43 protein-coding genes and 1 pseudogene (2 of these 44 only partly in view) are annotated in these 57,671 nt (G+C 61.4%); 24 read left to right on the top strand and 20 right to left on the bottom strand.

Features of this window, described 5'->3' with window-relative positions; genetic code table 11:
• The 5 genes from BM116_RS13215 to BM116_RS13235 all read left to right on the top strand — a co-directional run.
• A protein-coding gene (locus tag BM116_RS13215) for a heme lyase CcmF/NrfE family subunit (protein ID WP_083727024.1) crosses the window boundary here: on the top strand, nucleotides 1–1,960 show its 3' portion. Its footprint begins 14 nt before the window's first position; only the last 1,960 of its 1,974 coding nucleotides appear in the window; the start codon falls outside the window, past its left edge; it ends in the stop codon at nucleotides 1,958–1,960.
• Complete coding sequence (locus BM116_RS13220) at nucleotides 1,960–2,508, top strand: DsbE family thiol:disulfide interchange protein (RefSeq protein WP_083727026.1); 549 nt, start codon at nucleotides 1,960–1,962, stop codon at nucleotides 2,506–2,508. The genes BM116_RS13215 and BM116_RS13220 overlap by 1 nt, the downstream gene beginning before the upstream one ends.
• Nucleotides 2,505–2,987, top strand: a complete 483-nt coding sequence (locus BM116_RS13225; RefSeq protein ID WP_083727028.1) for a cytochrome c-type biogenesis protein — start codon at nucleotides 2,505–2,507, stop codon at nucleotides 2,985–2,987. The genes BM116_RS13220 and BM116_RS13225 overlap by 4 nt, the downstream gene beginning before the upstream one ends.
• Nucleotides 2,980–4,191 (top strand): c-type cytochrome biogenesis protein CcmI, encoded by a 1,212-nt coding sequence (gene ccmI / locus BM116_RS13230; RefSeq protein ID WP_083727030.1) that lies wholly within the window; start codon nucleotides 2,980–2,982, stop codon nucleotides 4,189–4,191. The genes BM116_RS13225 and ccmI overlap by 8 nt, the downstream gene beginning before the upstream one ends.
• Before the next feature lie 437 nt (nucleotides 4,192–4,628).
• Nucleotides 4,629–4,994 carry a SpoIIAA family protein gene (locus BM116_RS13235; RefSeq protein ID WP_083727032.1) on the top strand — a complete coding sequence of 122 codons (366 nt, stop codon included), beginning with the start codon at nucleotides 4,629–4,631 and terminating at the stop codon, nucleotides 4,992–4,994.
• Between the two features lie 8 nt (nucleotides 4,995–5,002).
• Here BM116_RS13235 and BM116_RS13240 read toward each other — a convergent pair whose 3' ends face one another.
• Nucleotides 5,003–6,319 (bottom strand): MFS transporter, encoded by a 1,317-nt coding sequence (locus BM116_RS13240; RefSeq protein ID WP_083727034.1) that lies wholly within the window; start codon nucleotides 6,317–6,319, stop codon nucleotides 5,003–5,005.
• Between the two features lie 163 nt (nucleotides 6,320–6,482).
• On the opposite strand from BM116_RS13240, the gene smc reads away from it, so the two are divergent.
• From smc to BM116_RS13260, 4 genes are all read left to right on the top strand, one after another.
• Nucleotides 6,483–9,977, top strand: a complete 3,495-nt coding sequence (smc, locus tag BM116_RS13245) for a chromosome segregation protein SMC (protein WP_083727036.1) — start codon at nucleotides 6,483–6,485, stop codon at nucleotides 9,975–9,977.
• Between the two features lie 89 nt (nucleotides 9,978–10,066).
• A complete protein-coding gene (zipA, locus tag BM116_RS13250; RefSeq protein ID WP_083727038.1) occupies nucleotides 10,067–10,906 on the top strand; it encodes a cell division protein ZipA in 840 nt (279 codons plus the stop codon).
• A gap of 181 nt (nucleotides 10,907–11,087) precedes the next feature.
• Complete coding sequence (gene ligA, locus BM116_RS13255) at nucleotides 11,088–13,463, top strand: NAD-dependent DNA ligase LigA (RefSeq protein WP_083727040.1); 2,376 nt, start codon at nucleotides 11,088–11,090, stop codon at nucleotides 13,461–13,463.
• Nucleotides 13,460–14,452 (top strand): tRNA dihydrouridine synthase, encoded by a 993-nt coding sequence (locus tag BM116_RS13260; RefSeq protein WP_083727042.1) that lies wholly within the window; start codon nucleotides 13,460–13,462, stop codon nucleotides 14,450–14,452. Before ligA ends, BM116_RS13260 begins: the two co-directional genes overlap by 4 nt.
• A 132-nt stretch (nucleotides 14,453–14,584) precedes the next feature.
• On the opposite strand, the gene BM116_RS13265 is transcribed toward BM116_RS13260, so the two are convergent.
• The gene (locus BM116_RS13265) at nucleotides 14,585–16,147 is read right to left on the bottom strand and encodes a methyl-accepting chemotaxis protein (RefSeq protein ID WP_083727044.1); all 1,563 of its coding nucleotides are present in this window, start codon (nucleotides 16,145–16,147) and stop codon (nucleotides 14,585–14,587) included.
• Between the two features lie 71 nt (nucleotides 16,148–16,218).
• The gene (locus BM116_RS13270; protein ID WP_083727046.1) at nucleotides 16,219–17,343 is read right to left on the bottom strand and encodes an FAD-dependent oxidoreductase; all 1,125 of its coding nucleotides are present in this window, start codon (nucleotides 17,341–17,343) and stop codon (nucleotides 16,219–16,221) included.
• A 172-nt stretch (nucleotides 17,344–17,515) separates the two neighbouring features.
• Between BM116_RS13270 and BM116_RS13275 the strand changes: the two genes are divergently transcribed.
• The 4 genes from BM116_RS13275 to BM116_RS13290 all read left to right on the top strand — a co-directional run bounded on the left by BM116_RS13275 (nucleotide 17,516) and on the right by BM116_RS13290 (nucleotide 22,701).
• Complete coding sequence (locus tag BM116_RS13275; RefSeq protein WP_083727048.1) at nucleotides 17,516–18,850, top strand: spinster family MFS transporter; 1,335 nt, start codon at nucleotides 17,516–17,518, stop codon at nucleotides 18,848–18,850.
• 49 nt (nucleotides 18,851–18,899) lie between these two features.
• Nucleotides 18,900–20,084: an acetyl-CoA C-acyltransferase gene (locus BM116_RS13280; RefSeq protein ID WP_083727050.1), complete on the top strand. Its 1,185-nt coding sequence runs from the start codon at nucleotides 18,900–18,902 to the stop codon at nucleotides 20,082–20,084.
• Nucleotides 20,085–20,203: 119 nt separating this feature from the next.
• The gene (locus tag BM116_RS13285; RefSeq protein WP_083727052.1) at nucleotides 20,204–22,003 is read left to right on the top strand and encodes an acyl-CoA dehydrogenase; all 1,800 of its coding nucleotides are present in this window, start codon (nucleotides 20,204–20,206) and stop codon (nucleotides 22,001–22,003) included.
• A 101-nt stretch (nucleotides 22,004–22,104) separates the two neighbouring features.
• Nucleotides 22,105–22,701, top strand: coding sequence for an IMPACT family protein (locus BM116_RS13290; RefSeq protein WP_083727054.1), 597 nt, complete (start codon nucleotides 22,105–22,107; stop codon nucleotides 22,699–22,701).
• A 92-nt stretch (nucleotides 22,702–22,793) separates the two neighbouring features.
• On the opposite strand, the gene alkB is transcribed toward BM116_RS13290, so the two are convergent.
• From alkB to arsS, 12 genes are all read right to left on the bottom strand, one after another.
• Nucleotides 22,794–23,447 (bottom strand): DNA oxidative demethylase AlkB, encoded by a 654-nt coding sequence (gene alkB, locus BM116_RS13295; RefSeq protein WP_211276276.1) that lies wholly within the window; start codon nucleotides 23,445–23,447, stop codon nucleotides 22,794–22,796.
• Nucleotides 23,448–23,585: 138 nt separating this feature from the next.
• A complete protein-coding gene (locus BM116_RS13300) occupies nucleotides 23,586–24,374 on the bottom strand; it encodes an SDR family NAD(P)-dependent oxidoreductase (protein ID WP_083727056.1) in 789 nt (262 codons plus the stop codon).
• A gap of 190 nt (nucleotides 24,375–24,564) precedes the next feature.
• On the bottom strand, nucleotides 24,565–25,401 hold the full coding sequence (gene surE / locus BM116_RS13305) for a 5'/3'-nucleotidase SurE (protein WP_083727058.1): 837 nt from the start codon (nucleotides 25,399–25,401) through the stop codon (nucleotides 24,565–24,567).
• A 61-nt stretch (nucleotides 25,402–25,462) separates the two neighbouring features.
• Nucleotides 25,463–26,509, bottom strand: coding sequence for a phosphotransferase (locus tag BM116_RS13310; protein ID WP_083727060.1), 1,047 nt, complete (start codon nucleotides 26,507–26,509; stop codon nucleotides 25,463–25,465).
• 103 nt (nucleotides 26,510–26,612) lie between these two features.
• Nucleotides 26,613–27,377, bottom strand: coding sequence for an SDR family NAD(P)-dependent oxidoreductase (locus tag BM116_RS13315; protein ID WP_083727062.1), 765 nt, complete (start codon nucleotides 27,375–27,377; stop codon nucleotides 26,613–26,615).
• A gap of 233 nt (nucleotides 27,378–27,610) precedes the next feature.
• Nucleotides 27,611–28,807: an acyl-CoA dehydrogenase family protein gene (locus BM116_RS13320; RefSeq protein WP_083727064.1), complete on the bottom strand. Its 1,197-nt coding sequence runs from the start codon at nucleotides 28,805–28,807 to the stop codon at nucleotides 27,611–27,613.
• 164 nt (nucleotides 28,808–28,971) lie between these two features.
• Complete coding sequence (locus BM116_RS13325; RefSeq protein WP_083727066.1) at nucleotides 28,972–29,616, bottom strand: TIGR04282 family arsenosugar biosynthesis glycosyltransferase; 645 nt, start codon at nucleotides 29,614–29,616, stop codon at nucleotides 28,972–28,974.
• Between the two features lie 202 nt (nucleotides 29,617–29,818).
• Nucleotides 29,819–30,481 (bottom strand): TIGR04283 family arsenosugar biosynthesis glycosyltransferase, encoded by a 663-nt coding sequence (locus BM116_RS13330; RefSeq protein ID WP_235846759.1) that lies wholly within the window; start codon nucleotides 30,479–30,481, stop codon nucleotides 29,819–29,821.
• Complete coding sequence (locus tag BM116_RS13335; RefSeq protein ID WP_083727070.1) at nucleotides 30,478–32,619, bottom strand: dihydrolipoyl dehydrogenase family protein; 2,142 nt, start codon at nucleotides 32,617–32,619, stop codon at nucleotides 30,478–30,480. The genes BM116_RS13330 and BM116_RS13335 overlap by 4 nt, the downstream gene beginning before the upstream one ends.
• Nucleotides 32,616–33,575: a hypothetical protein gene (locus BM116_RS13340; RefSeq protein ID WP_083727072.1), complete on the bottom strand. Its 960-nt coding sequence runs from the start codon at nucleotides 33,573–33,575 to the stop codon at nucleotides 32,616–32,618. Before BM116_RS13340 ends, BM116_RS13335 begins: the two co-directional genes overlap by 4 nt.
• Complete coding sequence (locus tag BM116_RS13345) at nucleotides 33,572–34,939, bottom strand: SLC5/6 family protein (RefSeq protein WP_083727074.1); 1,368 nt, start codon at nucleotides 34,937–34,939, stop codon at nucleotides 33,572–33,574. Before BM116_RS13345 ends, BM116_RS13340 begins: the two co-directional genes overlap by 4 nt.
• 22 nt (nucleotides 34,940–34,961) lie before the next feature.
• Nucleotides 34,962–35,924, bottom strand: a complete 963-nt coding sequence (gene arsS / locus BM116_RS13350) for an arsenosugar biosynthesis radical SAM (seleno)protein ArsS (RefSeq protein ID WP_090475207.1) — start codon at nucleotides 35,922–35,924, stop codon at nucleotides 34,962–34,964.
• 126 nt (nucleotides 35,925–36,050) lie between these two features.
• Between arsS and BM116_RS13355 the strand changes: the two genes are divergently transcribed.
• Nucleotides 36,051–36,893, top strand: a complete 843-nt coding sequence (locus BM116_RS13355) for a class I SAM-dependent methyltransferase (protein ID WP_083728606.1) — start codon at nucleotides 36,051–36,053, stop codon at nucleotides 36,891–36,893.
• A gap of 52 nt (nucleotides 36,894–36,945) precedes the next feature.
• Here BM116_RS13355 and BM116_RS13360 read toward each other — a convergent pair whose 3' ends face one another.
• Complete coding sequence (locus BM116_RS13360; RefSeq protein ID WP_169847313.1) at nucleotides 36,946–37,977, bottom strand: helix-turn-helix transcriptional regulator; 1,032 nt, start codon at nucleotides 37,975–37,977, stop codon at nucleotides 36,946–36,948.
• A 482-nt stretch (nucleotides 37,978–38,459) separates the two neighbouring features.
• On the opposite strand from BM116_RS13360, the gene BM116_RS13365 reads away from it, so the two are divergent.
• From BM116_RS13365 to BM116_RS13375, 3 genes and pseudogenes are all read left to right on the top strand, one after another.
• Nucleotides 38,460–40,385: a DUF1302 domain-containing protein gene (locus tag BM116_RS13365; RefSeq protein ID WP_083728604.1), complete on the top strand. Its 1,926-nt coding sequence runs from the start codon at nucleotides 38,460–38,462 to the stop codon at nucleotides 40,383–40,385.
• A 30-nt stretch (nucleotides 40,386–40,415) separates the two neighbouring features.
• Nucleotides 40,416–41,780, top strand: a complete 1,365-nt coding sequence (locus BM116_RS13370) for a DUF1329 domain-containing protein (protein WP_083728608.1) — start codon at nucleotides 40,416–40,418, stop codon at nucleotides 41,778–41,780.
• A 311-nt stretch (nucleotides 41,781–42,091) separates the two neighbouring features.
• A pseudogene (locus tag BM116_RS13375) lies at nucleotides 42,092–42,882 on the top strand (DUF1302 domain-containing protein); the annotation flags it as partial.
• Nucleotides 42,883–42,980: 98 nt separating this feature from the next.
• On the opposite strand, the gene BM116_RS13380 reads toward BM116_RS13375, so the two are convergent.
• Nucleotides 42,981–44,027 carry an AraC family transcriptional regulator gene (locus BM116_RS13380; protein WP_083728602.1) on the bottom strand — a complete coding sequence of 349 codons (1,047 nt, stop codon included), beginning with the start codon at nucleotides 44,025–44,027 and terminating at the stop codon, nucleotides 42,981–42,983.
• Between the two features lie 275 nt (nucleotides 44,028–44,302).
• Here BM116_RS13380 and BM116_RS13385 point away from each other — a divergent pair, with 275 nt between their 5' ends.
• From BM116_RS13385 to BM116_RS13400, 4 genes are all read left to right on the top strand, one after another.
• Nucleotides 44,303–46,054, top strand: coding sequence for a DUF1302 domain-containing protein (locus BM116_RS13385; protein ID WP_235846761.1), 1,752 nt, complete (start codon nucleotides 44,303–44,305; stop codon nucleotides 46,052–46,054).
• A 35-nt stretch (nucleotides 46,055–46,089) separates the two neighbouring features.
• A complete protein-coding gene (locus BM116_RS13390) occupies nucleotides 46,090–47,454 on the top strand; it encodes a DUF1329 domain-containing protein (RefSeq protein ID WP_083728607.1) in 1,365 nt (454 codons plus the stop codon).
• A 152-nt stretch (nucleotides 47,455–47,606) separates the two neighbouring features.
• Entirely contained in the window at nucleotides 47,607–48,929 is a 1,323-nt protein-coding gene (locus tag BM116_RS13395; RefSeq protein ID WP_083728600.1) for a DEAD/DEAH box helicase, read from the top strand.
• Nucleotides 48,930–49,370: 441 nt separating this feature from the next.
• Nucleotides 49,371–50,465, top strand: coding sequence for a 3-deoxy-7-phosphoheptulonate synthase (locus BM116_RS13400; RefSeq protein WP_083728599.1), 1,095 nt, complete (start codon nucleotides 49,371–49,373; stop codon nucleotides 50,463–50,465).
• A 48-nt stretch (nucleotides 50,466–50,513) separates the two neighbouring features.
• Here the strand turns inward: BM116_RS13400 and BM116_RS13405 are convergent, their stop codons facing one another.
• The 3 genes from BM116_RS13405 to BM116_RS13415 form a co-directional block, all read right to left on the bottom strand.
• Complete coding sequence (locus BM116_RS13405; RefSeq protein WP_083728598.1) at nucleotides 50,514–51,698, bottom strand: multidrug effflux MFS transporter; 1,185 nt, start codon at nucleotides 51,696–51,698, stop codon at nucleotides 50,514–50,516.
• On the bottom strand, nucleotides 51,695–52,513 hold the full coding sequence (locus BM116_RS13410) for an alpha/beta hydrolase (RefSeq protein ID WP_083728597.1): 819 nt from the start codon (nucleotides 52,511–52,513) through the stop codon (nucleotides 51,695–51,697). Before BM116_RS13410 ends, BM116_RS13405 begins: the two co-directional genes overlap by 4 nt.
• Before the next feature lie 330 nt (nucleotides 52,514–52,843).
• On the bottom strand, nucleotides 52,844–53,773 hold the full coding sequence (locus BM116_RS13415; RefSeq protein WP_083728596.1) for a LysR family transcriptional regulator: 930 nt from the start codon (nucleotides 53,771–53,773) through the stop codon (nucleotides 52,844–52,846).
• A 128-nt stretch (nucleotides 53,774–53,901) separates the two neighbouring features.
• Between BM116_RS13415 and BM116_RS13420 the strand changes: the two genes are divergently transcribed.
• The 3 genes from BM116_RS13420 to BM116_RS13430 all read left to right on the top strand — a co-directional run.
• Entirely contained in the window at nucleotides 53,902–55,242 is a 1,341-nt protein-coding gene (locus BM116_RS13420) for an omega-aminotransferase AptA (RefSeq protein ID WP_083728595.1), read from the top strand.
• 52 nt (nucleotides 55,243–55,294) lie between these two features.
• On the top strand, nucleotides 55,295–56,791 hold the full coding sequence (locus tag BM116_RS13425; RefSeq protein WP_083728594.1) for a CoA-acylating methylmalonate-semialdehyde dehydrogenase: 1,497 nt from the start codon (nucleotides 55,295–55,297) through the stop codon (nucleotides 56,789–56,791).
• Nucleotides 56,792–56,989: 198 nt separating this feature from the next.
• Nucleotides 56,990–57,671, top strand: the 5' portion of a protein-coding gene (locus BM116_RS13430) for a GGDEF domain-containing protein (protein ID WP_083728593.1). Its footprint extends 410 nt past the window's final position; the window shows 682 of its 1,092 coding nt (coding positions 1–682); its start codon is at nucleotides 56,990–56,992; its stop codon lies beyond the right edge, outside the window.

Genomic DNA, 57,671 nt, shown 5'->3' on the forward strand with positions numbered 1-57,671 from the left:
TGGGCAGATTGCCCTGATCATTGCACTGTGCCTGGCCGTACTGCAGGCCAGCGTGCCGCTCTATGGCGCCTGGCGTGGCGACGCGCTGGCGATGAACGTGGCGCAGCCGGCGGCCGCGGCGCAGTGTCTGTTTGTTGCCTTTGCTTTTGCCTGTCTGGTGCAGGCCTTTGTGGTCGATGACTTCAGCGTGACCTATGTTGCGCTCAACTCCAACTCGGCCATGCCCTGGTACTACAAGGTCAGCGCAGTGTGGGGTGGTCACGAAGGCTCGCTGCTGCTGTGGGCGCTCATCCTGGCTGGCTGGACCTTCGCGGTCGCCATCTTCTCGCGCGATCTGCCGGAAGAAATGCTGGCGCGTGTGTTGTCGGTAATGGGCATGATCAGCGTCGGTTTTTTGTGTTTCATGCTGATGACCTCCAACCCGTTCGATCGGCAACTGCCGTTCCACCCGGTGGACGGCAATGACCTGAACCCGCTGCTGCAGGACTTTGGCCTGATTGTTCACCCGCCGATGCTCTACATGGGCTACGTCGGCTTCTCCGTTGCCTTTGCCTTTGCCATTGCTGCGCTGCTGGGCGGTCGCCTGGACGCGGCCTGGGCGCGCTGGTCGCGGCCCTGGACCATCGTCGCCTGGGCGTTTTTGACCATCGGTATCGTGCTTGGCTCCTGGTGGGCCTATTACGAGCTGGGCTGGGGCGGCTGGTGGTTCTGGGACCCGGTCGAGAACGCTTCCTTCATGCCCTGGCTGGTCGGCACGGCGCTGATTCACTCGCTGGCCGTGACCGAAAAGCGCGGCGTGTTCAAGAGCTGGACCGTACTGCTGGCCATCGCCGCCTTCTCGCTCAGCCTGCTGGGGACCTTCCTGGTACGTTCCGGCGTGCTCACCTCGGTGCACGCCTTTGCCAGCGACCCTGATCGCGGCGTGTTCATCCTCGGCTTTTTGCTGGTGGTGGTCGGCGGATCGCTACTGCTCTACGCCCTGCGTGCCCCGGTGGTCAAAAGCCAGATCGGCTTTGCCTGGAGCTCGCGTGAGGCGCTGCTGCTGGTCAACAACGTGGTGCTGGTGGTGGCCGCATTGATGGTGCTACTGGGTACCCTGTATCCGCTGATCATGTCGGCTTTCGATACCCTGGTGTCGGTTGGTCCGCCGTACTTCAACGGCATGTTCCTGCCGCTGATGGCAATTCTGATGGCTGCGCTGGGCGTCGGTATTCTCAGCCGCTGGAAGCAAACGCCGGTCTCCTGGCTGGTGGGTCAGCTGAAATGGGTGCTGGTGCTCTCTGCGGTAGGCGCGGTGGTTATCGCTGTCTGGCTGGGCGCGCATCAACTGGCAATCGGCAGCCTGCTGCTGCTGGTGTTCTGGGTGTGCGGCGCCTCGCTGCGTGATGTGCTGCACAAGACCCGCAACAAGGGCCTGGTGGCAGGCGTGCGCGCGCTGCCGCGCAGCTACTGGGGCATGACCCTGGCGCACATCGGTATTGCCGTGTGCGCTGTCGGCGTTGTCGGCGCGAGCCTGTTCGACAATCAGCGTGATCTGCGCATGGCGCCGGGCGATGCGCTGGAGCTGGGCGGCTATACCTTCATCTTTGATGGTGTACGCCACCGTGAAGGGCCCAACTGGATCTCCGATCAGGGCTCGGTCAGCGTCTACGCCGGTGATCGTCAGATCACCACCCTGCACCCCGAGAAGCGCCTGTATCGCGTGAAGAATCAGGTCATGACCGAGGCAGGTATTGATGCCGGCTTTACCCGTGACCTCTTTGTCGCCATGGGCGAGCCGCTGGAAGGGGATGCCTGGGCAATGCGCGTGCACATCAAGCCCTTCGTGCGCTGGATCTGGCTGGGCGGCCTGATGATGATGGCCGGCGGTCTGCTGGCGGCCAGTGACAAGCGCTACCGTCTGAAGGTGCGCCAGCGCGCCGACAAGACGGCCCAACGTTTGCCCGGGGAGATTGCCTGATGCGTCGTGCACTGCTGATTCTGCCGCTGCTGATTTTTCTGGTGCTGGCCGGTTTCTTTCTCTCCAGCCTGATGAGTAAAGAGGCCGGGGTGACCGAGCTGGAGCTGCCGTCGCCTTTGCTGGACAAGCCCTTCCCGAGTTTTGACCTGCCGTCTGTGCTGGATGAGCAAACGCGCATTACCCAGGCCGACTTCCAAGGCCCGGCGCTGGTCAATATCTGGGCCACCTGGTGTGTGGCCTGCCGCGTCGAGCACCCGGTGCTCAACCGTCTGGCGGCTGAAGGCGTGGTGATCTACGGGGTCAACTACAAGGACAACAGCGCTGATGCGATCAAATGGCTCAAGGATTTTCACAATCCGTACCAGTTGAACATCAGCGATGCTGACGGCCGTCTGGGGCTGGACCTGGGCGTCTATGGCGCGCCGGAAACCTACCTGATCGATGCCCAGGGCAATATCCGCTACAAGTTTATCGGCGTGATCGATGACCGCGTCTGGGAGACCAATCTGGCCGCGCGCTATCAGGCGCTGGTCGAGGAGGCCCAATGACCCGACGACTGAACTGGCTTGCTCTGAGCCTGTTGCTGCTGGTGGGCAGCGTCAGCGCGGCGGTAGATACCTTTGAGTTCAGCTCCGAACAGGAGCGTGACCGGTTTTACGCGATTGGCGCCGAGCTGCGTTGCCCCAAGTGTCAGAACCAGAATATCGCCGATTCTGACGCACCTATCGCCTCTGACCTGCGCAAGGAAGTGTATCGCCTGCTGGACGAAGGCCAGAGCGATGAAGAAATCGTGGATTACATGGTCGCCCGTTACGGCGAATTTGTGCGCTACAAGCCGGCGCTGAACCGCGAGACGTTGGTGCTCTGGTTTGGTCCGTTGTTTTTCCTGCTTGCCGGCGTGCTGGCCATTGTGCTGCTGGTACGTCGGCGCCAGAAGGTCGCCGCCTCTGCACCGGCAGCCGAGCTGTCGCCGCAAGAGCAGCAGCGCCTGGACGACCTGTTGAACAAGAAGAGCCAAGATGACTGATTTGTGGTTTGCGGCCGCCGGCCTGGTGCTGGTGGCCATTGTAATGGTGCTGTGGCCGCTCTGGCGCCGCCGTCAAAGCGAGCGGGTAGATCGTACTGCGCTCAACGTTGCGCTGTATGAAGAGCGGGTTGCTGAACTGGAAGCCCAGCAGCGTGCAGGTGATCTGAGCGAGGCCCAGCTGGCTGCTGCCAAGGGTGAAGCCAGCCGACTGCTGCTCGAAGACACCGCCGCCGCTGACGCCCGCCAGGCGCCGCTGACCCGCCAACTGACCTGGGTGCTGATCATTGGTGCCCTTGCCCTGCCATTGGCCGTGCTGGGGCTCTATCGCCAATGGGGCGCTGCCGACGGGCTGGCGCTGTATCGCGAGATGCAGGCGACGCCGCAGGTAGAGACCCTGGAGGCGCTGATCGATCGTACCCAGCGGGTGGTCGAGGTGCAGCCGGAAAACGGCGAAGCCTGGTACATGCTGGGCCGCGCCTACATGAGCGCGCAGAACCCGGAGAAGGCAGCAGATGCCTTTGGCAATGCGCTGGCGCGCCTGGGTGAGCAGCCCGAGGTGTTGGCGCAATTGGCGCAGGCGCGCTACTTCGCCAACGGCAACCAGCTGGATGCCGAAACGGCCCGTGCACTGGACAAGGCCATCGAGCTGGACCCGCAACAACCTACCGCTCTGGGCCTGCTGGGTATCGCAGCCTTTGAGGCCGGGGACTTTGCCGGCTCCATTCGTTACTGGCAGTCGCTGATGCAGGGCATGGACCCGGAAAGCCCCGGCGCCCAGGCCATTCAAGGCGGCATTGAGCGCGCGCTTCAGCGTATGGTCGATGCCGGACAGACGCCGCCACCGGCAGCCGAGCCCGCGGCGGGCCCGACCATCAGCCTGCGTGTGAGCGTGGCGCCTGAACTGCTGGCCGAGCTGCCGGCCGATGCCAGCGTGTTTGTCTTTGCCCGCGACCCCAACGGCCCGCCGATGCCTTTGATCGCCAAGCGCCTGAGCCTCTCGCAGCTGCCGCTGGAGATTACCCTCAGCGCGGACGACGCGATGCTGCCCGGCGTCACCCTGGATGAGGAGACCGCGCTGCAGCTGGTTGCCCGCGTATCGCCCACTGGCGACGCGCGTGAAGGGACGCATCTGGGGCAGTTGGATGAGGTGCATGCCGGGCAGGATGGGACGTTGGAGCTGGTGATCGACCGCGCGATTAACTGAGGTATTTGGTCGTTTATGCTTGTTAGCCTCGCATAAAATGGCCGCTCTGTATCAGCGCCTGGCTGCCTTCTGGCCAGCTTTTCGCCTTCACGGCGAGCCAAGGGGGGCTGCTTGCCCAGCCCCCCTTAGCGATCCCCCGGGGCACCCGACTACGCGGCCCTTCGGGTTCGCTGCGTTGCTCGATTTATCGGGGAGCCACAAAACTCGTCGCTGCGCTCCTCAGACATCCTGTGGCTCTTTTTCCCGATAAATCTGCGCTACTCGCCCGCGTAAACGGGACTAGGAGCTGTGCCCACTTCAACATTGTTTTTTGATTCGTAACCTTTTGCCTGGTGACCGGTAATTGTCTGCTCGGGCTGAACCAGAAGCACGGCTGTAGAGTCCATTCTGTAACAGGACCTTTACAGCGCCTGCAGGGCAGGCGGGAGGCGTGCGCTATGTTGACCCATATTCCGTTTGGTAACAGCAAGGTGCTGGGCTTTCGCATTGAGGGCAAGGTCAGTGCCGAGATGCTCGACGAGATGCTTGAGCTGATTGAGGCCAAGTTACGCGAGCACGCCAAGGTGCGGCTATACGTGGAGATACCGGCCTTTGGCGGTATGGCTGCCGAGGCGCTGTACAAGGATCTGAAGTACGGTATCAGTCACTGGAATCGCTTTGAGCGCGAGGCGGTGGTGACCGACCAGGGCTGGCTGGAGAAGCTGGTCGGGCTGGCTGACCGCCTGGTGCCGGGTGTCGAAGCGCGGGTCTTTCCGGCCGCCGAGAAAGACGCCGCGCGGGACTGGATTCAGGCGCTGGAGTGAGGGGCGGCTCAGTCCTGCTGTACCTCGGGCAGGCTGACCGCCAGCAGTGCGCCAGCCAGCCCCACGCCGGACAGCAACAGCAGCATGCCGGCGGCGCCAATCAGCGAGCTGAGCAGGCCGAACAGGCCGGTCGCCAGCAGAATCAGGCCAATGGCGCTGTTGCTGACCGCAACATAGTCGGTGCGCTTGTTACCGCCGGCCATGTCCAGTACATAGGTCTTGCGGCCCACGCGCACGCCGGCGTGGGCAATCCCCAATACAAAGAACGCCACCGGGAACAGCCATGCATGCAGGTTGTCAGGCAGTGGCGCCCAGAGATCAATGGCGATGACCACCGGCCCCAGCAGGCTGGCCAAAAGCGCCGCGCGGATCAGCACCTGGCGGCTGGAGGCATCCGACATGCGGCCCCAAACGCCCGCACTCAGGCTGCTGGCCAGCCCGTTGGCGACTAGAAAGGCGCCGAGCATGCCAAAGCTGGTTTCCACTTCTTGGGCCATGACCACGTAGTAGGGCGCCGACAGCGCTGAACACAGCAGCAGGGCGCGGGTAACCACAAAGCGGCGAAACGGCGCGTCGTCGCGCAGCAGGCTGATGCGGCCAAGGGCGTGGCTCAAGGCATTGCCGCCGCCTTCGGTGGCGCCGGGCGCCTCATCAATGCCGCGATATATCAGCGCCGCCGCTACCCAGAGCAGCGCCGCGCCGATCAGCAGGGCTGCGTAAAACAGCATGTCGTCATCGCTGGGCGGGTAGATCAGGCAATACACGCCAAAGGCCAGTGCCAGCCAGCCCGACAGGCTGGTCGCGACCCCGTTCAGCCGGCCGCGCCGGGTTTTGGGCACGGTCTTGCCAATCACATCCTTGCTCGCCACCGAGCACAGCCCGCGCGCCAGGCTGAAAATAACCAGGCAAACAATGATCAGCGCACCGGCCAGCGTGCCCTCGATGCTCCAGGCCACTGCGCCCATGGCCAGCAGGGCGGCGGCCTGCAACAGGCTGCCGACAATCCACACGCCGCGCCGGTAGGGCATGCGGCGAATCCAGGCGGCGATCAGCAGCTGCGGCAGCATGGAGCCGGATTCGCGAATCGGCACCAGCCAGGCAATCAGCGCCACTGGTGCGCCGACCACACCCATCAGCCAGGCCAGGGTGGTTTTCGGGTTGGTCAGGGTATCGCCCAGGCTGGTCAGCGTATTGGCCAGCACCTGGCGGAAGAAATTCTGCGGCACATCCGAGCAGGCGGCGTCGGGAATGTCTTTGCAGACGCGCGCGTCTTCTTCGTTCATCAGCTTGCTGTAAAGGTCGTCTAGGCGTGGTGTCTGGGGCATCGTCTGGTTTCCTGCTGAACCTGTGCTGCGGCGCTGGCAAGTGTGCCGCAAGCCACGGTTGCAGGCCAGTGTCACAGGTATTTGCCTGCAACCCTTCTCATACGGGCACCGTCCGGGTAACAATGCGGGTTTGGCCCAAGGCAGCAAGGACAACGCCCCTTTCATGCGACTCAAATGCATCAAGCTGGCCGGCTTCAAATCCTTTGTGGACCCGACTACCGTCTATTTCCCTACCAACATGGGTGCGGTGGTGGGGCCGAACGGCTGTGGCAAGTCCAACATCATTGATGCGGTGCGCTGGGTCATGGGCGAAAGCTCGGCCAAGAACCTGCGCGGCGAGTCGATGACCGACGTCATCTTTAACGGCTCCAACTCGCGCAAACCGGTAGGGCAGGCCTCCATTGAGCTGGTGTTCGACAACAGCGACGGCACCCTGCAGGGCGAGTACGCCGGTTACAACGAGATTTCCATTCGCCGCAAGGTGACGCGCGAAGCGCAGAACCAGTACTTCCTCAATGGCACCAAGTGCCGCCGCCGCGACATTACCGACATCTTTATGGGCACCGGCCTTGGCCCGCGCAGCTACTCGATCATCGAGCAGGGCATGATCTCGCGCCTGATCGAAGCCAAGCCTGAAGAACTGCGCCTGTTCATCGAAGAAGCAGCCGGTATTTCCCGCTACAAGGATCGTCGCCGCGAAACCGAAAACCGCATTCGTCGCACCCAGGAAAACCTGTCCCGCCTGACCGACCTGCGTGAGGAGCTGGAGCGTCAGCTGGCGCACCTGCATCGCCAGGCCCAGGCGGCAGAGAAGTACAAGGAGTTCAAGACCGAGGAGCGCCAACTCAAGGCCCAGTTGCAGGCGCTGCGCTGGCAGAACCTCAACGAGCAGGCCGGTCAGCGGGAACATCGCGTGCGTGACCTTGAAGTCGCGCTGGAGGCCTTGATTGCCGAGCAGCGCAACGCCGACAGCGAGATCGAAAAACAACGCGACCAGCACAGCGACCTCACCGAGTCCTTTAACCGCGTGCAGGCGCAGTACTACAGCCTGGGCGCGGACATCAGCCGCATCGAGCAGATTCTGCAGTTCAACCGTGACCGCCAGCGGCAATTGCATAGCGACATTGAAGAGACCGAGCTGGCCTGGCAGGAGGCGCAGAGTCATCTGACCCAGGACGAGGCGCTGCTGGCCGATCTGCAGGCCGAACTCGACGGTATCGAGCCCGAGCTGGAAATGGCGGGCGCCGCCGAAGAAGACACCGGCATGGCGCTGCAGAGCGCTGAAGATGCCATGCAGAACTGGCAGAGCGCCTGGGACCAGTTCAACCAGCGCGCCGCCGAGCCTCGTCAGCAGGCCGAAGTAGAGCAGTCGCGTATCCGTCATATGGAGCAATCGGTCGAGCGTCTGGGCGAGCGCATTCAGCGGCTTGAGGACGAGCGAGCGGGCCTGAGCGTCGGCAGCCTCGACGACGAACTGGCCGAGTTGTCCGAGCAACTGGCGGAGCTGGAGCTGCGCAGCGAAGGCGAGCAAATACAGCTGGCGGAGGTGGGCGAGCGCCTGCAACAGGATCGCGACACCCTGTCAGCCTTGCAGCAGGAGCAGGATATCCGCCGTGGCGAGCTGCAACGCGGCAGTGGCCGGCTGGCCTCACTCGAGGCCTTGCAGCAGGCGGCACTCGCCCAGGGCAGCGATGTTGGCGACTGGCTCAGCGCCCAAGGGTTGCAAGGTCGTGGGTTGCTGGCCGAGCAACTGCAGGTTGAAGCAGGCTGGGAGGCTGCCGTTGAGGCGGTTCTCGCCGATGACCTGCAGGCCATCGCGCTGGATGACCTGAGCAGCCTGGATGCCACCCTGGCCGAGTTTGAGCAGGGCAGTCTGCGCCTGCTGCAGCGCGGCGCGCCAGGACAAGCCAGCCCCGGCAGCCTGCTGGACAAGGTGGACAGCCCGCTCGACCTGCGCCCCTGGCTGGCGGCTATTCGCCCGGTCGACTCCGTTGCCGAGGCACTGGCCCAGCGCGTAGAGCTGGCACCGCACGAATCCCTGATCACCCGCGAAGGCCATTGGGTTGGCCCCAACTGGCTGCGTTTTCGCCGTGGCGAGGCCAGCGAAGGCGGGGTGTTGGCTCGGCAGCAGGAAATGGAGCAGTTGCAGGCCAGTCTGGACGAGCAGCAGGCCGCACTGGATAGCGGGCAGGAACGTATTGATCAGCTGCGCGAAGGCATTCGCGTGCTGGAGCTGCAACGCGATGGCTTGCAGCAGACACTGGCTGCCAGCGGCCGGCAGCAGGGCGAACTCAAGGCCCAGTGGTCCGCCCGCCAGGTGCGGCTTGAGCAAATCAAAGCCCGCCGTCAGCGCATTGGCGAAGACCTGGAAGAGCTCAAGCGTCAGCGCGGTGAAGAGCTGGAGCAGATTGGCGAGGCACGTCTGACCCTGCAGGACGCGTTGGACAGCATGGCGGCGGATACTAGCCAGCGTGAAGCGCTGCTGCGCCAGCGCGACCTGGCCCGCGAAACCCTGGATTTGGCCCGCCAGCAGGCGCGTCAGCACAAGGATCGCGCGCACCAGCTGGCCCTGCGTGCGCAATCGCTTAACGCGCAGTTGAAGAGCACCCGGCAGGGGCTGGAACGTCAGCAGAGCCAGGCCGAACGGCTGTCCGAGCGGCGTGAACAGCTGCGCATGACCCTGGAAGAAAGTCAGGCGCCGGAAGACGATCAGCGTATCGAGCTGGAAAGCCTGCTGGAGCAGCGTGTGGAGGTGGAGCAGTCGCTCGGCGCCGCGCGCCAGGCGCTGGAAGGCGTAGATCAGCAGATGCGCGCGCAGGAAACCCGGCGCGTACAGGCTGAACAGCAGGCGCAGGTGCTGCGTACCCAGCTTGACGAGCAGCGCCTCAACGCCCGCGACCTGCAAACACGCCGTCAGGGCCTGCAGGAGCAACTGGCCGAGGCAGGTTACGACCTGCACGGCGTGCTGGCCACCTTGCCGCAGGACGCCAGCGAAAGCGACTGGGAGCAGCAGCTGGCGCAGCTGGATGCGCGCATTCAGCGCCTTGGCGCGATCAACCTGGCGGCCATTGAAGAGTATGAGCAGCAGTCGGAGCGCAAGCGCTATCTGGATGCGCAAAACGCTGACCTGGAAGAAGCGCTGGGCACCCTGGAGCAGGTGATTCGCAAGATTGACCGGGAAACCCGTGCGCGCTTTAAAGAGACCTTCGATAAGGTCAACCACGGCTTGCAGTCGCTGTTCCCGAAAGTCTTTGGTGGCGGTCACGCCTATCTGGAGTTGACCGGCGATGATCTGCTCGACACCGGCGTGGCCATCATGGCGCGCCCGCCGGGCAAGAAGAACAGCACCATTCACCTGCTGTCCGGTGGTGAAAAGGCGCTGACGGCCATTGCCCTGGTGTTCTCGATCTTCCAGCTCAACCCGGCGCCGTTCTGTATGCTGGATGAGGTAGATGCGCCGCTGGATGACGCCAACGTGGGGCGTTATGCCCGCATGGTCAAGGAGATGTCGGCGCGTGTGCAGTTCATCTATATCACCCACAACAAGATCGCCATGGAAATGGCGGATCAGTTGCTGGGTGTAACCATGCATGAACCTGGCTGTTCGAGGCTGGTCACAGTAGACGTAGAAGAGGCGGCTGCGTTGGCGGCAGTGTAGTTTTGATGGCGGGCATGCTAGCATCCGGCCAGACGAGAGGCGGGTTGCCAGCCGCCCGAATAGCATAGTGAAAACAGGAACGGGTATTCATGGATTTCGGTTTGCGTGAGTGGCTTTTCATCTTCGGCCTGCTGGTCATCGCGGGCATCTTGTTTGATGGCTGGCGGCGCATGGGCGGTCGATCAAAGATCCGCTTTAAACTCGAACGCAATCTCTCCGATCTGCCTGAAGAAGGCGGCAACGACGAGCTGCTTGGGCCGCCGCGAGTGGTCAACCGCAACGAGCGCGCCGAACCTTCCTTCGGCGGGGACGGCGACGCCCTGTCCGCTGATGATGGCAGCCAGTGGCATGAGCCGGAGCAGGTAGGTCTGGATCTGGACGAGCCGCCGGTTCTGGTTGATCCGGTGGCCGCCGAGCCGCGCAGCAAAAAGTCTGCGGCCGACAAGCCCGCACGCAAAACCGACGCCGAGCCCAAGCCAGAGCAGCAGTCGCTGCCGGTCGAGCTGGTGCTGGTGATCAATGTGGTCTCGCGTGACGAGCAGGGCTTTTCCGGCTCGGCGCTACATCAGAGCATTCTCGAAAGCGGCCTGCGTTTTGGCGATATGAACATCTTCCACCGCCATGAAAGCATGAGCGGCAACGGCGACGTGCTGTTCTCCATGGCCAATGCACTGAAGCCGGGTGTCTTTGATCTGGATGAACTGGATCAGAGCCATGTTCGCGCGGTCAGCTTCTTCATGGGCCTGCCCGGCCCGCGCCACCCCAAACAGGCGCTGGACCTGATGATCGCCGCCGCCCGCAAACTCTCCCACGAGCTGGGTGGCGACCTGAAAGACGAACAGCGCAGCGTGCTCACCGCCCAAACCATCGAGCACTACCGCCAGCGTATTGCTGAATACGAGCGGTTGAGCTATAGCCAACGTCGCTAGGCGCCCGCAGGGCGCTTAGCGACGCTGGCTAGCCGCAAGCTTCAAGCTGCAAGCTACAAGTAAACCCGGCCCCGCTGCTCAGGCTCGGAGTGCGTTGGGTTTCGCTTGCAGCTTGTAGCTTGCGGCTTGAAGCTTTGGTTCGGTTAGAATACTCCCCGAACTCCCAGCCCTGCGACCGTCCATGCCCCAGTCCGTTACCCCCGCCGAGCGCGCTCTTGCCCTGCGTGAAGAAATAGCGCAGCACAATTACCGTTATTACGTGCTCGATGAGCCGGCGGTGCCGGATGCCGAGTACGATCGGCTGTTCAACGAACTCAAGGCCATTGAGGCCGAACACCCTGACCTGATTACCCCAGACTCACCCACGCAGCGTGTGGGCGGGGCGCCGGCGTCCGGCTTTGGCGAGGTAAAGCATGAAGTGCCGATGCTGAGCCTGGGGAATGCCTTTGCCGAGCAGGATATGCACGACTTTGATCGGCGGGTGCGCGAGGGGCTGGATTTGCCAGCCGGCGACCTGTTTGGCGGCGGTGCAGAGGTCGAGTACTGCTGCGAGCCCAAGCTGGACGGGCTGGCGGTCAGCCTGTTGTACGAGAACGGCCTGCTGGTGCGTGGCGCTACCCGGGGCGACGGCAGCACCGGAGAAGACATCTCCACCAACGTGCGTACCATTCGCAATGTACCGCTGAAACTGCGTGGTGAGGGTTGGCCGGCGGTGCTGGAGGTGCGCGGCGAAGTGTTCATGAGCAAAGCGGGCTTTGAAGCGCTGAACGAGCGCGCCCGTGAAACCGGCAGCAAGACCTTTGCCAACCCGCGTAACGCCGCGGCCGGCAGCCTGCGTCAGCTGGACCCGACCATTACCGCCAGCCGGCCGCTGGAATTCTGCTGCTACGGTTTTGGTCGGGTAGATGGTGAGCTGCCCGATAACCAGTACGCTATCTTGCAGGCGTTTCGCGAGTGGGGCCTGCCGATCAGTCGCGAGCTGAAGCTGGTCAAGGGCATCCAGGGCACACTCGATTACTACCGGGATATCGGCGAGCGCCGGGCGGCGTTGGAATACGAAATCGACGGGGTGGTGTTCAAGGTCAACCAACTGAGCTACCAGCGCGAGCTGGGCTTTCGTGCCCGTGAGCCGCGCTGGGCCATCGCCCACAAATTTCCGGCGATGGAAGAGCTCACCGAGCTGCTGGACGTTGAGTTTCAGGTCGGCCGCACCGGTGCGGTGACGCCGGTTGCGCGTCTCAAGCCGGTTCAGGTGGCGGGTGTCACCGTATCCAATGCCACGCTGCACAATATGGATGAGGTCGCGCGCCTAGGTGTGATGATCGGCGATACCGTGATCATTCGCCGCGCTGGAGATGTGATTCCGCAGGTCATGCAGGTGGTCACCGAGCGTCGCCCGGCTGACGCGCGGCCGGTTGAGGTGCCGAGCAATTGCCCGGTGTGCGGCTCGGCGGTGGAACGCACCCAGTTGGTCAAGCGCGGCAAGGCCGGCTCTACCACCAGCGAAGGCTCGGTGTACCGCTGCGTTGGCCGCCTGACCTGTCAGGCTCAGCTCAAGCAGTCGATCATTCACTTCGTCTCCCGTCGTGCCATGGATATCGATGGCCTGGGCGAGAAGAGCGTCGAGCAACTGGTTGATACCGGCCTGGTTGCCTCCCCGGCAGACCTGTATCGCCTGACCTATGAGCAGGTGCTGGCACTGGACGGCTTTGCCGAGCTGTCGACCAAGAATCTGCTGACCGCCATTCAGGCGAGCAAGAAGCCGACCTTGGCGCGCTTCATCTACGCCTTAGGCATTCCCGATGTGGGTGAAGAAACCGCCAAGCTGCTGGCGCGCGCGCTGGGCAAGCTGGAGCGTATTGAGCGCGCTTTACCCGAGGTGCTGGTTTATCTGCCGGATGTGGGGCTGGAAGTAGCCCACGAGATTCATTCCTTCTTTGCCGATGCGCACAACCGCCAGGTTATCGACCAGTTGCTGGAGCGCGGTGTCACACCCGAGGAGCCGGGCGAGCTGGCAGCTGAATTTGCCGCTTGTGTATCGCTGGCCGATTTCCTGGCGCGCCTGAATATCACCGGTATCGCCAGCACCGGCGCCGAACGCCTGGCCAGCACTTTTGGCAGTCTGGACAAGATTCTCAGCGCCGACTGGCTGGACCTGAAACAGGTTGAGCGCCTGAACGATAAGGCGATCAAAGCCCTGCGCGAGTTTGCCGAGAACCCGGAGCAGCGCGCCCACGCCGAAGCGGTTGAGCAGCAGTTGCGGGATTTCGGCATGCATTGGGACAGCCCCCGTGCAGAAGCCGCTGGTGGCCTGTCTTTGGCCGGCCAGACCTGGGTGCTGACCGGTACGCTGGAGGCCATGTCCCGCGATGTGGCCAAGGCGCATCTGGAAAGCCTGGGCGCCAAGGTGGCTGGTAGCGTGTCGGCCAAGACCCACTGCGTTGTGGCTGGCCCTGGCGCCGGCAGCAAACTGGCCAAGGCCGAGCAGCTGGGCGTAACTGTCTGGACCGAGCAGCAACTGCTCGACATGCTGGCGGAGCAGGGCATCAGTGCATGAGTAGCCCTGAGCGTGTGAACAGCCCTGAGCGCATAAGCGGCCCTGTTGTGCTGGCGCCGATGGAAGGGCTGGCCGATGCGCCGATGCGCGATGTGCTGACGCGTATTGGCGGCATCGACTGGTGCGTCAGCGAGTTCATTCGCGTGACCGAGGGGCTGCTCAATGTGGGAACCATTCGCCGCGGCGTCCCGGAAAGCGAGCACGGCTGGCGGACCCGCGCCGGTGTACCGGTGCGGCCGCAATTGCTTGGCTCCGACGTACGCTGGATGGGTGAAAACGCGGCGCTGCTGGCGTCTATGGATGCCCCGGCCATTGATATCAACTTTGGCTGCCCGGCCAAAACGGTCAACCGTCACCGGGGCGGCGCTGCGCTGTTGACCGAGCCCGAGCTGCTGCGCGAGATTGTTGCCAGCGTGCGGGCGGCGACGCCGACGCACATTCCCGTGACCGCCAAGATGCGCCTGGGTCTGACCGATACCAGCCAGACGCTGGAATGCGCGCAGGCGCTGGCCGATGGCGGCGCTGGTGAAATCACCGTGCATGCCCGCACCAAGGTCGAAGGCTACAAGCCGCCGGCCCATTGGGAGTGGCTGGCGCGTATTCGCGAGGCGGTACCGGTGCCGGTGATCGCCAATGGCGAGGTGTGGACCACCGAGGATTATCGTCGTATTCGTGAGGTCAGTGGCTGTGATGCGGTGATGATCGGCCGAGGCCTGGTGCGCTGCCCGGATCTGGGGCTGCGCATTCTGCAGGATACCGATGCAGCCGTGCTTGGCTGGGATGAACTGTGGCCCTGGCTGGCTGACTTCTTCCGTCAGACCCGGTTGCGGGTGGTGGATCGGCACTCGCCGGGGCGGTTAAAGCAGTGGTTGGCCATGCTTGGCCAGCATTATCCCCAGGCGCGGGAGCTGTTCGACAGCCTGCGTCGGGAAACCAGTGCGGACGTTGTGACCCGCCGGTTGGAAGGGCCGCTGGAGTCGGCTGCCTGAGCTTGATGTTATGGCTTATCGCTGGCTGGTGCGTGGCGCAGGTTATGGTGGATACGCTTCGCTTAATCCACCCTACGGCTTGGTGCGAACTTCTGTAGGGTGGTGAACGCCGCAGGCTTCGCCACCATCGGCCTATTGCTCCGGCTTGTAGCCCAAGCGTAACCCTCCCCAATGTTGTCCGCCGACCATGATAGGTACCGACAGGTCGTGCATTACCTCGCCGGTATCACGCTTGTAGGTTTGCAGCAGCAGGGTTTGTTCGTGGCTGCCGGAGCGCCGTCCGGTGGGGTCATCGAACAGGCGTTTGCTGCGGCAGTGCAGGGTGTCGTGCTGCACATCGCCGGTGGGTTGCTTGCTGAAACGCTGGTTGTGGGTCGGCACATAGCCCGAGGGAATGGCGGCGATGGCATAGACCAGCTCGGGGTGCTGCTGCAGCAGGGGTTCCTGCAGGGCCGGCAGCACCTGATCTGTGTAGCTGTCGAAGGCGCTGTGGTAACGGGCGGGGTTGCTGCCGGCAATCGGGGTAAGGTTGCGATCGAACAACGCCGAGCGCTGAATTTTGCCGCTGGCCAGATCTGCTTCAAAGCGCGCTGCAATCGCTGCGGCCGTCTGCTGCGCAGCATCAAAAAAGCGCTGGTGATAGTCGTCCAGCGCCACATCGGCCAGCATTTCGCTGACCTGCTCGGCCAGCGATACCAGGTTGACTGCTTCACCGCCCAGGCGCTGGGTCTGCTCATCGCTTTGTTCAATGTCGCTGCGTACCTGCTCCAGTGCGGTACTCAGGCTGGCCAGCTGGTCGCGGTTGGTCAGGCTGCTACCGGCGATCTGCTCGGTCACGGCTTTCACTTCGCCGCCCTGGGTGCTGATCTCTTCCAGTTGGCCGGCGGCCTCTTCAATAAGGCTGACGCCACCGCGTACCTGTTCAACCAGGGCAGCAAAATCGGTATTCACCCGCTGGCTCTGCTGGTGCATGCGCTCGATGATCTCGCCAACCTCCGAGGTGGAGGCCGCGGTGCGGCCGGCCAGAGCGCGTACTTCATCGGCTACCACGGCAAAGCCGCGGCCCATCTCGCCGGCGCGCGCTGCCTCAATGGCGGCATTCAGGGCCAGCAGGTTGGTCTGGCTGGCAATGGCCTCAATCACGCCGGTGACCTGCACGATCTTCTCGGTCTGGGCGTTGAGTTCGGCCAATACCGCGTTGGATTCATCCGCTTGCGCGGCCAGTTGATGCATCACGCGGGTCGCCTTATCGAGTGCCTGGCGGCCGTCCTGGCTGCGGCTGCGGGCCTGCTCGGCTGCGCTGTCGGCGCGCTCGGCATACTGGGTGGTGGCGTCTACTTCCACAGCAATCTGCTGGGCGCTGTCGGTCACCTGACGAATCGCCAGCAGCTGCGATTGCTGGCGCTGACGCAATTGATCAACCGAGTGCGCGACCTCTGCCGCAGCGATGGCGTTCTGGCTGGTGGCGCGTGATAGACGCGCGCTCAGGTCGGCGTTGTCGGTCCCTTCGGACGATTCAGGCGGGCGGTGGGGCTGGTCGGCGGGCGGGTAGAACCAAGGCAGGCCAAGCCAGGGCAGCAGGCAGAGAATCAACGCTGGGGCCAACGCTTCAATGCCGGCAGAGTGATACAGCCAGCCAAGGGTGGCGAGCTGCAGTAGAGCCAGTACGGTCTTGCCGAGAAATCCGGTGCGCATACGGGTGTCCATTCCGGGCTAGGGGGCCCCTTTGTTTTAATTTGTCTGCTATTTAGCCACCTGTATCAATACTAGACAATCGGTCTTTGGTCTTGGGCTGGAAGGCCACCAGCTTGCTGCAGGCTCCGCATGAAGCCGGTGTCCAGCCGGTCCTTGAGGGCCAAGGCTAGCCGGCTGCGCAGCGCCAGCGGGCCGTAGCAGGCCAGTGCCTGGGCGTCGCCGGTCGCCAGCAGCGCGAGGGCCCGTGGCTGGGGCTGATAGCGCTGCAGAGCAGAATCGCCGGCCAGCAATGTGCGCAGGTTGGGGCCCAACACGGCACCCTGACGGACCGCGTAAACGCCTGAGTGCGGGCAGCCCGGTAGCGTCGCGCAGTCGCCGCTGGCCAGTATTCTCGGGTGCGACTGGCTCTGCAGGGTATTGCCGATTTGGATAAATCCGCTGCTGTCGGTGGCCAGTCCGCTGTTCTGCTGCCACGGCGCTGGTGCGGCGCCAGTGGCCAGAATGAGTGCGTCGGCCTCAATCGCGCGCCCGGCCTCGGTCAGCAGTGCGCCGCTGTCGATGCAGCTGACCAGATGCCCCTCTTGCAAGGTAATGCCTCGGTCCGCCAACAGGGATCTGGCCAGGCGTGCGGCGCGTGGTGGCTGGGCAGCCAGCAGCGCGCTGGCGCAGATCAGGGTCAACTGACAGCCGGGCAGGGCGCGTTGCAGCGCCAGAGCGAGCTCCACAGCCGCCGCGCCGCCGCCCAGTATTGCCAGGCGAGCAGGCGCGCCGTGCTCGCGCCAGTGCTGCCAGCGCCGGTACAACGCGCCAAAGGGCTTGGCGCCGACTAGCTCCAGACTGCCGTCGTTATGCGGCGGGGCGGGGTTGCCGGCACCGCAATCCAGAGAGATCAGCTCGCCGTTCAGCGCCTTGCCGCTGGCCAGTTGCACGCGGCGCTGGTCTGCATCCAGCGAGATCAGGCTGTCGAGCTGCAGTGAGATGCCTGCGGCGTGGCAAAGCGGGCCCAGCGCTACTCGGCACTGCTCGCTCTGCCAGCGGCCGGCCAGCAGCCCCGGCATCATGCCAGAGTACCAGGCCTCTGGCTCCGGCGTGATCAGCACACTGCCGGACGGAGGCTGGTAGCCCTGCCTGATCCAGTCACGAATGGCGACCAGGTGCGCGTGTCCGGCGCCAATCATGATCAGCGGCGCAGTCATCTCGCGAGCCCACTGGCTGGCGGGTTATGGAAACCTTTTGCGTGATTCATAGCCCCCGGTGATAGGTACGCATTGAAGTGGCTGATCAGTTTATTTCGAAATCGACTTTCGCTGTGCGAACCTGATAGTCTCAAGTTGCTAAAAATTCCAATTACAAAAAATGGAGCATAGCGTGCACGAGAATAATAGCTATCCGTCGCCCAAACGGGCCTGGTTGACTGTCGGTATTCTGCTGGTTGCCTATGTTCTGTCTTTTGTAGATAGACAGATTTTGAACCTGTTGGTTGAGCCAATTCGCCGCGACCTACAGATCAGTGACACCGAGATGAGCCTGCTGATGGGCTTGTCCTTTGCGATTTTTTACACCGTGGCCGGGATTCCGCTGGGCCGGATTGCCGACTCCAAGAGCCGCCGTGGGTTGATCGCCGGGGGCGTTGCGGTATGGAGCCTGATGACCGCGTTTTGTGGTCTGGCGCAGCAATATTGGCACTTTATTATCGGCCGCATTGGTGTGGGGGCAGGTGAGGCGGCGCTGTCGCCGGCGGCCTATTCATTGATCGCCGACAGCTTTGCGCCCAACCGCCGTGCCACGGCCATCAGTGTGTACGCGATGGGTATTTACCTTGGTGCCGGTGCTGCGTTTCTGCTGGGCGGTATCGTGGTGACCTGGGCCAACGCGCGTGGCGCGATGGTGTTGCCGGTGTTTGGTGAGGTGCGCCCCTGGCAGCTGATCTTCCTGGTGCTGGGTGCAGCTGGTCTGATGTTCTGCTTGGTACTGCTGGCGATCAAGGAGCCGACGCGCAAAGGTATTGGTGCAGGTGTTGCGGTACCGCTCAAGGATGTTGCCAACTACCTGCTGGGCATTCGCAAGGCCGTGCTTTGCCACAACTTCGGCTTTGCCTGCCTGTCGTTTGCGTCGTATGGGGCGTCGGCGTGGATTCCGACCTTCTTCATCCGCAACCACGGTCTGACAGCGGGTGAGGTAGGTATTTATTACGGCTCGCTGGTCATGGTGGCCGGCTCGCTGGGGATCGTATTCGGTGGGCGTCTGGCGGATTTTCTGGCGCAGCGTGGCTGTCTGGATGCCAACATGCGGGTCGGTCTGCTGTCGGCTATCCTGACCCTGCTGTGCAACGTGGTTTATCTGGTCGACAACATGCCGCTGCTGTGGACCATCATGTTCTTTAACGTCTTTACCGTGGCAATGCCCTTTGGCGTTGCTCCGGCGGCCATTCAGGAGATCATGCCCAACGCCATGCGCGGGCAGGCATCGGCGATCTACCTGTTCACCATCACCCTGATTGGCCTGGGTATCGGCCCGACCGCCGTTGCCCTGTTTACCGACTATGTGTTCCAGGACGACATGGCGGTGCGTTATTCCATATTCATCGTTGCCAGCGTGATAACCGTGGGCTCTATCATCCTCCTCGCCATGGGCCTCAAACCCTACCGAGAGGCACGGGACACGCTGACACGCTGGGGTGAACAACAGGGCCAGCCGGGCTGAGGGCAACCTCAGCCGGCTGATGACTTGAATTACAACAGGAGCAAAACACATGACAGACGCAGTTATCGTATCCACGGCCCGTACCGGCCTGGGCAAATCCTACCGTGGCGCACTGAACAACACGCACAGCGTTGACATGGCCGGCTTCGTTATCGAAGAAGCCGTTAAACGCGCTGGTATCGACCCGGCACTGGTTGAAGACGTGATCCTCGGCGCGACCTTCCACGAAGGTGCTCAGGGCAAAAACATGGCGCGTCTGGCTGCCATCCGTGGTGGTCTGCCGGTTACCACCGCCGGCATGTCCCTGAACCGTTTCTGCAGCTCGGGTCTGCAATCCATCGCTATCGCTGCCCAGCGCGTTGTCAGCGAAAAGATCCCGGCTATCGTTGCCGGTGGCGTTGAGTCCATCAGCCTGTGCCAGAACGACAAGATCAACATGTTCCACGGTACCAACGAGTGGATCATGAAGAACAAGCCGGAGCTGTACCTGTCCATGATCGAAACCGCCGACATCGTAGCCCAGCGCTACAACGTCAGCCGTGAAGCGCAGGACGAGTACTCCCTGCTGAGCCAGCAGCGCGTTGCTGCCGGTCAGCAGAGCGGCAAGTTCGCCGACGAAATCGTGCCGTTCAAGACCATCATGAAGGTTCAGAACAAGGAAACCGGCGAAATCACCGATCAGGAAGTTGTGCTGGATCGCGACGAGTGCAACCGTCCGGGCACCACCCTGGAAGGTCTGTCCTCCCTGCAGCCGGTGCGTGGCCCGGACAACTTCATCACCGCCGGTAACGCCAGCCAGCTGTCTGACGGCGCGTCTGTCTGTACTGTTATGAACAGCAAGGTTGCCGAGCAGCTGAACGTTGAGCCGATGGGTATCTTCCGTGGTTTCGCGGTTGCCGGTTGCGAGCCTGACGAAATGGGCATTGGCCCGGTCTTCGCCATTCCACGTCTGCTGGAGCGTAACGGCCTGAAGATGGACGACATCGGCCTGTGGGAGCTGAACGAAGCCTTTGCTTCTCAGGTTGTCTACTGCCGCGACAAGCTGGGCATCCCGGCTGAGAACCTGAACGTCAACGGTGGCTCCATCGCTATCGGTCACCCCTACGGCGTAACCGGTTCGCGCCTGACTGGCCACGCACTGATCGAAGGCAAGCGTCGCGGCGTGAAGTACGTGGTTGTCACCATGTGCATCGGCGGTGGCCAAGGCGCAGCCGGTCTGTTCGAGATCGTCTGATCCCAGTCGCAAGCTGCAAGCCGTAAGCTGCAAGCAAACCCGGGCCATGCTCGGGTTTCGCTTTTGGGGTTCGGCTTGTTGCTTGAAGCTTGTAGCTAAAAATTCCAGAGGAATTTTCCGTGTCCCAAAAAATCATCAATACCGACGATCTCGCGTTTCTGCTCTATGAAATGCTGGATATCGAGCGTTTTACCCAGTTTCCGCGTTACGAAGACCACAGCCGCGACACCTTTGACGCCGCCATTGAGCTGGCGCTGAAGGTCGCGAGCGAAACCTTCGCACCGCACAACCGCCTCTGTGATGAAGACGAGCCGCGTTTTGAAAACGGCAAAGTCGTGATTCGCCCGGAAGTCTCCGAGGCGCTGGCCGTGCTGCGTGATACCGGCCTGATGGCCGCCTCGCAGGACTACGAGCGCGGCGGCATGCAGCTGCCGGCTGCCGTATCCCAGACCTGTATCGGCCTGATCAAAGGCGCCAACGTCAGCACCCAGGCTTACGCCGGTCTGACTATCGCCGCCTGCAACCTGATCATGGCCCACGGCACCGACGAGCAGAAGCAGCGCTACGCTGAGCCGATGATGGCCGGCCGCTTCTTCGGCACCATGTGCCTGACCGAGCCGCACGCCGGCTCCTCGCTGGGTGACATCAAATCCCGCGCGATTCCGCAGGATGACGGCACCTACCGCATCAGCGGCAACAAGATCTTTATCTCCGCGGGTGACCACGAGCTGAGCGAAAACATCGTTCACCTGGTGCTGGCCAAACTGCCTGACGCACCGCCCGGCGCCAAGGGCATCTCGCTGTTCATCGTGCCCAAGTTCCTGGTCAACGAAGACGGCAGCCTCGGCGAGCGCAACGACGTTCAATTGGCCGGTCTGATCCACAAGATGGGTTACCGTGGCACCACCTCCACCATGCTCAACTTCGGTGAGAAGGGCGGGGCGGTCGGCTATCTGGTCGGCGAGCCGCACAACGGCCTGGCCGGCATGTTCCACATGATGAACGAGGCGCGCATTGGCGTAGGTCTGGGTTCGGTCATGCTGGGTTACACCGGTTACCTGCACGCACTGGAATACGCGCGTGAGCGTACCCAGGGCCGTGGTCTGGCCGAGCGTGACCCGAACACCCCGATGATTCCGCTGGTTCAGCACGCCGACATCCGTCGTCTGCTGCTGGCGCAGAAAGCCTTCGTCGAAGGCGGCCTGTCGCTGTGCCTGTTCTCCTCGACGCTGGTCGACGAGAAGAAGCACTCGCCGGACGCTGCCGTGCGCGAAGAGGCCGCTGGCCTGCTCGACCTGCTGACGCCCATCGTCAAATCCTGGCCGTCGCAGTTCTGTCTGGAAGCCAACAGCCTGGCGATTCAGGTACACGGTGGCTACGGCTACACCCGTGAGTACCCGGTTGAGCAGTTCTACCGCGACAACCGCCTGAACCCGATCCATGAAGGCACCCACGGCATTCAGGGTCAGGACCTGCTGGGCCGTAAGGTCACCATGGCCGGTGGTCGTTTTTACCAGAGTCTGCTGACCCGCATCCGCGCCACCCTGGACGAGTGCGCCAACGTCGCCGAGCTGAAGGCCAACGCCGAACTGCTGAGCGCTGCGCTGAGCACTGTCGAAGAGGTGACCGAAGCTCTGCAGGCGATGAAGAAGAGCGAACCCGATCGGGCGCTGGCCAACGCCTACCTGTACATGGAGTGTTTCGGCCATCTGGTTGTCGGCTGGCTCTGGCTGCGTCAGGCGCAAGCTGCTCTGCGCGGTCTGCAGAACGGCGGCGAGCGCCCGGCGAGCTTCTATCAAGGCAAGCTCAACGCCTGCGACTACTTCCTGCGCTACGAACTGCCCAAGCCGCTGGCGCTGGCAGAGGTGCTGCGCAGTGCCGATCGCACTACGTTGGACATGCCGCTGGATTGCTTCTGATCCCGCAGGTGTGACGAAAAACCGGGCCTTGGCCCGTTTTTTCGTGGCTGCCTGAAGTGCGGGCGCTGACTGTCCCGTTGATGTCGAGGTATCCTTGCCTCATGTACACCCTTGCCCATCCCGTCACCAGTGCGCTGGAAATCCGCAAAAGCCGTTTCCTTGCCTGCGTTGAACCCGTTGCCGACCGCGCCGCCGCGCAGGCACGCGTGAATCAGTTACGCGCAGAGCATCCGGGCTGTGCCCATGTGTGCTGGGCGCTGCTGGCGGGCGGGCATAGCGCGGCGGTTGACGATGGCGAGCCCTCGGGCACCGCAGGGCGGCCGATGCTGGATGTGTTGCGCCATCAGCAGCTCGACGGCGTGCTTGCTACCGTGGTGCGCTATTTCGGTGGCGTCAAACTGGGTGCTGGCGGCCTGGTACGGGCCTACACCGACGCTGTTGCCCAAGCGCTTTTGCAGGCGGAAAAGGTTGAATACATTCCCACTCAAACGCTCCGGTGCGAGCTGGCCTACGCCCATGAAGGCGTCACGCGCAATCTGATTGCCGAGCTGGGTGGTGAGCTGCTTGAGGTCAATCATGGCCAGGCCGTGCGTATGCAGGTGCGTCTGCCCGCCAGCGCCACCGAAACCCTGCGTGAGCAACTGATGTCCATTACTCGTGGTGAGCTTGGCTGGGAGGCTGAGGGGGCGGGAGAGTGATACCTCACTGCGGATAAGGGCAGTGCAGAGGGTGCCTGAGTGCATGTCAGGAAAGGCCCGTACCTGCACACACGAACCACACAGCCCGTCTGTCAGCGCACCTTCCTGAACGTCAGGTTATATCGCACGGCACCTGTTTGCGGGTGGCTGGCTTTTTTGCCTAGCGGGCTTACACCGTGAAAGTACAATCGACTCTCGCCACCCCAAACCACCACGTCGCCGTGCTCCAGCAGCCAGCGGCTGGTCGGGTCGATGCGGTGGGCGCCGCCGAACAAGAAGGTAATGGGCGCGCCCAGGGAGATGGAGACGATGGGGGCGTTCAAGTCCTGTTCGTCCTTGTCCTGGTGCAGGCCCATGCGCGCGCCGGTGGTGTAGCGGTTGATCAGGCAGGCTTCCGGGGCAAAGTGGGCAAAGCCTGCGCTGCGCGCAGCGCGTTCGGCCAGCTCGCCAAACAGCGCGGGCATGGTGGGCCAGGGCTGATTGCTTTGCGGGTCGAGGGCGCTGTAGCGATAGCCGTGGCGATCGGTGACCCAGCCATAGGCGCCGCAGCTGCTCATGGCGGCGGACATCTGATAACCGCCGGGGGTGATCTGGTGACGAAAGGGCGCCTGCGCAGCAACGTGCTCAATGGCAGCCAGCAGCGCGTCTGCATCCTTCAGGGCAAAGCCTTTAAGCAGCCAGGCATCCGGGCCGATCTGCTGACGTTGTGGCGCCTCAGGCGCGCCGAGGTCAAGCAGGCCTTGCATGGCTGTAGCTCACAGATGGCGGTGTGGGTGATGGGAACAGCATGGGGCTAGCCGGTGGTTGAAAGCGTCCGGCCATGATGGCGCAAGGGAAGGGTTGGCTCAAGCAGCCCCCGCCGGGAGACGGGGGTGCAGGCAGGCTTAGAACTTCATGCCGGGCAGATTGAGCGAGGCGGTGTTGCCGCCATCGACAGCCAGTGCTTGCCCTGTGACGTAGCTGGCGTCGTCGCTGGCGAGGAAGGCGATGGCACCGGCAATCTCCTCCGGGCGGCCATAGCGGCGCAGCTCGCAGCGGGTGCCGAGTTTCTCTTCCTTGTTATTCTCGCGGGCGTATTGGAATACGGGGGCTGTCATGCCGGTTTCAATCAGGCCGGGGCACACGGCGTTGACGCGAATATTGAACTGGCCGAGGTCGCAGGCCGCGGTCATGGTGAAGTTGATCACGCCGGCTTTGGAGGCACTGTAGGCGTTGCCACCGGCACCGGAGCGGATGCCCGCCACCGAGGCGGTGTTAACGATGGCGCCGCTGTTTTGTTCGCGCATCTGACGTGAGGCGTACTTGGTGAACAGCATGACGCCGAACAGGTTGACGTTGATGATCTGCTGCCAGGTTTCCAGGCTCTGATCGGTGGCGATGCTGTAGTCACCACCGGCGATACCAGCATTGTTGCAGAGCACGTCCAGACGGCCGTAATGGGCCACGGTATCGGCGACGCATTTCTCCACCGCAGCTTCGTCACCCACGTCCAGCTCGCGGTGCAATACGTCAGTGCCAGCCGGCAGCTCACTGATGGTCTGTTCCAGACCTTCGGCGTTGCGGTCCACCAGCATCAGACGCGCACCTTCGTTGGCCAGGCGTTTGGCGGTAGCACGACCGATGCCGCTGCCGGCACCGGTGATCAGGGCAATTCTGTTGTCGAAGCGTTGCATATCAAAATCCTCTTTGAAGGGCAGCTGGAAGTCAGAAGCTTGAAGCTTGAAGCTGGAAGCTAGATGTCAGTGAAAGTGGCTGGTTATCTGCGCGGGGCCGATGCGATGCTTTGGTCATGCACCTGCATTTGCCGCCGCTGCGTGCCATCGCCTTCCAGCTTCCAGCTTCCAGCTTTCAGCTCCCTTGGGGTTAATGACTAATACTCGGATCATCCGCTACAGCGGTGTTGTCGCCGTTCTGATCAATACCCAACTGGTCGGCCATGTCGCTGGTGTCGACTTGCCAGCTGCTGGCGATGTCGCGTTCAAAGCGTACCGGGGACAGGGCGATCAGGCCGTCGCGCAGGGCGCCGACGTCGGTCTGGCGGCCGGTGATGCGGTCGGTCTGGCGCTGGAAGCCGAGCCAGTAGTAGGGCACACCACGGGTGTCTTCGCGGCGTTCGATGTTAACGCCACCGATGCTGCCGCGTTGCGGGCGGCAGATGGCCACACCGCGCACCTCTTCCGGTGGGCGTGCCGGGAAGTTGATGTTCATGGCGCAGTCTTCCGGCCAGCCGGCGTCCAGCAGTTGGCGAACCAGCTTGGCGCCGTAGTGACGGGAGGTTTCCCAGTAGACGTCGTTGCCGGGGATGTAGGCCTGGCTCAGGGCGATGGCCGGAATGCCCAGCAGAGTGCCGGTCAGCGCGCCGCCGATGGTACCGGAGTAGGCAACCGAGTCGCTGATGTTGGCGCCGTTGTTGACGCCAGACAGCACCAGATCGGGCTTGACCGGCAGCAGCTCGGCTACGCCCAGCAGGACGCAGTCGCTGGGGGTGCCGCTGACGCTGAAACGGCGCTCTTCAAACTGGTGAACGCGCAGCGGGTGGTGGACGGAAATGGACATGGAGACGCCGCTCTGGTCCAGATCGGGGGAGACGATCCATACCTCTTCGGCGATGGCGTTGGCGATCTCTTCGAGCACTTGCAGGCCCGGGCCGCGCCAGCCGTCGTCGTTGGTCAGCAGCACGCGCTTGACGGGTTTGCTCATGGGCAATCCTTTTTTGTCTTTAGATACGCAACGGGGCAGCTTGCGGCTGCCCCGTGTGGTCTTACTTCTGGGCTATTTCCCAGCCGCGATCGGCCAGCAGGCTGGCGCGCTTGCCGACTTCCAGTGCGTCGGCGTTGCTGGCGTTGCCCTGCAATGCGCGGTGGTAAACACCCTGCACAATGGCCGCCAGGCGGAACAGCGAGAAGGCGATGTAGAAGTTCCAGTTGGGGACGTCGGTGCGGCCGGTGTACTGGCAGTACCAGTCCAGCAGTTGCTGCTCTTCCGGCAGGCCGAGTGACTTCAGATCGGCCCCGACCATACCCTTTGCGCCGTCAACGTTGACCGGCATGTGGTAGGGCAGGCAGCAGTAAGCCAGGTCCGACAGCGGATGGCCCAGGGTGGCCAGCTCCCAGTCGAGGATGGATACTACTTTGGACTCGGTCGGGTGCAGCATCAGATTGCCGATGCGGAAGTCGCCGTGGGCGATAGTGGTGCTCTGGTCCGCCGGGATATTCTCTGGCAGCCATTTCATCAGCGCGTCCATCGACGGCATGTCGTGGGTGCGGCTGGCTTCAAACTGGCCGCCCCAGCGTTTCACCTGACGGGCAATGTAGTTGTCGGGCTTGCCGTAGCCTTCCAGGCCAATGGCCCTCCAGTCGGCGTTGTGCATCTTGGCCATGGTTTCAATCATGGACTGATAGATCGGCATGCGCTCTTCCTGCGCGACCTCGGCCAGCAGCGGCTGGGAGTAGACGCGGCCTTCAACGTAATCCATGACGTAGAACGCGGTGCCGATGATCTCCGGGTCTTCACACAGCAGGCGGGCAGTGGGGACGGGCACGTCGGTCTGGCCCAGGGCGTTGATCACCTGGTATTCGCGCTCGACCATGTGCGCGGAGGGCAGCAGTTTTCCCGGTGGCTTTTTGCGCAGTACATAGCGTTTGCCGGCGATGTCCAGCAGGAAGGTCGGGTTGGACTGGCCACCCTGGAACTGCTTTACCTTGATGCCCTGGTTGGCTCCCGGAAGGTAGTCCTGCAGGTAGTTGGCGAGCTTTGCCTCGTCAAACTGGTGGGCAGGCAATACGTCAATCAGGGTCGCTCCGCTCATCTTTGAAGATCCTGTTGTTGATGGTTCTGAAGGGTCAAGTACGGGAAAATAACACGCCAGGGCGATCCCTGGCGTATTGAACAGCCTGATGAATCAGGTGTTATCAGGCAATGGTATCGCCGCCATCGGCGACGATAGTCTGGCCTGTGACGTAGGCTGAAGCGCTGGAGGCCAGGAACAGCGCGACCCCGGCGATATCCACCGGCTCGCCTACGCGGCGCAGCGGCAGCTTCTCTTCTACCTTGCGCAGCCGGTCCGGATCTTCCAGCAGCGCCTGGGCAAAATCGGTGCGGATCAGCCCCGGTGCGATGCTGTTGACGCGGATGCCCTGCGGGCCCCACTCCAGCGACAGATTACGGGCAAGGGCTGCTTCTGCCGCCTTGGACATACCGTAGACACCGATGTTGGCGCTGGCACGCAGCCCGGCAATGCTCGACAGCAGAACGATAGAACCGCCGCTGTGCTCGATCATGTGCGGGATGACCATGTTGCACAGCCAGAAGGTGCCCTTGACGTTGGTGCCCATGATCTTGTCGAAGGCTTCGTCGCTGACCTTGTGGGTCGGACCGTAGACCGGGTTGGTGGCGGCGTTGCAGACCAGCACGTCGATGCGGCCGAAGGCAGCCAGGGTCTCATCCACCAGATTCTGCAGCTGGGCCTTGTCGCCTACGTGGCAGGCAACCGGCAAGGCATCAAAGCCCTGGGCACGCAGCTCGTCGGCTACCTGCTGGCAGGCATCTGCTTTACGACTGGATATCACCACCTTGGCCCCGGCCTTGGCATATTCCTCGGCAATCGACTTACCGATGCCCTTGGTCGAACCAGTGATGATGGCGACTTTACCGGTTAGGTCGAACAAACCGCTCATGGGGGGCTCCTTTGTATTTGTTCTGATTGAGGGGAGGGGGCTGGAAGCTTGAAGCGTGAAGCTGGAAGCCGCAGCCCGGTGTAGGTGGTTGGTTTTTTGTGTGGGGCCTAGAGACGCGTTGGCCCCACACTCATTTCAGCAACTACCTCGAAAACCGTCTTCCAGCCTTCAGCCTCAAGCCTTCAGCCTGCTCGTCCAGCTTCCAGCTTCCAGCTTCCAGCTGATAGCCAATATCAGAGATATTGGCTCATCTCCATCTTCGCAATGGCATTCAGATGCACTTCGTCCGGGCCGTCGGCCAGGCGCAGGGTGCGGGCTTTGGCGTAGGCGGAGGCGAGGAAGGTGTCCTGGCAAACGCCCTTGGCGCCGAAGATCTGAATGGCGCGGTCGATCACGTTGCAGGCCATGGTCGGTGCAACGGCCTTGATCATGGCGATCTGCTGACGGGCGACCTTGTTGCCGTGCAGGTCCATGCTACGCGCGGCGTGCAGGGTCAGCAGGCGGGCCTGGTCGATCTCGCAACGGGAGCGGGCGATCATTTCCGGCACGCTGCCCAGCTTGTACATCGGCTTGCCGAAGGCAACGCGCTCGCCGGCGCGGCGGCACATGGCTTCCAGTGCGCGCTCGGCGATACCGATGCTGCGCATGCAGTGGTGAATGCGGCCCGGGCCAAGGCGACCTTGGGCGATTTCGAAGCCGCGACCTTCACCCAGCAGGATGTTGGAAACCGGGACGCGCACATTGTTGTATTCGATTTCGGCGTGGCCGTGCGGTGCATGGTCATAGCCGAATACGTGCAGGTCGCGCACGATCTTCACGCCGGGGGTGTCCAGCGGGACCAAGATCATGCTTTGTTGCAGGTGCTTGGGTGCATCGGGGTCGGTCTTGCCCATGACGATGGCGATCTTGCAATGCTCGTTCATGGCTCCGGAGGACCACCACTTGGTGCCGTTGATGACGTACTCGTCACCTTCGCGGCGGATCTCGCACTGGATGTTGGTGGCGTCGGAGGAGGCAACGTCAGGCTCGGTCATGGAGAAGCAGGAGCGGATTTCACCGGCCAGCAGGGGCTTGAGCCACTGCTCTTTCTGCTCGTCGTTACCGTAGCGCTCGATGGTTTCCATGTTGCCGGTGTCCGGCGCGTTGCAGTTGAAAACTTCACCGGCAAAGGAGACGCGGCCCATGATTTCACACAGGTGGGCGTACTCTTCGTTGGTCAGGCCGGCGCCGCGCTCGGACTCGGGCAGGAACAGGTTCCACAGGCCCTGGTTGCGGGCTTCTGCTTTCAGTTCTTCCAGGATTGCCGGATGGCCCCATTTGTTCTGTTTTACCTGTTCGTAGAACAGGGCTTCATTGGGGTAAATGTGCTCATCCATAAAGCCTTCGAGCTTGTTTTTAAGGTCTTCTATGCGCGGGCTGAGGTCAAACATGGCTAATCCTTCGATTGGTTGCGGACTGCGGCGAACAGCGCCTTGTGAGCGCGCTGCCGGATAGCGGTGACCATATAGTCATGCCATGCAAAGGAGAACGATGTGTTACTGCCGGCAATAAGCCCGCATAAGTCGGGTTGATTCTGGTGGCGGGGTATTATTCGTCAGCGCGAGACGTCGCCAGCGCGTAAGGCGCGGGCCAGAGCCGGTGGCAGGCGCGCCAGGTCTGCGGGTTCATCCAGATCCCAGAGCGGCTCGCCCTCCCACAGGCTGAGCCCGGCACTTTGCAGGCGCCGGCGGGTGTCGGCCATGACGTTGGCGTGGCTCCACTGCATCTGCTCAAAGGGGGCAGGGTGCGGCTGGCGCTGGCCAATCAGCACGTAGCCGCCGTCTTCGCTGGGGATAATAGCCGTGTCATGCTCAAGTAAGGCCTGGCCAGCAATAGCAATGGCGCGGCTGTCCAGCGCCGGGCAGTCGCTGCCGATCAGCAATGCACCGCCGGGAAAGTCTGCCATGGCGCTCGTCATGCGCGCACCCAGGTCACCCTCTGCCTGCCGCCGCAACGGCAAACCATGCTCAGCGGCCAATGCTCTCAGCTCGGGGTGAGCCGGTTGATCCACATACAAAAACCGCTCTGAAGGCCAGTCGGCAGTCTGTTGCAAGCAGTGCTCCAGCAGCCGCTGATACAACGAACACGCCCCCTCCGCACCCAGCGCCGGAATCAACCGAGTCTTCACCATGCCCGACACCGGGGCTTTGGCAAAGATCAGGAGGGGGCGTCGGCTGGGCATAGGGTCACTGGTAATCATGGGCTCTAGTGGGTTGTTTACAAGTAGCTAGAAGTTAGAAGCTGGAAGCTAAAAGTAGTGTGAGCGGGGTGCAGGTTTGCGAGCTGGCCCTGCGGTCAGCTGCCTTGCCCCGATGTCTGCTCCATTGCACCATGCTTGGCTTCCAGCTTCCAGCTTCCAGCTTCCAGCTTCCAGCTTCCAGCTTCCAGCTTCCAGCTTCCAGCTAGTAGCGCCGCGCGAGTTCCTCCACCGGCGCGCCCCGCCAGTACCGCCAACGCAACCACCACATTAGAACGATAGTGCGCAGGGTGCCGTGGATTTGCCAGCGTCGGCTGGAGGTGGTCAGGGGCGGGCGCAGACAGAGTGGTGGGTTGATTTTGCGCAGGCGTTTGCTTAGTTCGATGTCTTCCATCAGGGGGATCGGCGCGTAGCCGCCCAGTTGTTCGAACAGGGCCCGGCGGACAAAGATCGCCTGATCGCCGGTACATACACCGGTCAGGCGCGAGCGCCAGTTCATCATCCAGGCGACGACATTCAATAGAGGCGATGAGGGGGCCAGCCGCACATCAAAGCGTCCCCACTGGCGGGGTGCGTTGCGGTCTGGAAGCAGGTCGAGAAAGCCCGCAGGCAATTGCGTATCAGCATGCAGAAATAGCAGCCAATCACCTTGGGCCTGGGCCGCACCAGTGTTCATTTGCTGCGCGCGACCGGGGGCGCTATGCAGCACGCGGTCAGCCAGCGGCGTGGCGAGCGCCAGGGTGTCATCACTGCTGCCGCCGTCTACTACGATCAGTTCCAGCTCGCCGCGCAGCGGCTGTAGCGGTGCCAGCGTCGCAACAATATTTGCCGCCTCGTTACGCACCGGGATGATGATCGATAACCTCACCCGCGTCTCCAGGCGTGGAAGCGGGCAACCCATTGCAGCAGCCGTTCGGGTTGATGGGCGCGTTTCCATTCTCCGGCGGCGTACTTGTTGGCTTCGCTCAACGTCGGGTAGCTGTGCACGGTGCCGAGGATCTTGTTCAGGCCCAGGTTGTACTTCATCGCCAGCACGTATTCTGCGATCAACTCGCTCGCGTGGGCGCCGACGATGGTGACGCCGAGGATGCGGTCACGCCCCGGTACGGTCAGCACCTTGACGAAACCTTCTGCTGTTTCATCGGCAATCGCTCGGTCCAGATCATCAATGCCGTAGCGGGTGACCTCGTAATCAATGCTCTGCGCTTGGGCTTCGGTTTCCGACAGCCCCACGCGGGCGACCTCTGGGTCGGTAAAGGTGCAGTGCGGCAGCACCCGGTAATCGGCCTTGAAGCGGCGAAAGGTCCCGAACAGCGCGTTCACGGCGGCGTACCAGGCCTGATGGGATGCTGCGTGGGTGAACTGGTACGGGCCGGTTACATCGCCAACGGCGAAGACGTTGGGGAAGCGGGTGGCGAGGTATTCGTTGGTTTCCAGCGTGCCGTTGTCGTGCAGCGTGAGATCGAGAGTTTCGATACCGTAGCCGCTGGTATTGGCGACCCTGCCGAGGGCGACCAGAACGCAGTCAAATTCGATGTCGACGGTGCTGTCGTCATCGAGCGAGCGACACCGAACGGCCGGAACGCCATCACGCAGTTCGAAGGTCTCGGCCTGATGGCGCAGCCGCAAGTCGACACCGGCGCTGCGCAGGCTGCCCATCACCAGTTCGCTGGCGTCGGCGTCTTCGCGGGGCAGCAGGCGTGCACCGCGTTCGACCTGAATCACTTGTGAGCCGAGCTGTTGAAAGGCCAGTGCCAACTCGCAGCCGATCGGGCCGCCGCCGAGCATCAGCAGGCGGCGCGGTTGCTCGCGCAGGTTCCAGACGGTGTCGGAGGTCACTATGGGCATGTCTTTCAGCCCCGGCAGATCAGGCACGAAGGGGCGAGCGCCGGCAGCAATGATGATATTGCGCGTGCTGATGCTGCGACCGTTCACTTCAACGTGCCAGGGCGAGGTGATGCGCGCCTCGCCGGTGATCACGTCAACGCCCAAACCGGTGTAGCGCTCGACCGAATCATGCGGCTCGATCTGTTTGATCACGCGCTGTACGCGCTCCATCACGGCGGCAAAGTCGACTTGTGCGTCAGCGTGGCTGAAACCCAGCTCTGGCGCTTTGCGCACCTCTGCAGCCAGCCGTGCCGAACGGATCAGCGCCTTGGACGGCACGCAGCCGGTGTTCAGGCAGTCGCCGCCCATGGCGTGCTTCTCGATCAGGCTGACGTCCGCTTTGACTGCCGCGGCGATATAGGCGCTGACCAGTCCGCCGCTGCCGGCGCCGATCACCACCAGGTTGCGGTCAAACTGCTTGGGCTTGTCCCAGCCCTGATAGACGCGGCGTGCCTTGATCACGTCCAGCAGGCGCCGGGCGATCAACGGGAAGATGCCGAGCAGGATGAACGCGCCGAGCAGCCCCGGCGACAGAATGCCCGCCAGCGAGTCGAGCTGACCGAGTTCGCGCCCGGCATTCACATACACCAGTGTGCCGGGCAGCATGCCCAGCTGGCTGACCCACCAGAAGGTACGAGCTGGCAGGCGGGTCAGGCCCATCGCAAGATTGATCAGAAAGAACGGGAAGGCGGGCACCAGACGCAGGGCAAACAGATAGAATGCGCCCTCGCGGTCAATGCCCTGATTGATGCGTTCGAGGCGCGAGCCAAAGCGCTTTTGCACCCAATCCTGCAGCAAAAATCGGCTGATCAGCATGGCCAGAGTCGCCCCGGCGGTGGAGGCAAAGGACACCAGCAGTAACCCCCAGCCAAGGCCGAACAGCGCGCCGCCAATCAGCGTCAGCAATGCAGCGCCGGGCAGCGACAGCGCCGTTACCAGAATGTAGATAAAAACGTACAGCAGGCTTGCGATCAGCGGCTGGGCCAGTACCTGCTGGTTCAGGGCAGCCTGCTGCGCCTTCAGCGCCTCGAGGCTGAGGTGCTGTTGCAGGCCAGAGGCGAAAAAGCCAACGATCAGCGCGGCAACGACGGCGAGCACCAGTAAACGACGCAGGTTCATGACAGCACCTCCATAGCGCAGAGGGTGCTGGCGAGTGTGAAGCCGCTGATGCAGGCGTTCTCGGGTGTCATGTCTGTTCCCTGGTTGATGCGCTGCCAGTAGGACAGCGCAGCGGGCGAGTCGTCAGGCCATTGGCGTTTGAACTCGGCGACAAAGGCGCTTTGGTTGTAGTTGACGGGCAGCGCCTCGACGACCAGCGAGCCCACCTGCGCGCGGTAGATGGCTGATGCGGAAGGGGTTTGCGCGATGCGCGTGATCAGCCCGTAGCGGCCATTGCTGAAGTTTGGCATGCCGGCAGCGCCGTTGTTGATCACCGCCCAGTCACCGGTACTCAGCGCAGCCGGGCTGCAGGTGTGACTGCAGGCCAGCACACGGATGCGCTGCTCGGCAAACCAGTCGGCCAGTTTTTGCTGGCGCTCAGCGCTGCTCAGTTGCGCGTGGTCGCATTGCCAGCCGGCCAGCGACTGCTCGTCTCCATGGGTAATGGCGATGCGCTCTCCGGCAACCTCGGCAACCAGCCAGGCGGGGCGCGTGCCCAGTTGCTCGGCCATGCCGGGCAGGCTGTCGACGGTCTGTTGCAGCTGGTGGTGAATACGGTTGGAGCGCTCGACGGTATCGGCGCTGGTCTGTTCCGGGTAGGCGCAGCCACAGCCAAAATCGTCGCCAACCCGTGCCAGTTCGGTTTCCACATTGCCGCGCAACGGGTGATGGCGTTGCAGACGTTGCTCGATATCGCTGAACACGGCTGGGTCGCAGTCGAACCAGTGCGCGTCGCCATTGAACACAGCGGCTGCGTTGGGTTCGGCGGCCAGCCTGCGCTCGATGGCGTCCAGCGCCTGACGGTTGCCGTAGAGCCCGCCGATCACGTACAGCACATCACACTGCAGGCTGGCGGGGGCGCTGAAGGCGTTGGCGGGCAGGCGATAATCTGCCGGGCAGGTGCGACCTTTACTCATGCTGCTCTGCTGCTCAGGCCGGGCAGCAGATAGCCTGCGGTGCACAGCAGCAGGCCGTACAGGTTGGTGCCCAGCAGCAGGGCGTACTTGCCGTCTCCGATGGCCCAGCTGCCCGGTATCCAGCCCACTGTCAGCGCGACACCCAGGGCCAGGCCGGTCCAGAAGCTCAGATGAAACCCCAGCCGGGTGGGCCGCACCAGACCGTGCAGCAGAAACACCGGTGCCAGGCCAATCACCATGGTGCCGCTGATGGTGGTGGCCTTGAGGATATCTGTGCCGGCCAGCATCGGCAGGTTGCCGAGCAGGGCAAAGATGATCATCGCGGCCATGCCCACGCCGATGGCCTTGTGGCCAAAGTCGCGACCGAGCAGCGCGGGCAGCTCCCGGCCGCTCAGGCGCGCCAGGCTGGAGAAGGTTGAGTCGAGCGTGGAGCCCGCTGCGGAGATCATCACCAGCGTCATCACCACCAGCGCGCCCACCCCGAGGCTTTTTGCCAGGGCAGCAGGCACGTTGCCGCTGGCTTCGATACCGCCAAGGCTGGCGTGCACGCCGATCAGGCTGAAGGCCAGAATCGCCACAAAGCCGAGCACGCCGGCGAGCGTGAACGCGCGCAGCATGGACTTTTCTTCGCTGATAAAGCCGCGGTCGGTCAGTACCGGGTCGTGGAAGGGGTAGCTGACCAGTTGCAGGCAGGCCACCAGAAACAGGTCGACCCCGGCGTTGAGTGCCCAGTGACTGGTGCTGGTCAGCTCGCTGGCGCTGTGATTCGGCAGCACCAGCCCGAGCACCCAGACCAATGCGATAACGAAGATGGCGGCCTGGGCTGCATCGGTCAAAATCGAGCTGCGCAGCCCGCCGCGCAGGCTGTAGATCAGGGTGACTGCAGTAAACAACAGGGCAGAGGCGATAAAGGCCGGGGTGCCGCTGTCACCGTAATAACCGCCGACCACGGCGGTATTGCTCCAGACCTCATTGAACAGGCGAATCAGGATGGCGGCGGAGAAGGCCAGCGCGGCGGCGCGGCCGTAGTTGCTGGTCAGAAAGCTGACCAGGCTGGTTGCCTGAAACCGCCTGCGCAGCCGGTAGATCACCAGGCCGCACAAGGGGATGGACAGCCAATAGGTGGCGTAGGCCAGACCGCCGACCAACCCAAACTCTGCACCCAGGTTGGCGGCATTGGTGACGGATTTGGCGAAGATCCAGCTGATAAAGATGCTGGTGGTCAGCAGCAGTGGGGAGGCCTGGCGGCCCTGGCTGTCTTCACCATTGAAGAAGCCGCCCACGGTGACGGTGCGTGGCGAGAGCCAGTACATCAGGGCGCCGTAGGCGAGCAGAAAACCCCAGAAAAATACGCCGGTCAGCATTTATTGTTGTGTCCTTCTGTCTTCAATTAAGCGTACCGCCACAGCTGGAACCCTGGCCCGCAGTGCAGGCGAAGCAGTGATCCCGCGTGGCGATGGGGTGTTGATTCAGTGGCTGCTCCAGCAGCTCGCGCAGGTGCGGGCGATCAGACGCCAGTACCGGCATGGGCAGGTCGAGCATCTGGTTGAAGTCGCAGTCATACAGGTAGCCGCGCCAGTCCACGCTGACGGTGCCCCGGCACATCACGCCGGCGAGGTTATCTGCACTGAAGTTGTCGCGCAGCAGCTGCATATAGCCCTCAAACTGCCCACGGCTGACCAGGGTGCTGCCAAAGCGCGCAATCGGCTGGTTGGTAATGGTGTGCAGGTGATTGAAGACGATGCCGAAGTCTTCTTTGAGGTGCGCCTTGTAGTCGTTTTCAAGGGCCTGCTGCGGTGGTGGCAGGCTCGGGCCTTGCGGGTTGTAGACCAGGTTCAGCTCAAGGTTGCTGCCCGGCTGGCCGTAGCCCAGCGCGTTGAGTTTGCGCAGGCCGGCGATGCTGCGCTCAAAAACGCCATCACCACGTTGGATGTCGACATTGTCACGGGAATAACAGGGCAGGGAGGCCGATACGGCAACCTGCTCGGCGGCAAGAAACTCAGCCAGATCCTCATGGCCCGGCTCGGACAGGATGGTCAGATTGCAGCGGTCGATAACCTTGATGTCCGCGGCCCTGGCGCGCCTAACCAGCGTGCGGAACTGCGGGTGCATTTCTGGCGCGCCACCGGTCAGGTCCAGGGTATCGACCGGGTGGGCATCAATCACCTCGCACAGCAGCTCAATCAGCTCGGCCGACATACTCTCGGTGCGGGTTGGCCCGGCGTTGACGTGGCAATGCAGGCAGCGCTGGTTGCAGCGGTAGGTCAGGTTGACCTGCAACGTGTCCAGCGCGCCTCGGCGTAGCGGCGGAAAGTCCAGGGTATTGAGCAGGGGCAGGGTATCGCGCACGGTATCTCCTCGTTTGTCGTGTAACAGACTCCCATGAAGCACATCTGTTACATAACTGAACCAAGCCAACTGATTTCAGTCTGGTAGTCTCAGGACCAGAACGCACGCCTTCATAGAGAGAAAACCATGCGAAAACTAGCTTATGCCCTGCTGCTTTGCGCTGCTACCGTGCAGGCGCAAGAGCCTGCCGCCGTCACCCCGCCGCAGCTGGACGAGGCTCAGGTGGCCGCTATTCGCGCTGCTGTGGGCAACAGCGGCCGCACCATCACCAATGTTACTCGCGACGCGTACCGCAACCCTGAGCAGACCCTGACCTTCTTTGGCGTCACGCCGGAGCAAACCGTGGTAGAAGTCTGGCCGGGTGGTGGCTGGTACACCGAGGTACTGGCGCCGCTGCTGCGTGACAAGGGCACGCTGGTCGCTGCGCACTTTGATCCGGAAAGCGACGTCGGCTTTTTCAAGCGCTCGCGCGCGCAGTTTGAAGAAACGCTGGCAGAGCACCCGGAGCGTTACGACCAGGTGCAGCTGACCACGCTCAACTATGATGCCGACACGCCCATCACCGAGCCCGGCTCTGCCGATCGCGTTCTGACCTTCCGCAATGTGCACAACTGGCTGGCGGCGGGTGACGGCAAGGCAGAGGTGATGTTCGACAAGTTTTACGCGGCGCTCAAACCGGGCGGTATGCTGGGCGTGGTAGAGCACCGTGCCAAGGCCGGCACCTCGCTGGAGCAGATGATCGAATCGGGTTATGTCACCGAAGAAAAGGTGCGCGAGCTGGCCAGTAACGCCGGCTTTGAGTTGCTGTCGGTTAGCCCGGCCAACCAAAACCCGCGCGACACCACCGATCACCCCGAGGGTGTCTGGACGCTGCCGCCCACGCTGCGCCTGGGTGATGAGCAACGCGCGCATTATCTGGCCATTGGTGAAAGCGACCGCATGACGCTGCTGTTTATCAAGCCGGAATAACCGTCGGCAGGCGCCACACGGGCACAGCATGCTGTGGCCGTAACTCGTAGTCTTATTCCCCTTTGCTGCGACTCAGCTCGCGCCGATACGCCGTGGGGCTCATATTGGTCCAGCGGCGGAACGCGCGGGTGAAGCTGCTGGGGTCCAGAAAGCCCAGCTCGTAAGCAATGCTGGTCAGCGACATCTGGCCGTCCCCAATCATGCGTATTGCTACCTCGCGTCTTACCTCGTCTGCCAGTTGCTCATAGCTGGTACCTTCCTGGCTCAGCTTGCGGCGCAGGTGGCGCGGGCTGATGTTCAGTGGCTCGGCTACCCGTTCGGCGCTGATATCCCCGGAGCCCAGCAGCAGGTGAATGCGGCGTTTGACCTGCTCGGTCAGAGCGTGGCTGGGCAGGGCGGCTTGCATGGTTTCCAGTGCGTCGATCAGTTTGGGCAGGATAAAGGGGCTGGCACTGGGCAGCGGCTGGCGCGCGAGCTTTTGATCCAGCACCAGGGTGTGCTGCTCGCCGAGCACAAGGTCGTTGCGATGAAACAGGCGTCGGGCGACGCCTTCATCGGCGCAGGCCGGTATGCGCAGTTCCTGCAGCAGGCCCTGGCTGCCGACATCCAGGCGATTGAAGAAGCGGCTGAGATACCCCAGCACGGCATCGGTGTGCTGAGCGTGCGGGGCGCCGACCGGTTGTAGGGTCAAATACAGTCGACCTTCCTCGGCACGGGATACCAGCTTCAACTGAGTGCTGAAGATGCTGAAAAAACGCTCCAGCAGGGCGATGGCATCTTCCATGCGTGCACTGGCTGCGGCCGCCAGGGCCAGGGCGGCGTAGGCGGTAGGCGCAAACACGCGGTGAATACGTAAGCCGAACAACGGGTCTTCAGAAATGCGCACGGCTTCATCCCAGGCGTGGGAGCACAGGCGCTGATCGATAAAACTGGGGTCGCTGCTTTGACTGTCCAGCAGGTGGGCAAGCTGCGAAGAGCTGGCCAGGCTCAGTTCGTACTGGCGTAGCGCCTGCTCGATAGTGGTGACCCAGAAAGCGCTCTCACGAACGTGCGCAAAGTGATCTGAGCTGGAGTTTTCGAGCATCGACTGCATCCTGCCTGGCCATTGTTGTGACAAAAATGAATTTTGTCTTTTATAGCCGCGCAGTATAACGAGAATCTGTTAATGCAGAAGCCCGGCACGAGGTTTCGCACTGCAGAATTGTGTTGCAATCATTGTATTGGCTTTGTAACTGGTGGCCGATCAGGTTGGGTGTACGTTAAGTGTGTGGTGGGTGAGGTGAGTTGCACTGCTTGCACTGTTTGGGTGCTTTCCTGGTAACCTACTGGCTGGCTCTAGGCCGCTATTTTTGTGCTCTGTGGGGTGAAAGTTGGCATTTCCAGTGCGATATTGTGAAGCGCTCCCTATTCTGTGCTTATAGTGTCAATTCATTCTCTGAATGTCCTTTCGGGGCAAACATGTTGGCCGGATCGGACAAGTTATCGATGCTGGCCTCATGACAGACTGCCATGGTCTTGAACGCGCACCCTTCGCGCGAGTTCATGTCACCCAAACGGAGCAGCACAATGACAAAAAAAATGCATGGCTGGTCTCTTGCCGCATTGCCTCTGGCGATTGGCATGGCCACTTTCTCTGGCGCTGCAAACGCAGTTGCTTTCAATATCGGTGAGGTAGAGGCCCAACTGGACTCCCAGCTGTCCATCGGTGCCAGCATGTCCACTCAAGGGGCTGACAAGCGCTTTATCTCTTTGAGCAACGGTGGTGAAGCAGCGTCTCGTACCTCCGATGACGGTCGTCAGAACTATGAAGCTGGCGATGTCTTCTCCAAAATTTTCCGTGGTGTGCACGATCTGGAACTGCGTTACGGTGACTCCGGCGCCTTCTTCCGTGGCAAGTACTGGTACGACTTTGAAACTAAAGACGGCGGCCAGCGTTTCTATGATATTGACGATTCTGGCCGTTCACCTCTAGTGAAGGGCGCGGGTGTCGCACTGCTGGACGCTTTCGTCTATCACAACTACTTCATTGGCAACAATCCGGGCAACGTTCGTCTGGGTCGCCAGGTTGTCAGCTGGGGTGAGTCTACCTTTATCCAAAACTCCATCAACTCCATCAACCCGATTGACGTGGCCGCTCTGCGCCGTCCGGGTGCCGAGCTGAAGGAAGGTCTGCTGCCGGTCGAGATGCTGTACCTCTCCCAGGGCCTGACTGAAAACCTGAGCATGGAAGCCTTCTATCAGCTGAAGTGGGCACCGTATGCGATTGACAACTGCGGCACTTTCTTCGGTTCCGACACTCTGGCGACCGGCTGTAACGATCGCTTGGTCGTTTCTGGGACTGACTTCCCGCAAGGTGACCCCAGACTCCAGAATGGTGCCTACTCGGCGCTGGGTGGATCGAGCTACATCGTGCGAGCGAGCAAAGATAAAGAAGCGCGTGACGATGGCCAGTTTGGTGCCGCCTTACGGTGGTTTGTACCGGAGCTGAACGACTCTGAATTCGGCTTCTATTTCATGAACTATCACAGCCGTTCACCTTATTACTCCAACGTCGCGGGCCGCCTTGCTGGTCCCGCAGCTCTGGTTCAAGCTGGTGCGCTTCCTGGTGGTATTCTGACAATCCCGGGCATGATCGATACCGTCACTGGCGTTGATGGTGTAGAAGGTCCGGCAGGGTACTTCTTTGAGTATCCTGAAGATATTCGCCTCTATGGCGTCAGCTTCCAAACCATGATGGGCAGTGCTTCTGTTTCTGGTGAATTTAGCTTCCGCCCGAATATGCCTATGCAGATCAACACCGGTGATATGAGTCGAACTGCCCTAGTCGCCGCAGGCGTTCCGGTGCCTGGCGTTGGTAATGTCACTGTCCCCGGTAGCGACAACACCCACCGTGATCTGGCCGGTAATGTTCAGCCTGGCGACTACATTGCTGGTTATGAGCGCAAAGAGTTTTACCAGGCTCAGGTAACTTTCGTGAACTTCATCGACCGCGTGATGGGTGCCAGCCGTCTAGCGCTTGTTGGTGAGGCCGGGGTGAACTACATCGCTGGCCTGGGTGATGTTAAGTATGGACGTGACTCTTTGTTCGGTCAGAGCCCGTATGTCGACGGCGACGGCGCATCCACTGGCGCCGGTTCCTGTGCTTCTAACGAGGGTACGGCCGCAGCTGATCGTTCTCCTAACGCTGCTAGCTGGTGTGAGAACGACGGTTTCTACACCGACTGGTCTTGGGGTTATCGCCTGCGTGCATCGCTTGAGTACAGCAACGTTTTCGCTGGCATCAACTTGAGCCCGAACCTGACGTGGTCTCACGACGTTGAAGGTTACGGCCCCAACTTCACCGAAGACGCTAAAGCAATCAGTGTTGGTTTGAATGCTGACTACGGCAACAAGTACAACGCCTCCATCAGCTACACCGACTTCTTCGACGGCAAGTACAACACCGCCGTTGACCGCGACTTCGCTTCCGTCAGCTTCAGCGTAAGCTTCTAAGACTGACCACAGGAGAACAACAATATGCGTATGCAAAAAACTCTCATCGGCGCCGGTGGTCTGGCGTTCAGCCTTCTGGCAACAGGTGTCATGGCTCAAAGCCTGACCCAAGCTGAAATCGATTCTCTGGGTACTACTCTGACGCCGATCGGTGCCGAGAAGGCTGGTAACGCAGCCGGCACCATCCCGGAGTGGACCGGTGGCCTGCCGACTGACGCTGGTCAGTCGCTGCCGAACAACTTCCTGGAAAGCCCTTTCAAGGACGACCAGCCCGAGTTCGTCATTACTGCTCAGAACTACCAGCAGTACAAAGACAACCTGACCCCTGGCCAGGTCGCACTGTTCGAGCGCTATCCGGAAACCTTCAAAATGCCGGTCTACAAGACTGAGCGTAGCGTTGGCTTCCCGCAGTCTGTCTATGACCAGGTCAAGGCAACTGCCGGTCAGGGCAAACTGGTTAACGGTGGTGACGGTATCTCCGGCTTCGCCCACGGCTCCTTTGCCTTCCCGATTCCGAAGTCCGGCGCTGAGGTGGTCTGGAACCACAACACGCGCTACCGCCTGAACATCCACCGCTGGTACATGCAGGCCATGCCGCAAACCAACGGCTCGTTCACGCTGATCAAAATGGAAGAAGAGGTTGGTTACCCGGAGCAGATGTCCGACGTGGACGCCTCGACCATGCCCAACACCCTGCTGTTCTTCAAACAGCGCGTAAACGCGCCGGCTCGTCTGGCGGGTAACGTACTGCTGGTTCACGACAGCCTGGATCAGCTGAAAGAGCCACGCATGGCGTGGGTATACAACGCCGGTCAGCGCCGCGTACGTCGCGCTCCGCAGGTTGCCTACGACGGCCCGGGTACCGCCTCTGACGGTATGCGTACGTCTGACAACTTCTCCATGTACAACGGTGCGCCTGACCGTTACGACTGGACCCTGGTTGGCAAGAAAGAAATCTACATCCCGTACAACAGCGGCAAGCTCACCGAGCCCGGCGTACAGTACGACGACGTACTGCAAGCCGGTCACATCAACCCGGACTTCACTCGCTTCGAGCTACACCGCGTGTGGGAAGTACAGGGTAACGTCAAGGATGGTCAGCGCCACATCTACGCACAGCGTAACTTCTTTGTGGACGAAGACTCCTGGATGATCTCGCTGGCTGACCACTACGATGGTCGTGGCACCCTGTGGCGTGTAGGTGAAGGCCATATCGGCTTCAACTATCAGCAGAAGATTCCGGCCTACTCCATCGAGACCCTGTATGACCTGCTGGCCGGCCGCTACATCGCTCTGGGTATGTACACCGAAGAAAACTCTGCTCCGCAGTATGACTTCGACCCGAGCTACAACCAGTTTACCCCGGCCGCCCTGCGTGCCTCGGGTGTTCGCTGAGTTAGGCTGAGCGCAATGACGCAGGGCTCTGCAAGGCGCCCTGCGGGTACTACCGCAAAACCCCACTTGAGAAATCGAGCGGGGTTTTGTGCTTTCTGCGGCGGTGGCGTGCATTCTGCCGGGTAACCTCTGAGGGCTGAGAGAAGGTGCTGTCTGGTCAGTGTGAGCCTGCTTTGGATAGCCTTGTTATTGATTCAAAAAACAAATGAATGTTCATTCCTATTTGTGCTGGTGTCGTCTTACCATGTCGCTGAACAGGTTGTTTGTCGGCAGGGCATGGATCGATAGGCATAACAACAAGGGATAGAACAATGACAAGAGTATCCACACCATACCGGCTGGCGTTGCTGCCATTGGCGATCAGTCTGGCGTCGACACCCGCGGCCCTGGCTGCCGGATTTCAGTTGGGGACGTGCAGGGCCAGCTCGACTCCGAGCTGTCGATCGGCGTGAGCTGGACCATGGAGGACCCGCTGGACGACTATATACACCCAACCAACGGTGGCGAGGCATCGGCCAGAACCAGTGACGACGGTCACCTGAACTTTGAGAAGGGTGACGTGTTCTCCAACGTCTTCAAGGGTGTGCATGACCTTGAGCTGCGCTACGGCGATTCAGGCATGTTTGTGCGTGGCAAGTACTGGTACGACTTTGAGGCCAAGGACCGTGGCCAGCGCTTTTATGCCATCGACGATGATGGACGTGACCCGCTGCAAAAATCCTCCGGGGTCGCCTTGCTCGATGCCTTTGTTTACCACAACTATTTTATTGGCCAGAACCCGGGCAACATCCGCTTGGGGCGTCAGGTCTTGAGTTGGGGGGAGAGCCTGTTTGTAGGTAACGCCATCAACTCCATTAACCCTATTGATGTGTCCGCCTTCCGTCGCCCGGGCGCGGAGGTCAAAGAGGGGCTGATTCCGGTCGAGATGATCTACTTGTCCAAGGGCCTGACGCAGAACTTGTCTGCCGAGTTGTTCTATCAGCTGAAGTGGGCACCCAGCGTGGTCGACAACTGCGGCACCTTTCTCTCCACCAGCGACGTGCTGGCAAAAGGCTGCAACGACCGCGTGGTGTGCCTGGCCGTCTTGCGGAGGCTGCTGGGGCATAGTGTGTAGGGCGGGCTAAGCAAGGCGTGCCCGCGCCCCGCGTATCCCGTAGCCCGGGCTGCTGGGCAGGCTCTGCTAATCCCTCTTTTGCTTGATCACGCGCCGGGAATGGCCGGCTGCTTGTGCTGGCTGCGGAAGCTGGTGGGGCTCATGCCGGTCCAGCGGCGGAATGCGCGGGTAAAACTGCTGGGGTCAAGAAAACCCAGTTCAAAGGCAATACGCCCAAGGTTCAGCTTACCCTCGCGAATCAGCCGCATGGCGAGTTCCATACGTACCTCATCCAGCAGCTTTTCATAGGTGGTTTGCACTTCGCTGAGCTTGCGGCGCAGGTGGCGCGGGCTCATGTTGAACGGCGTTGCTACCAGCTCTTCAGATACCTCACGCTCGGCAACCAGAACGCGAATCCGCTGTTTTACCTGCTCGGCAAAATCTACGTTGGGCAATTCGCTGAGCATGTCTTCAAGCGAGCTGTCGAGGCGCTTGCGCAAAAAGGCGTCCGCGTTGGGTAGTGCAGTGCGCAGCAGTTGACGGGTAATGCGAAAAGATAGGCGCTTGGCTCCCAAACGTACCCGGTTGCCCAGCAGGGTTTCGCACTGATCCCGGTTGCGCTCATGCTCGCCGGTCAGCCGCGCCTCCAGCATCAGCGAGGCCTTGCCGATGCCCAATGCTTCCCAGATCTTGTTGCATTGGCTCATCACCGCTTCCATGTGCTGCGGATGCGGATTGCCGCGCGGCTGGAAATACAGGGTCAGGTACTGGTCATCCTCTACTGAGTACAGTTGTACCTGGCTGCTGAATACCGGCATGAAGCGGATAACGCGCTGAATCGCATCGCCCAAGGTTTCGCTGGAGGCAGCGGCCAGGGCGAGCAGGGATAAGGTATTGGATTGGTGATGGCGGCCCACCCGCAGGCCAAAGCATTCGTCCTGAGAAAGACGGGCGGCTGCGTTCCAGAGGCGATTAATGTCGCTCTGGCTGATGTGGTTTTGGCTAAGGTCTGCAGCCTTGCAGTGTTGACGCAGATCGCTTGGCAGGTCACGCAGGGACTTGCCGTACAGTTCCAGCCCCTGGGCAATGCTTTGGGCCCAAAAGCAGCGTTCGTTTACACGCTCTGACGAGAGAGATTGAATCTGAGGAGTCATGGGCACTATGCGCCTCGGTTTTATTATTGTTTGTTGACCGCTTACGACCTAAACAATAAAGCAGCGACGGGCATTGTGCAAAATTTTGCAACGGATAATTGCACGTGTTGGATCAGGGGTATTCAGAGCGTGAATGTCCCCAGCGGCCAAAAAACTCGTCCTAATCGGCCAAATCGCCTTCCAATCTCATGACAGACTTGTCCCCGGTGCTAGACGGCTTGCGTCGTCTTGGACCCATGATTCAAATCTAACGGAGCAGCACAATGACAAAAAAAATGCATGCTTGGTCTCTGGCCGCATTGCCGCTGGCAATTGGCCTGGCCAGTTTCTCTGGATCGGCTGGGGCAGTTAACTTCAACATCGGAGACGTCGAGGCCCAACTAGACTCGCAGATCTCCATCGGTATGAGTGTCTCTACCGCTGATGCTGATAAACGGTTTATCCACGTCAATACTGCAGTGAACGGCGACCCGCAAGGTGGCCAGGCTGCCGCTCGGACCAGTGATGACGGGCGCTTGAACTACGAGAAAGGCGATATCTTCTCCAAAATCTTCCGTGGCGTGCATGACCTTGAGCTGCGTTATGGCAACTCCGGTGCTTTTGTACGCGGCAAATACTGGTACGACTTTGAAACCAAAGACGGCAGCCAGGAATTCTATGACATCGACGATTCCGGCCGTCCGCCGCTGGTCAAGGGCGCAGGCGTAGCGCTGCTCGACGCCTTTGTGTACCACAACTACTTCATCGGCAATAACCCGGGTAACATCCGTCTGGGTCGCCAGGTTGTGAGCTGGGGTGAATCCACCTTTATCGGTAACTCTATCAACTCCATCAACCCGATCGACGTGGCTGCCTTCCGTCGTCCGGGCGCCGAGATCAAAGAGGGTCTGCTGCCGGTCGAGATGCTCTATCTCTCCCAGGGCCTGACCGAAAACCTGAGCCTGGAAGCCTTCTACCAGCTCAAGTGGCACCCGTATGCGATTGACAACTGCGGTACCTTCTTCGGTGCTGATACGCTGGCTACTGGTTGTGTTGATCGTCTTGTGGTTGGTGGCGCTGATGCGCCTCAGGGCGACCCAACTCTCAACGGTCGTATTACTGTTCGCGCTCAGAAAGACGTGGAAGCCAAAGACGAGGGGCAGTTTGGCGTAGCGCTGCGCTGGTTTGTGCCGGAGCTTAACGACTCCGAGTTTGGCCTCTATGCAATGAACTACCATAGCCGTACACCGATCTACAGCAACTTTGCCGGCCCACAGGCGGGCCTGGGTGGTTTGGTTGGTGGCGCAGGTTATTTCTTCGAGTATCCAGAGGATATTCGCCTCTATGGTCTGAGCTTCCAGACATCTATTGCTGGCACCTCTCTCGGCGGTGAAGTTAGCTATCGCCCGAATATGCCGATGCAAATAACCACGGGCAGTGTAAGTGTTGCCGGTTTGACTAGCAGCGGTTCTTGGATCGGTCGCAATGATGTTTACGCACCTGGCGATTACATTCAGGGTTATGACCGTAAGGGAATGTTCCAGGCTCAAGTAACTGCGATCAAGTTCATCGAACGCGTCCTGGGTGCCAGCCGCCTGGCGTTGGTGGGTGAGGTTGGCTACAACCACATCGAGGGCATTGGCAGTGACCCGGGCGATACATTCTATGGTCGAGATTCGCTGTTTGGTCAGAGCCCTCTGGCAAACGGTACCTGTCCGCTGTCGCAAGGTGTTGGTCGCGGAGCCAGCTGGTGTGAAACCGATGGTTTCTACACTAGTGACTCTTGGGGTTACCGTATGCGTGCGTCGCTGGACTACAGCAACGTTATCGCCGGTATCAACCTGAGCCCGAGCGTGTCCTGGTCGCATGACGTTGAAGGTTACGGTCCGAACTTCAATGAAGACGCCAAGGCCGTCAGTCTCGCTCTGAACGCCGACTACGCCAACAAGTACAACGCCAGCCTGAGCTACACCAACTTCTTTGATGGCAAGTACAACACCGCAGTTGACCGCGACTTCGCGGCCGTCAGCTTCAGCGTAAGCTTCTGATCTGGCTGACCATAAGGAGAAATAACAATATGCGTATGCAACAAACTCTCATGGGTGTCGGTGGTCTGGCTCTGAGCCTGATGGCATCCTCCGTTATGGCGCAGACCCTGACCCAGGCTGAAATCGATCAGCTGGGTACTTCCCTGACGCCGATTGGTGCCGAGAAGGCGGGTAACGCCTCCGGTACTATCCCTGAATGGACCGGTGGCCTGCCGACCAATGCTGGTCAAGCTCTGGGCGACAACTTCTACGAAGACCCCTTTGCTGGCCAACAGCCGGAATTCGTCATCACCGCCCAGAACTACCAGCAGTATAAGGACAACCTGACCCCTGGCCAGATTGCCATGTTCGAGCGCTATCCTGAGACCTTCAAGATGCCGGTCTACAAGACCGAGCGTACTGTTGGTTACCCGCAGTCTGTCTACGACCAGGTCAAGCGCACTGCCGGTCAGGCCAAGCTGGTTAACGGTGGCGACGGTATTTCCGACTTCTCGCACGGCACCTTCGCCTTCCCGATTCCGAAATCGGGCGCAGAAGTTATCTGGAACCACAACACCCGCTATCGCCTGAACGTGCACCGCTGGTACATGCAGGCCATGCCGCAAACCAACGGCTCCTTCACGCTGATCAAGCTGGAAGAAGAAGTGGGTTATCCGCAGCTGATGCCCGATGTCGACGAGTCGACCATGCCCAACACCCTGCTGTTCTTCAAGCAGCGCGTAAACGCCCCGGCTCGTCTGGCGGGTAACGTACTGCTGGTACACGACAGCCTGGATCAGCTGAAAGAGCCGCGCATGGCGTGGGTATACAACGCTGGTCAGCGCCGCGTACGCCGCGCTCCTCAGGTTGCCTACGACGGCCCGGGTACCGCGTCTGACGGTATGCGTACTTCTGACAACTTCGCCATGTATAACGGTGCGCCTGACCGTTACAACTGGAAGCTGGTTGGCAAGAAAGAAGTCTATATTCCGTACAACAGTGGCAAGCTGACCCAGCGCGGCACCGAGTACGGTGACGTTCTGCAGGCTGGTCACATCAACCCCGACTACACCCGTTTTGAGCTGCACCGCGTGTGGGAAGTGCAGGGTAACGTCAAGGATGGTCAGCGTCACATCTACGCTCAGCGTAACTTCTTCATGGACGAAGACTCCTGGATGATCTCGCTGGCTGACCACTACGACGGTCGTGGCACGCTCTGGCGTGTAGGTGAAGGCCACATCGGCTTCAACTACGCCAACCAGATCCCGGGCTACTCCATCGAGACCCTGTATGACCTGTTGGCCGGCCGTTACATCGCCTTGGGCATGTACACCGAAGAAGTGTCCGGTCCGGACTTCGACTTCGAGCCGAACTACAATCAGTTCACACCGGCTGCCCTGCGTGCTTCGGGTATCCGCTAAGTTCTGATGCTGCTTTGATGTTTGGGTTTTAGGGGGTCTCTTCGGATACCCCCTTTTTTATTGTGTATCCCGTCTCCTTTCCCTGAGCCCGGCCTGCCAGTCTGCTAAACTGCGTGCTTCTTTCGAGCAGATCAACCGACCGAGTGACTCTTTTGTTCAGCGAACTCCAATTGCATGAGCGCCTGCTTAAAGCGCTTGCCGAACTGTCTTTTCAGCAACCTACCGAGGTGCAGCAACAGGCGATTCCTGCTGCTATCGAGGGGCGCGACCTTTACGTGATTGCGCAGACCGGCAGCGGCAAGACTGCCGCCTACGTGCTGCCCATGCTGCAGCGGCTGTTGCAGGACGACAGCAAGCCGCTGGCGCCGCGCGGCCTGATTCTGGTGCCGACCCGCGAGCTGGCCAGGCAAGTGCTGAAGGATATTGCCGCGCTGGCGCAGTTCACCTTTCTCAAGGCAGAGCAGGTCACCGGTGGCGAAGACTTCAAGGTGCAGGCAGCGCGCCTGCGCAAGAATCCGGACATTGTGGTCGCAACGCCGGGGCGTGCGCTGGAACAGCTCACTGCCGGTAATCTGGAGTTGACCGCAGTACAGACGCTGGTACTGGATGAAGCCGACCGCATGCTGGATATGGGCTTTGCCGAGGATGTCGGCAAGCTGGCCGAGGCTTGCCCGGCGCAGCGTCAGACCATGCTGTTCTCCGCAACCAAAGGCAATCGCGGCTTGCAGCGGATGATCGACTCGGTGCTGACCGAACCGCAGATTCTGGAGCTGAACTCGGTACGTGACGATACTCCGAGTATCACCCAGCAGGTTATCCCGGCGGATGACAACACCCACAAGGAAGCCATGCTCAAGTGGCTTATGCTGAATCACGGCGAAGGCAAGACCATCGTCTTTACCAACACCAGGGTAATGGCCGATCGCATCAATGGCGTGCTGCGCGCGCTTGATCTGCGTGTCTACGTGCTGCACGGCGAGAAGGATCAGAAAGACCGCTACATGGCGGTTGAACGCTTCAAGCAGGGTGCCAACGGCATTCTGGTAGCGACTGACGTTGCGGCCCGTGGTCTGGATATCGTTGAGCTGGATCGCGTGGTGAACTTTGATATGCCGCGCAGCGGCGATGACTACCTGCACCGGGTTGGTCGTACCGGCCGTGCCGGTGCCGAAGGTCTGGCGATCTCGCTGGTTAGCCCGCACGAGTGGAATCTGATGTCGAGCATTGAGCGCTATCTGCGCCGTCAGTTCGAGCGCCGCTTGCTGGCGGAGGTGCCCGGTAGCTTCAAGGGGCCGAAAAAGGTCAAGTCCTCAGGCAAGCCGGTTGGCAGCAAGAAAAAGAAAGACAGCAAAAAGGACGGTAAGAAGACCGCGGCCAAGCCGAAGAAGCCAAAGGCAGGCAAGCGCCCGTCGCGGCCGCCGACAGGGCAGGTGGTAACATCCTCCGACGGACTGGCGCCGCCAAAGCGGCGCTAAAAGAGGGTTGCGCCGCGTGTGGCCGATCCATTAGAGTCGTCGCATCGTTTAAAGGTAACCAAGCCATGACACTTCGCTCCGCACAGATCAACATCGCCAGCGCCCTGCGTGCTGTCGCTCCTGCGCGCGCGTCAGTTGGTTACTTTTATTTTGGGTATTGGTTTAGCCAAAGGCGCGCCTGATACCCCACAGGCGGCCTGAATTCACGGGACGCCACCAGAGAATCAACAAACCCCGGTCGGCCTCCCGACCGGGGTTTTTTATTTGGCTTCGATTTTTACTGACTTTGAGGAATGACCATGTACGTACAACGCACTTTCAACCCCCGTTCTTACCGCAGCTGGCGATTTTGCTCTGGTGCCCTGACCACACGACATTCACTCGATCGAACACCCAGATAGCGCTGTGGCGCAAAGACCGCCACAGCTAAGGAAGCAAAAGATGACCGCCACCGTAACTGCACTCGCCAGCGCCGCAGCGACCACTCAAAGCGCCAGCGCCGCACCGACCACTCAAAGCGCCGCCCGCCGCACCCACACCCTGCCGACGCCGGCTCAGCTGCGCGAGCGTCTGCCTCTGAGTTCCGCTGAGGCCGCCGCCATTGAGGCCCACCGCCAAGCCATTCGTGACATCCTGGCGGGCAAGGATAATCGCTTGCTGGTGATCACCGGGCCCTGTTCCCTGCATGACCCCGATGCTGCAATCGAGTACGCCGAGCGCCTGGCTGAGCTGCAGAGCCGCGTTGCAGACCGCTTGCTGCTGGTGATGCGTGCCTACGTTGAAAAACCGCGCACTACCGTTGGCTGGAAGGGCATGCTGTACGATCCCCAGCTCGACGGCAGCGGTGATATGGCCGGTGGCTTGGCGCTCTCTCGCCGCACCATGCTGGCGATCAGCGAGCTGGGTTTGCCGATCGCCACCGAGCTGCTGCAACCGCTGGCCGCGAGTTACCTGGATGATCTGTTGAGCTGGGGCTGTATTGGTGCGCGTACCAGTGAGTCGCAGATTCACCGCGAGATGGTCAGTGGCCTGCACTTGCCGGTCGGTTTCAAGAACGGAACGGATGGCAGCATGACGGTCGCCTGTGATGCCATGCGTTCAGCCCGCCACCCGCATCAGCATTTCGGCATGGACCTGCATGGCCGCCCAGCGCTGGTTGAGACTGCGGGCAATCCAGACACCCATATCGTGCTGCGTGGCGGTCACAGTGGCCCCAATTACCAGGCTGATGCTGTGGCCAAGGTGCGCGCAGAGCTGGAGCGCTTGGGTATGCCGGCGGCGTTGGTGGTGGACTGCAGTCACGCCAACAGCGGTAAAGACCCGCTGCGCCAGCCCCAGGTAATGGCCGATGTGATCGCTCAGCGCGCGGCGGGGGATGCCAGCCTGCGCGGCGTCATGCTCGAAAGCCACCTGTTTGATGGTTGTCAGGCATTGTCGGGAGAGCTGCGTTACGGCATATCCATCACCGACGGCTGTCTGGGTTGGGAGGCGACTGAGCAATCGCTGCTGGCTGCCGCTGAGCAGCTTCGCGGTTAAGTCTTGCGCCGCCGATCCAGTGGTCGGCGGCGCGAGACGGCGTTGTTGTCAGGCTGTCTGAGGTTCGGTGCTTGCAGGGTAGAGGAAGAAGCCTGCCAGCGAGCACAGCGCTGCACCGCTCAACAGCAGGCCCAGGGTCAGTGAGGGGGGCAGGGCGATGGCGCTGATCAACCCGGTGCCGGTGGCCGCAATGGTCATCTGCATAAACCCCAATAGCGATGAAGCCAGCCCCGCCTGCTCGGCGAAGGGCTGCAGGGTAACCGCAGTGCCCAGGGGGTTGATGACGCCCATGCCGGCAAGAAACAGACAGATGGCCAGGCTGAACTGCATCAGATCCTGCCCCTCATACAGCAGTACCTGCAATGTCCCGCCCGCCAGTGCAATCAAGCTACCAAAAACAGCGACCTGAACAGCGCCCCAGCGCTGAGCCATCTGTGGTGCCAGGATTCCTGCGCTGAAAACCACCAACACGGTCGCGGCAAAGAACACTCCGAGCTGCATGCTGCTGTAGCCCATGCCGCGCATCATGATGGCTGGCGCAGACGCGAAGAACGCATAGAGCCCGCCAATCACCAGGCTGACCGAGAGTGCCGGCAGGGCAAAGCGGCGGTCGGCCAGTAGCTGCAGGTAGGACCGGGCGATGGCGCCTGCGGTCATCTTCAGTCGGGCCGAGGGTGCATGGGTTTCGCCCATCGACAGCGCATAGCTGATGATCAGAATGACGCCTACGGCCGCAACCAAGGCGAAACTGGTGCGCCAGCCAAGCTGGCTGTCGATCACGCTGCCGAGTAACGGCGAAAAGCCGGGCGCTGCAGCCATGGCCACCATGATGAACGCCAGTGCCTTTGCCAGTACCGGCCCGTCATACAGGTCACGGGCTACCGCCCGGGCCAGCACCGAGGCGGCGCACACGCCAGCCGCTTGGGTCACCCTGGCAGCGATCATGGTGTTCAGGTCGGTCGCACTGGCGCCGAGCAGGCTGCCCAGTACAAAGAGAATCAGGCCTCCCAGGATCAGCGGGCGCCGGCCGTAGCGGTCTGACAGCGGGCCAACCAGAAGCTGCCCGAGTGCAAACACCAGAAAGAAGCTGCTGAGGGTGAGTGCCATGTCGGCCGCAGACGCATCAAGCGACGCTGCCATCGCCGGGAAGGACGGCAGGATGATGGTGGTCGACAGGGTGCCGACCGCCGCCAACCCGGACAGCAGCACCAGCGTGCGCGTTGTGCTGCTCATGCCGGCGCCTGCTGAGCGCTGACCGAGCTGACGAGGGCGCAGCTGCGGGCGATCACCTGCGCATCGGTCAAAATACGGCGATGGCCAAGCCCGTCGAGCTCAACCAGGTCGGACGCAGGCCAGTGGCTGTGCAGATCTTTTGAGGCGGCGAAGGGCACCACCCGATCGGCCGGGTCGTGCATGATCAACCCCGGATGCTGCAAGCCGTGCTTGAGTGCAGGCAGGTCCATTGCGCTGGTCTGTGTCCCAATGTGTTGCTCTACCCAGCTGCGGAACAGCGCCTGCTCCTCGCTGCTTAAGCTGAAGGCCATTCCCTGCAGCTTCACCATCGGGCTGAGCGACGACGGGCCGCACAGGTGGACGCTGGCCTTGACCTGCAGGCCATGGGCGAAGGCCCACAGGGCGGCTGCCGAACCGAGCGAGTGAGCGATCACAGCGTGAATGGGCCCCAGGCTGTCGGCAACGGCGGCAAGTGCACGGCCCGCATGCACCGGGCTACTCAGCTCACCGCCGGACTCGCCATGGGCGGGCAGGTCAAACAAGGTGACGGCAAATCCGGCGCGCAGCAGGGGCTCAATGAAGCCCGCCAGGTGCGAACCACGGCTGTCCCAGCCATGTGCCAGCAGTATGCGCGGGCCAAGGCCCAGGCTCCAGATGGCGATATCGCCGTCCTCGAAAGGCAGCGTAGTGCGCTCGGCCTGGGCGAGCACAGAGCGCTCAAGGCTGCTGGCTTGAATGCGCTGCGGCACGCTGAAGGCGCGGCAGGCGCTGTCGAGTGCTGAGGAAGGTGCGGCGCTGGCATGTTGACCGGTCATGGCTGTGCTCCGAAATTTATATTATGGTGTTAATGTTATTTAAATGTCGGTCATCATTTAAAAAGAGTCAAGCTTTTTTGTGTTCTTTACGGAGTGTCGGTACGGATGAGGGGTGTTGCCTCGGTCAGGCAGTGAGAACCGTTCAGTCACCCTGCGGTTGCAGGGTGTGTCAGGGCAAGTAAAGCCAGGGGAGTAGCTGCTTCCCTAGCCCATACAGAAGGTTGTTACCGTGTCGCGGAGCCCCGATGGTTACAGGGTATAGAGCGCGTGTCGATCCACAGGGGCACCTGGCTGCCTGGCGCCTCGGGTTCGCTGCGTTGCCCGGTGTGCTTAGTTGGCCGAATCACCGCCTGCCAATGCATCGAGAAAGCTCTCCAGTACCAGATGCGGGCGACGTCCCTTGCGCGTCACCGCCGATAGCACCAGATCATAGTGATAACGCGCCGGATCGAGCGCCCGCATGCGGCCACTGGCAACCCATTGGGCGGCGTAGTGGTCTGGCAGGTAGCCGATGTAGTGGCCGGTCAGCAGCAAAAAGGCAATACCCTCGCGGTCTGAGGCTGTCGCGGTGCAGCGCAACTGCTGAAACTGCTCCTGCACCTCGGCGGGTACGCGAAAGCTGGGTGAGATAGCATCGTGGCGCTGCAGCTCATGCAGGGTCAGTTGCTCATCGCTCAGCTCGAACAACGGGTGCCCGACCGCGCAATAGAGTTCGGCACGCTCGCTGTACAGCGGCTGATACTCCAGACCGGAGAGGGCGCCCACCTGCGGAATTACGCCCACGTGCAGCCGGCCATCGAGCACGCCTTGTTCAACCTGTCCCGGCGCCGACATGCTGATCTGGATGCGCACGTCCGGGCCGCGGGTTTTCAGGCCTGCCAGTGCGTGGGTGACGCGCATGTGGGGCATGGTGACCAGGTTGTCGGTCAGCCCGATATTGAGTTCACCGCGCAGGTGCTGGTGCAGCCCGTTGACCTCGGTGCGGAAGTTTTCCAGCGCGGAGAACAGTTGCAGCGCCGCCTGATACACCTCGCGCCCATCTTCGGTCATGGCAAAGCCGGCGCGGCCACGCTGACACAGGCGCAAGCCCAGGCGCTGCTCAAGGTCGCTCATTTGTTGGCTGATGGCCGAGCGGCCGATGCCCAGCACGCTTTCGGCCACAGAAAAACCGCCGCATTCAACGACCGTGCGGAACACGCGCAGCAGGCGTAGATCAATATCTGAGAGTTGGGCCAGAGGAGCAGAGCGACGGTTTTTCATAGTTTAGTGGTTGCCAAACTGAAGGTATAAAAAGTCATGTTTTATCATAACTTTTGCTGTGGCAACGTATGGGCATTGAAAACACGGGCGTAGACGCGCTCTTTGCCGACTTATCGTGAGGCACCACCATGCAAGACCACAGCACCGAACAGCTCGCCAGTCAGCTCAAGCTGGATGCGCACTGGATGCCGTTTTCCGCCAACCGCAACTTTCATCGTGATCCGCGCCTGATTGTCGCTGCCGAGGGTAGCTGGCTGACCGACGCCGATGGCCGTCGTATCTACGACAGCCTTTCTGGTCTGTGGACCTGCGGGGCGGGGCACTCGCGCAGCGAGATCCAGCAGGCGGTGGCGAAGCAGCTGGGCACGCTGGACTACTCTCCCGGCTTCCAGTTTGGTCATCCGCTGTCGTTCCAGCTGGCCGAGCAGGTTGCAGCCAAGCTGCCGGGTGACTTGAATCACCTGTTCTTTACCAACTCCGGCTCCGAGTGTGCGGACACGGCGGTGAAGATGGCGCGCGCCTACTGGCGCCTCAAGGGCCAGCCAAACAAGGCCCGGATGATCGGCCGTGCCCGTGGTTATCACGGTGTGAATATCGCCGGCACCAGCCTGGGTGGCATCGGCGGCAACCGCAAGATGTTTGGTCAGCTAATGGAAGCCGACCACCTGCCGCATACCCTGCAGCCGGGCATGGCATTTACCCGCGGCATGGCCGAAACCGGCGGTGTCGAGCTGGCCAACGAGATGCTCAAGCTGATCGAGCTGCACGATGCATCCAACATTGCGGCGGTCATCGTCGAGCCGATGTCTGGCTCGGCCGGCGCCATTGTGCCGCCCAAGGGCTATCTGCAGCGTCTGCGCGAGATTTGCGATCAGCACGATATTCTGCTGATCTTTGACGAGGTGATTACCGGCCTTGGGCGCCTGGGGCGCTGGACGGGTGCCGAGTACTTCGGTGTTACCCCGGACATGATGAATCTGGCCAAGCAGATCACCAATGGCGCCATTCCTATGGGCGCGGTCGCGGTTACCGGCGAGATTTACCAGACCTTCATGCAGCAGAACACGCCAGAGCATGCGGTCGAGTTTGGCCACGGCTACACCTATTCGGCGCACCCGGTGGCCTGCGCCGCGGGCCTGGCGACCATGAAACTGCTGGAAGATGACGCTCTGATTCAGCAGGCAGCCGACCTGGCTCCGCAGTTTGAGTCCATGCTGCATAGCGTAAAGGGGGCGGAGCACATTGTGGATATTCGCAACTGCGGCCTGGCTGGCGCCATTCAGCTGGCCCCGCGTGACGGTGACCCGACCATTCGGCCCTTTGAAGCCGGTATGGCGCTGTGGAAGGCCGGTTTCTATGTTCGCTTTGGCGGCGACGCCCTGCAGTTCGGGCCCATGTTCAATGCTCGCCCGGAAGATCTGGACCGCGTATTCGATGCGGTCGGCAGTGTACTGAACACATTGGATTGAGATTCAACCGAGGTGCCTGATTGCACCTTGTGACCCATTCAGGAGTTATTTGATGAGCAATATTACCCATCTGATCGACGGCCATCCGGTTGCCGGCACCGGCCGCAGCGCCGACGTATTCAACCCGTCCACCGGCACCGTCAGTGGTCAGGTGCCGCTGGCTGATGATGCGGTTATCCAGCAGGCGATCGACTCGGCCAAGGCGGCATTCCCGGCCTGGCGTCGCACACCTGCGGCCAAGCGTGCGCAGATCATGTTTCGCTTCAAGCAACTGCTGGAAGAAAACGAAAACACCATCGCCGAGATGATCAGCGCCGAGCACGGCAAGACCATCGAAGACGCTGTTGGCGAACTCAAGCGCGGTATCGAGAACGTTGAATACGCTTGCGCAGCTCCCGAGATCCTCAAGGGTGAATACAGCCGCAACGTTGGCCCTGACATTGATGCCTGGAGTGATTTTCAGCCGGTTGGCGTGGTGGCTGGTATCACGCCGTTCAACTTCCCGGCCATGGTGCCGCTGTGGATGTATCCGCTGGCCATCGTGTGCGGTAACTGCTTTATCTTGAAGCCGTCCGAGCGCGATCCAAGCTCCACCCTGTTCATCGCCGAGCTGCTGCATCAGGCGGGTCTGCCCAAGGGCGTGCTGAACGTGGTGCACGGCGACAAGCAGGCGGTGGATGCGCTGATCGCAGCGCCTGAGGTCAAGGCATTGAGCTTTGTCGGTTCTACCCCGATTGCCGAATACATCTACGCCGAAGGCACCAAACGCGGCAAGCGTGTACAGGCTCTCGGCGGCGCCAAGAACCACGCGGTCTTGATGCCCGATGCGGATTTGGACAACGCGGTCAGCGCGCTGATGGGGGCGGCCTACGGCTCCTGCGGCGAGCGCTGCATGGCGATTTCGGTCGCGGTTTGTGTCGGTGATCAGGTTGCCGATGCGCTGGTCGAGAAGCTGGTGCCGCAGATCAAGGCGCTGAAAGTCGGCCCGGGCACTACCTGCGGTCTGGATATGGGCCCGCTGGTGACGGGGCAGCACCTGGACAAGGTGACCGGTTACGTTGAAGACGGCGTGAGCGCAGGTGCCGAACTGGTGGTCGATGGTCGCGGCCTGAGCATTGACGGCCACGAAGAGGGCTTCTTCCTCGGTGGCTGCCTGTTTGATCGCGTCACCCCCGAGATGCGCATCTACCAGGAAGAGATCTTTGGCCCGGTGCTGTGCGTGGTGCGCGTCAACAGCCTGGAAGAGGCGATGCAACTGATCAACGATCACGAGTACGGCAACGGCACCTGCATTTTTACCCGCGATGGTGAGTCTGCGCGCCTGTTCTGCGACGAGATTGAAGTGGGTATGGTTGGTGTCAACGTACCGCTGCCGGTGCCGGTTGCCTACCACAGCTTTGGTGGCTGGAAGCGCTCGTTGTTTGGTGATCTGCACGCCTACGGTCCGGACGGGGTGCGTTTCTACACCCGTCGCAAGGCGATCACCCAGCGCTGGCCCAAGCGCGCCAGCCATGAGGCCGCGCAGTTTGCCTTCCCCAGTAACGGCTGATTTGTCGTTCTCACAGGCCGCCGCAAGGCGGCCTGTTTCGTTTGAGGCATTAATTTCTAATCTATTAATTGCTGCAGCCGATATAGTCTCCTGATTGCAAGATGATGGCGCAAAACAGGCTTGGCCTTGGCAGGGTACGCGCCTACACTGACCCTCTTCCCGACGTAGTGTGGCGAGTTCAGGAGCGAACGATCAGGCATGCCAGATAATAACAAGGCGGACATCCACCGTAGCGAACAGCGGCCGGAGTTTTGGGACCTGTCCATGCGGTGTTGCCAGTTGGCAGCAACGGTCGATATCTGTTTTTTTGCCATTTTTCTTTGGCTTGGTTCGCCTATTCTGGCCTGGATTAACGTCATCAGTGTGGGCATGTATGCCTACGCCTATCGAGCCTTTCGCCAGCGGCGCAACTACCTGGCAGTGATGCTGATTCGCATTGAGGTGCTGGTGCATGCCGCGCTCGGTGTCGTGCTTATCGGCTGGGACAGCGGCTTCCATTACTTTTTGCTGATGTTCATTCCCGCATTGTTCGCCAGTATGCACCTGCGTAGCGCCTGGATTCTGGCGATTTGCCTGTGGGCCTATTACGTCGGTCTGTATGTGCTGATGACCTTTATCGACCCGCTGCAGCCGGTGTCTGACATCGCGCTGTTGTACGTCAATATCTTCAACTTCACCGTCGTCTTTCTGATGTTTGCCTATCTGACCATGTACTACGTGGTGACGGTAACGCGGGCCCATCGACGGCTGGCGCGTATGGCAACCACCGATCCGCTGACCGGGCTGTTCAATCGCCGGCATATGGTTGAACTGACAGAAAAGCTGCTGGCCCGAGAGCAGCGTCAGCCGCGCAATCTCGCGCTTATGCTGATGGATCTGG

Origin of the sequence: Halopseudomonas pachastrellae, from assembly GCF_900114765.1 — a bacterium.
Taxonomy (GTDB): Bacteria; Pseudomonadota; Gammaproteobacteria; order Pseudomonadales; family Pseudomonadaceae; genus Halopseudomonas; species Halopseudomonas pachastrellae.

What these genes read in the sequence shown, in the direction of transcription:
- BM116_RS13220 (WP_083727026.1), top strand. Translation starts at nt 1,960, where the DNA reads ATGCGTCGTGCACTGCTGATTCTGCCGCTGCTGATTTTTCTGGTGCTG.
- BM116_RS13225 (WP_083727028.1), top strand. Translation starts at nt 2,505, where the DNA reads ATGACCCGACGACTGAACTGGCTTGCTCTGAGCCTGTTGCTGCTGGTG.
- ccmI (WP_083727030.1), top strand. Translation starts at nt 2,980, where the DNA reads ATGACTGATTTGTGGTTTGCGGCCGCCGGCCTGGTGCTGGTGGCCATT.
- BM116_RS13235 (WP_083727032.1), top strand. Translation starts at nt 4,629, where the DNA reads ATGTTGACCCATATTCCGTTTGGTAACAGCAAGGTGCTGGGCTTTCGC.
- BM116_RS13240 (WP_083727034.1), bottom strand. Translation starts at nt 6,319, where the DNA reads ATGCCCCAGACACCACGCCTAGACGACCTTTACAGCAAGCTGATGAAC.
- smc (WP_083727036.1), top strand. Translation starts at nt 6,483, where the DNA reads ATGCGACTCAAATGCATCAAGCTGGCCGGCTTCAAATCCTTTGTGGAC.
- zipA (WP_083727038.1), top strand. Translation starts at nt 10,067, where the DNA reads ATGGATTTCGGTTTGCGTGAGTGGCTTTTCATCTTCGGCCTGCTGGTC.
- ligA (WP_083727040.1), top strand. Translation starts at nt 11,088, where the DNA reads ATGCCCCAGTCCGTTACCCCCGCCGAGCGCGCTCTTGCCCTGCGTGAA.
- BM116_RS13260 (WP_083727042.1), top strand. Translation starts at nt 13,460, where the DNA reads ATGAGTAGCCCTGAGCGTGTGAACAGCCCTGAGCGCATAAGCGGCCCT.
- BM116_RS13265 (WP_083727044.1), bottom strand. Translation starts at nt 16,147, where the DNA reads ATGCGCACCGGATTTCTCGGCAAGACCGTACTGGCTCTACTGCAGCTC.
- BM116_RS13270 (WP_083727046.1), bottom strand. Translation starts at nt 17,343, where the DNA reads ATGACTGCGCCGCTGATCATGATTGGCGCCGGACACGCGCACCTGGTC.
- BM116_RS13280 (WP_083727050.1), top strand. Translation starts at nt 18,900, where the DNA reads ATGACAGACGCAGTTATCGTATCCACGGCCCGTACCGGCCTGGGCAAA.
- BM116_RS13290 (WP_083727054.1), top strand. Translation starts at nt 22,105, where the DNA reads ATGTACACCCTTGCCCATCCCGTCACCAGTGCGCTGGAAATCCGCAAA.
- alkB (WP_211276276.1), bottom strand. Translation starts at nt 23,447, where the DNA reads ATGCAAGGCCTGCTTGACCTCGGCGCGCCTGAGGCGCCACAACGTCAG.
- BM116_RS13300 (WP_083727056.1), bottom strand. Translation starts at nt 24,374, where the DNA reads ATGCAACGCTTCGACAACAGAATTGCCCTGATCACCGGTGCCGGCAGC.
- surE (WP_083727058.1), bottom strand. Translation starts at nt 25,401, where the DNA reads ATGAGCAAACCCGTCAAGCGCGTGCTGCTGACCAACGACGACGGCTGG.
- BM116_RS13310 (WP_083727060.1), bottom strand. Translation starts at nt 26,509, where the DNA reads ATGAGCGGAGCGACCCTGATTGACGTATTGCCTGCCCACCAGTTTGAC.
- BM116_RS13315 (WP_083727062.1), bottom strand. Translation starts at nt 27,377, where the DNA reads ATGAGCGGTTTGTTCGACCTAACCGGTAAAGTCGCCATCATCACTGGT.
- BM116_RS13320 (WP_083727064.1), bottom strand. Translation starts at nt 28,807, where the DNA reads ATGTTTGACCTCAGCCCGCGCATAGAAGACCTTAAAAACAAGCTCGAA.
- BM116_RS13325 (WP_083727066.1), bottom strand. Translation starts at nt 29,616, where the DNA reads ATGATTACCAGTGACCCTATGCCCAGCCGACGCCCCCTCCTGATCTTT.
- BM116_RS13335 (WP_083727070.1), bottom strand. Translation starts at nt 32,619, where the DNA reads ATGAACCTGCGTCGTTTACTGGTGCTCGCCGTCGTTGCCGCGCTGATC.
- BM116_RS13340 (WP_083727072.1), bottom strand. Translation starts at nt 33,575, where the DNA reads ATGAGTAAAGGTCGCACCTGCCCGGCAGATTATCGCCTGCCCGCCAAC.
- BM116_RS13345 (WP_083727074.1), bottom strand. Translation starts at nt 34,939, where the DNA reads ATGCTGACCGGCGTATTTTTCTGGGGTTTTCTGCTCGCCTACGGCGCC.
- BM116_RS13355 (WP_083728606.1), top strand. Translation starts at nt 36,051, where the DNA reads ATGCGAAAACTAGCTTATGCCCTGCTGCTTTGCGCTGCTACCGTGCAG.
- BM116_RS13360 (WP_169847313.1), bottom strand. Translation starts at nt 37,977, where the DNA reads ATGCTCGAAAACTCCAGCTCAGATCACTTTGCGCACGTTCGTGAGAGC.
- BM116_RS13365 (WP_083728604.1), top strand. Translation starts at nt 38,460, where the DNA reads ATGACAAAAAAAATGCATGGCTGGTCTCTTGCCGCATTGCCTCTGGCG.
- BM116_RS13370 (WP_083728608.1), top strand. Translation starts at nt 40,416, where the DNA reads ATGCAAAAAACTCTCATCGGCGCCGGTGGTCTGGCGTTCAGCCTTCTG.
- BM116_RS13380 (WP_083728602.1), bottom strand. Translation starts at nt 44,027, where the DNA reads ATGACTCCTCAGATTCAATCTCTCTCGTCAGAGCGTGTAAACGAACGC.
- BM116_RS13385 (WP_235846761.1), top strand. Translation starts at nt 44,303, where the DNA reads ATGCATGCTTGGTCTCTGGCCGCATTGCCGCTGGCAATTGGCCTGGCC.
- BM116_RS13390 (WP_083728607.1), top strand. Translation starts at nt 46,090, where the DNA reads ATGCAACAAACTCTCATGGGTGTCGGTGGTCTGGCTCTGAGCCTGATG.
- BM116_RS13400 (WP_083728599.1), top strand. Translation starts at nt 49,371, where the DNA reads ATGACCGCCACCGTAACTGCACTCGCCAGCGCCGCAGCGACCACTCAA.
- BM116_RS13405 (WP_083728598.1), bottom strand. Translation starts at nt 51,698, where the DNA reads ATGAGCAGCACAACGCGCACGCTGGTGCTGCTGTCCGGGTTGGCGGCG.
- BM116_RS13410 (WP_083728597.1), bottom strand. Translation starts at nt 52,513, where the DNA reads ATGACCGGTCAACATGCCAGCGCCGCACCTTCCTCAGCACTCGACAGC.
- BM116_RS13415 (WP_083728596.1), bottom strand. Translation starts at nt 53,773, where the DNA reads ATGAAAAACCGTCGCTCTGCTCCTCTGGCCCAACTCTCAGATATTGAT.
- BM116_RS13420 (WP_083728595.1), top strand. Translation starts at nt 53,902, where the DNA reads ATGCAAGACCACAGCACCGAACAGCTCGCCAGTCAGCTCAAGCTGGAT.
- BM116_RS13425 (WP_083728594.1), top strand. Translation starts at nt 55,295, where the DNA reads ATGAGCAATATTACCCATCTGATCGACGGCCATCCGGTTGCCGGCACC.